Origin of the sequence: Labrys neptuniae (assembly GCF_040797145.1) — a bacterium.
Classification (GTDB): Bacteria; Pseudomonadota; Alphaproteobacteria; order Rhizobiales; family Labraceae; genus Labrys; species Labrys neptuniae.
In genome coordinates this window covers 286462-327508 of record NZ_JBFNQD010000004.1, presented here as the reverse complement: position 1 = coordinate 327508, position 41047 = coordinate 286462, and the positions used below count along the sequence as shown (strand labels likewise).

Sequence of the window (41047 nt, the reverse complement as noted above, 5' to 3'; positions counted from 1 at the left end):
CAGCCAGGCCACCATCATGGCCGGCAATCCGGTCGGCGATGCTTTCAACGGCATCGACGGTCGCGGCAATGCCGGAAAGGCTGGTGCGCCTGCCAACGCGATCGGCAATCCAGGCCGCAAGGCACCTTCCGGCGTAACCGCTGACAACGGTACCGGTTCGAACAGCCAGGCCACCATCATGGCCGGCAATCCGGTCGGCGATGCTTTCAACGGCATCGACGGTCGCGGCAATGCCGGAATGACTGGCGCGCCTGCCAATGGGGTCGGCGATCCTGCCAACTATGGCCTCAACGCAACTGGCGCCAGCAATGGCGCCGAGCTTGGCAGCCAGCGCGTTGGTATCGCCGACAATCCGGCCGGCGGCGCTCTCAGCGGAGTCGCCGGCGGCACCGGAACCGGCTTGAACGGCCTGTCCTCCAACACGGTGGGCAATGCAATCGGCCGTGCCTTCAACGGGACCGACGGTAACGCCGGTTCAACCGGCAGGCTTGCCTATCTGACCGGCAGTTCGGTCGGCGTTGCTGCTGGCCAGGCGGCGAGCGGCGATAGCACCGGATCGAACGGTGTGGTTGCAGGCCTGGTCTGCAATGTTGCTAACACCAACAACAAGGATGTCACTGGCATGTTCGCTTCCACAGCCAATACCGCGACGGGCGGTGCCACGAACCGCAGTGCCGGCACCAATGGCGCCAATGTTCGCGGACCGAACGCCGAGGCGGTGCCCGCAATCGAAATCAAGGACCTCGCCAGTATCAAGGTAATACGGCCGGTCTATGATGTCTCGGAGTCCGATGTTGATGAACGGCTCAAGCGGGTCGCCGAAGCGGCGCGCTCCTACAAGCCGAAGAACGGCAAGGCCGCCGAGGGCGATCGCATCACCATTGATTACGCTGGCAATGTCAGCGAGGTCATTCCCAACGACACCGGCACCAACCGTCTACTGGTGCTCGGCGCCAAGAATTCCATCCCGGGCTTCGACGACCAGTTGATTGGTACGAAGGCAGGGGATGAGAAGCAGGTCAATGTGACGTTCCCGAAGAACTACCAGGTCCCGTATCTGGCAGGCAAGCAAGCGACCTTCAACGTCACGGTCAAGGAAGTGGCCAGACCCGGCGAGGCGCTGCTCAATGACGAGACTGCGAAGCGCTTCGGGGTGGATTCACTGGCGCGCCTGCGGACTGTCGTACGTGGCCAGATCGAGAACCAGTTCGGCTCGCTGACGCGACAGAAGGAGAAGCGGCAACTGGTTGAGCAACTCGAGGCTTCCTATCAATTCCAGGTGCCCTCGAAGTTGGTGGAGGCCGAGTTCAACAACAACTGGGCACAGGTCAACCGTAATCTCCAGGCCTCGGGCCGCACCTTCGCCGATTTCGGCCTAACGGAGGACAAAGCGCGTGCCGAATATATGCAACTGGCAGAGCGGCGCACGCGCCTCGGCCTGATCCTCGTCGAGATCGGAAGGAAGGCGAACATCTCCGTTTCGAACGAGGAACTGCAGCGCGGACTGCTCCTGCAGATCGGCCGGTACCCGGCCAATCAGCAACAGCATCTGCTGGCTCTCTATCGCTCCAAGCCACAGGTGTTGAATGCATTGCGTGCGCAAATGTTCGAGGACAAAGTCGTAGACTATCTGCTCGGCCAGGTTTCTCTCACCGAGAAGAAAGTGAGCAAGAAAGAGCTGATGGCAATCGATGCGACGGCCAACGCCAACGTTGCGCCGAAGCCAGCCACAAAGGCGACCGTGAAAACGAAGGCCAGGTAATGCGGCTATGCGACTGTTGCGAAGGCCGCCCCCCGGCGGCCTTCCTTGTCTGCAAGAGTGTGCCGGTCGGGCGTCGAATTCGAACGTCGAAAGGCCCCGTTGTTTGCGTGTCGGCATCGACGCCAGCGTCCATCGTGGTCAATGGCGTGGCGCCGCGCTCCTGGGTGAGATCTTCATTCTGGAATTCGCGGCGTGGCCGGACCGTTACCGAATACGAACTCTGGCTGGGGAAGGCCGCAGCTTGTCCTGCCTTAGGGCTATCGATGGACGGGAACAGGAAGATGTAAATCGACGGCCTCTCGGTCGTCGATAGTTATCCTGAATGATGCGGAGAAGGCGGTCGATCGAGGAGAAATCCAAAAAGGTTCTGAATAGTGTTGCCGAAAATCATTATTATCTTTGAATATGAGCTTTACACTAGCGTGCAATTGTCTGAAAATCTGAGACGGTGCGGCGATAGGGTCCACAATGCTGCGCAAATTAAGAAAAACGTCAATCATTTCGACATCAACACAAAAAGAAAGACTGAACATGCTCGAGGATGACACGAGTTTACTCGACCTGACCGCCGACATCGTCTCAGCCTATGTCGCCAATAACCAGGTCGCCACCGCTTCCCTGGCAGATCTGATCAGTTCGGTGCATGGAAGCCTTACCGGCTTGAACGATCCCAAGCCGGTTGAGGCGGATAAACCACCAACGCCGGCGGTTCCGATCCGGAGATCCGTCACGCCCGATTACGTGATCTGCCTGGAAGATGGCCTCAAATTCAAGTCGCTCACCCGGCATTTGCGAACGGCGTATGATATGACGCCGGACCAATATCGCGAGAAGTGGGGGCTGTCGGCAGATTACCCGATGGTTGCGCCGAACTATTCGGCCCAACGCTCTCGCCTGGCCAGGGAGTTTGGTCTCGGCCAACGGCGCCAGGAGGCAGAGGTCATATCAGTAACCCCTCGCGCTCCGAGCAAGGGCAAAAGGACAAAGGTGTCGTAGGCGAGTATCGCTCGCATTGGGTAAAATAATGCCCATCGAGATCCATAATCAAACAGCTGGAGAAAAGGGTGATTGCCCCAAACCGCACCTTTACTCCAAATTTTTGCTTCGATGCGTCTTTGCAATTCCCGATGATATCGAATCGCAAACGCTTCAGGTGGTCGCCACCAGTCGCGACCACCGCCGCACCAGGTAATTGTGCTCGTCCATCGTGGTGTTCCAGACGGCGATCGAGTTGGCGCGCTGCCGGTAGGATCCGCCATCGCGCACGGATCCGGCCTGGATCGTGATGGTGCCGTCCGGGCCGGGCAGGTCGGCCTGCGTCGGCAGGCCTTCATACCAATAGGACCATTCGTCCGGCGTCAAATGGTCCCGAACCCGGGCGGGGATCGACATGTAATAGCCCTGGCGGGCCATCATTGCGCCCGGCCAGCCCGACAGCCACCAGTTCAGATAGTCATAGGCGATGTCGAGCATGCGTCCCGACAGGTTGCTCGAAAGGCACAGGCCGCCATGCCAGGCTCGATAGCCTTCGCGGGGCACGGCCTCCATCACGGGTACGTTGCAATGGCGCAGGGCGGTGATGCCGGGCGACCACATGCTCTGGATGACGACGCCGCCATTGCGCATCAGGCTGGCCGCCTCCGCCGCGGTCTTCCAGAAGCCGGCGAAAAATCCGCTTCGGCGCCGTTCGATCAGGATGCCCAGCAGGGTGTCGATCTCCTCGGTCGACATGTTGCCGATGTCCTCGAAGCTCATCAATCCCAGCGACTGGGCGGCGAGAGCCGCGTCGAACACCCCGATCGCCGGTTCGTCGACCAGGGCCGCCTTGCCATGCCAATGCTCGTCGAGCAGGGCGCCCCAGGAGACGATCTGCTCGGCATCGCCATTGGCGAGATCCGGCCGGAAAGCGAAGGAATCGAAATTATGCGTGGTCGGCAGCATCGAGAGCCAGCGCGAGGGCGTCGGGCCCAAGGCGCGGTTGGGCTGGACGAAGAGCTTGGTCACGGGCGCATCGCCGAAGCCGATGCGAGCGCCCGGATCGAGTCGCCCCGTCTTGGTCAGGTCGGTGATTTCGTTCCAGAGCCGGATGCGCGTGAGATCGATGGGCTGGATGGCGCGCCAGTACCAGACGATGTCGAGGTTGTGGAAACACTGGTCGTAGACGTCATAGCTGCCGGGTTCCGCCGCCGCCTTGTGCTGGGCGGTGATGAAGTCCTGGGTATCGAAGACGACATTGATGCCCAGATCCGCTTCGGCCCTGAGGCGCAGTCCCTCCAGATGCGAAATCTCGGTTCCCAGCACGCGCAGGGTCGGTCGCTCCGCAAGGTGCAAGGCGGGGGTCGAGGGGCGTACTTCCAACGCGTCTCCGGTCATGGAGAGCTCGAACGGCGGGGTGGAGGCAATGACATTCGAAATCGCTTGATCATGATTGCTGCGACACGGGAGCCGCCAATCTGTTGAAGGCTGCCAGGGAGCGTCGGATCAAGCTGGAATCGAGGTCATCCACGATGAAAACGATGCGCGAGCGCCGGTCGTCATCGGGCCACGCCTGCATGTGTACGGGTGTGTGCACCAGATGCTGCACGCCGTGGAACGCTACCGGGGCACACTCGCCAGCCAGGTTGAGCATGCCCTTTACCCGCAGGATGCGATCGCCATGCCGGTTGAGCAGCATGGTCAGCCAGATGCCGAAGGCCGTCCAGTCGAGCGGTTCGTCGACCGTGACCACGAAGGAGTGGATGCGCTCGCCATGGCGCGTGCGATCGCCCGGCCCGTGCTCATGCCTGGGCTGGCCGGCCGTCTGGGGGGCGAGGGGGTCGTCGCTTTGGAAGGTCTGGCGGAACCAGGCGCGGGTCGAGCGCTCCGGCCGGCCGGCGGCAGCCGAACCGTCCTGGCCGAAGAGCGAGGCGGCATCGAAATCGCCATCGGCGGCTCGCAGGATCGGTGCATCCGGATTGAAGCGCGCCAGCCGGTCGAGGAGCCGGGCGACCGTCACCTCGTCGGCGATATCGGTCTTGGTCAGCACGAGCCGATCGGCGATCGCGGTCTGGCGCGTCGACTCGACGTGGTTCTCGAGCTGGAACCGGCCGTTCACCGCATCCACCGTCGCAATCACCGTGCCCGGCCGGAAATGATGCCGCAAAACGGGGTCGGCCTTGATGGTCGAGAGGATCGGGAAAGGGTCGGCCAGGCCGGTGCTCTCGATCACCAGCCGATCGAAGGGCGGAATGTCGCCGCGCTCTCGCCTGGCATGGATGTCGCGGATCGCCTGGGCCAACTCGCCGCGGATCGTGCAGCACAGGCATCCCGAGGGCAGCAGCACCATGGTCTCGTCGATGGCTTCGAGCAGATGGTGGTCGAGCCCGATCTCGCCGAATTCGTTGATCAGCACGGCCGTGCGGGCCATGGCCGGGTCCGACAGCAGCCGCCGGAGCAAGGTCGTCTTGCCCGAACCGAGGAAGCCGGTGAGCAGGTGGACCGGGGTGAAGGCCGGGGTGTCATCGGCCATGGTGCTTCTCCATCGCCTCGATCACCGGCAGGGAGAGCGGATCGCAGGCGCGCCGGGCCAGCCTTTCGGCCGCTGGCCACAGATGGCCGAGATCGTCGATGATCTCGGTCTTGCCGGTCTTGGTCGACAAGAGGAAGGAAGCGCCCTGCCAGTCGGAGAGGGTCATGCCGAAGGGTTTCAGGACCTGGCAGGCGATGCGCACGCGGTTCGCGCGCTCGCGGCGGCGATCGATCCTGTCGCCATTGCGCGTGAAGACGCCCGGCCGGGCCACCGCATCGGCCCAGTGCTCATTGCCACCCAGAATGCCGCAGAGCGAACACATGCAGATCTTCCTCGTTGCGGCGCCTTGTCCGGCAATGGTGATGGCCGGGCCCAGGATAGGAGGCCCGGCCTCCTTCGTCACTTCTTGCGCGGAAAGCGCTTGGCGAAATCATCGGCCATTTCGTTCATGGTGACGAACTTCACGCCGGGGTGCTTGGCCATGTGCGCATAGAGGCGTTCCAGCATCATCAAGACCTGCGGGCGGCCCGACACGTCGGGATGGATGGTGATTGGGAAGACGGCATAATCCATCTCGCGATAGACCCAGTCGAACTGGTCGCGCCAGAGCTGCTCGATATCGTGCGGATTGACGAAGCCGTGGCTGTTGGGCGCCTTCTTGATGAACATCATCGGCGGCAGGTCGTCGAGATACCAGGAAGCGGGGATCTCGATGAGGTCGGTCTCATGCCCCCGCTTCAGCGGCACCATCCAGTCCTTCGGCTTGCCGGAATAGTCGATCTTCGTCCAGGAATCACCGACACGCACATAATAGGGCGTGAAGTCGTTATGCATCAGCGAATGGTCGTATTTGATGCCGCGCTCGAGCAGCAGCTCATTGGTGACGTTGGAGAATTCCCACCAGGGCGCGACATAGCCGGTGGGGCGCTTGCCGGAGAGCTTGGTGACGAGATCGATGCACTTGTCGAGGATCTCGATCTCCTGCTCGCGCGTCATCGCGATCGGGTTTTCATGGGTATAGCCGTGGATGCCGATCTCGTGGCCGGCGTCGGCGACGGCCTGCATCTGCTCGGGAAAGGTTTCGATCGAATGGCCCGGGATGAACCAGGTCGTCTTGATGCCGAAGCGTTCGAACAGCTTGACCAGGCGGGGGGAACCGACCTCGCCGGCGAACAGGCCGCGCGAGATGTCGTCCGGCGAATCCTCGCCGCCATAGGAACCGAGCCAGCCGGCGACCGCATCGACGTCGACGCCGAAGCCGCAGAGTATTTCCTTTGCCATGGGTGAGGTCTCCTCATTTCATGTTGAAATCGATGCTTTTTGAAAGAACGATCTGTCAGGCGGCTGGAATGACCGTGGCCTCGGCGGCATTCCAGGCCAGCACGACCTCACCCCCCGGGGTGAAGAGGCCCGGCGGGTATTTCTCGACATGTGCCTCCAGCGAGACCGCCCGGCCTCCCGGAAGCTCGACGGACAGATGCGAGATATGCCCGACGACATCGAGGCGCCGGACTGTTGCCGCAACGGCATTGCCCATCTCGGTCCCGCGCCCGTCCGAGGCCGAGCGGACTTCGATGGCTTCGGCCGGGACCACGATCTTGGCAGCACTGCCATTGGCCAGGGCGCCGTTCGCCGTGCCGCGCAGGATGCCGAGCGGGGTATCGACCACCACGCGCCCGTCCTCGACACCGCCGACGGCGCCGTCGAGAATGGTGTTGCGGCCGATGAACTGCGCCACGAAAGGCGTGTTCGGCCGGGTGTAGAGCTGGTGCGGCGGGCTGATCTGCTCGACGCACCCCTGGTTCATCACCACGATACGATCGGACAGGGCGAGGGCCTCGGACTGGGCGTGCGTCACGAACACGAAGGTAACGCCGAGCCTTTTCTGCAGCAGCTTCAATTCGTTCTGGATCGCCTTGCGCAGATTGGCGTCGAGCGCCCCCAGCGGTTCGTCCAGCAGGAGGATGTCAGGCTCGACGACGAGGCCGCGCGCCAAGGCGATACGCTGGCGCTGGCCGCCGGAGAGCTTGTCGGGGCGCTTGTCGGCGACATCCTCGAGGCCGAGCGTGGCCAGGATGCGATCGACCTTCGCGTCGCGCTCGGCTTTCGCCAGTCCCTTGACCTCGAGGCCGTAGCCGACATTGCGACGCACGGTCATATGGGGGAAGAGCGCATAGTTCTGGAAGATCATCGAGGTCGGGCGCCGTTCGGGCGGCACGTCGTTGATGCGCGTTCCCTTGATCAGCATGTCGCCGGAGGAGATGGATTCGAAGCCGGCGATCATGCGCAGGGTCGTCGTCTTGCCGCAGCCGGAAGGCCCCAGGAAGGCGATGAATTCTCCCTTGGCCACGGCGAGGTCGAAACCGGCAACGGCAGGTGTGCCGTTGTCATAGACCTTGCCGACCTTGATGAGTTCGAGATCATGGACCATCGCGTCAAACTCCGCGGTAGGGGCTAGGGACACGGGCGAAAAGCGGTGCCTTTCGCCCGGATCGTGATCAGGCGTTCAGGAACTCGTCCCATTTCTGAATGAGATGGTCGTAGGCATCCGGCCACTGGTGCCAATAGGCGACGTTGGCGGCCCGTTCCGCCAAGCTGCCGCCATCGCGCAGGTCGCCTTCCTTGATGCCACGCTCGGCAGCGCCGACCCAGGGCTTGCCCTCGTACCAGAAGGCGTATTTCTCCGGTGCCATCTCGCTTTTGATGTTGGTCGTCGGCGAGTAATAGCCCTGTTCCGAAACGGTGATGCCGGGCTTGCCCGAAAGCCAGTAGTCGGCGTAGGCGGCCACGGCTTCCTTGTTGGCGGAGCCGGCGATGAGCGAGGGGCCGATCGCCCAGGCGCGGTAGCCTTCCTTCGGGCGGGCATATCTGCAGGCCTTGCCCTGGGCCTTGACCGCCATTACGGCCGGCTGCCAGGCGTCGCACACCACCATTTCGCCGGAAGCGAGGAGATTGACGAGCTCGCCGAAATCGCCCCAGAGCGCGCGGAACTGGCCTTCCTTCTTTTTGGAAACCAGGAATTTCGCAGCCTCGTCGATCTCGGCTTCCGAGGGATTGCCGGGGTTCTTGACCGCCGACAGGCCGAGCGAGTTCATGGCCATCACGGCCTGTCCGAAGGCGATCAGCGGATCGGTGTTGAGGCCGGACTTGCCCTTCCATTTGGGATCGAAGATGGCCACCCAGGTGTTGGCCTCTTCATCCGACAGGACGTCCGGATTGTAGCCGATGGAGTCGTAATTATAGACGGCCGGCACCATCCACAGCTGGCTGTGGGCATCGTCCTGCCAGATCTGGCCGGTGATCTGGGCCTTGGGATCCCATTTGTCGCTCGGCTTGGTGAAGGTATCGCGGATATTGGCCCAGTTCTTCAGCGACGAAGCTGCAATCGGCGCGACATTGTTGGTCATCACCACCGACGGCAGGCGTTCGGCGATCACCTCCCAGCAATCATAATCCTTCGAGCCCGACAGGATCTTGGTCTGGGCATCGGGAAAGGTTGCGGCCGTGCCCGAGGTCGTGCCGACGCCGGAGGCGGCCTTGAATTCGGCCAGGATGCGTTCCTGCACCGTGACGGACAGGCCGATCGTGCGCAAGCTCTCGCTCGCCAGGCCGGTCCCTTGTGCCCAGGCCGCCCGGGAGGAGAGGAACGGCGTGCCGCCGCCCAGTGCCAGGGCCATCATTCCCGCGGATCGCTTCAGTATAGAGCGGCGCGTCATCTCGCTTCGGTCAGACATCGTTCCTTCTCCGGTTCTGGTTCATTTGCTTTTGTTTCAGTAGCGGCCCACCAGCAGGCCGCCATCGACCACCAGCGTCTGGCCCGTGAGGTAGCGGGCGCTGGAAGAGGCGAGGAAAACGATCACGTCGGCGATCTCTTCGGGTTCGCCGATGCGGCCCATGGGGATGAAGGCGCCGGCGGCCTCCGCACCCTCGGGACCAAGGGAATGCTCTTTGGAGAGAAGCTGGGCGGTGCGGATGTAGCCCGGCGCCACGCCGTTGACCCGGACACCGTCGCGGGCGACCTCGACGGCGAGAGCCCGCACCAGGCCGACGACGCCAGCCTTGGCCGAGGAATAATGCACATGCTCGTCCCAGCCATAGGCCACGCCCATGATCGAGGAGAGAGCGACCACGGCGCCGGACCCGCGAGTACGCATGCCGGGCAAGGCGGCCCGCACCACGCGGAAGATGCCTTTGAGGTCGATGTCGAAGGTGAGGTCCCACTTGTCGTCGTCGAGCCTTGCGAGCGGCACGCGGTGGGCGATGCCGGCATTGGCGACGATGACATCGATGGCGCCATGGCGGGCCTCGATATCGGCGACGAGCGCGTCGGCATCGGCGGTGGAGCGAACGTCGAGCGGTGCGAACTCGGCCGAGCCGCCCTCCGCCTTGATCTCGTCGACGACGGCCTTGCCTTCCGTTTCCAGGATGTCCGTGACTACGACGTGGTCGCCGAGCGCGGCGAAGGCCTTGGCGCTGGCGCGGCCGATGCCGATGCCGCCGCCGGTGATCAGGACGATACGTGCCTTGGTCATGATGCCGTCTTCTCCCTCTGCTCGTTCACAACATCACGTCGCCGGAATTGGGCCCAAGCGTCTGGCCGACGAAGAGGCTGGCGGCCGGGGAGGCGAGGAAGGCGACGGTCGCCGCCACCTCTTCCGGCTCGCCGAAACGGCCGAGCGGCAGTTCCCCGGCCTTGCGCTCTTTCCAGTCGTCCGAAAGCGCCTTCACCAGCGGCGTGTTGATCGGCCCCGGCGCGACGGCATTCGCTCGCACGCCGCGGCTCGACACCTCGCGGGCAAGCGATTTGGTCATGCCGATCACGGCAGCCTTGGCGCCTGAATAATGCGCGAGCTCGATCCCGCCGATCTGGCCGAGCTGGGATGCGACATTGACGATGACGCCGGACCCCGCCTCCAGCATTGCCGGCAGCACGGCCCGTATCATCAGGAAGGTGCCGCGCACATGCACGGCGAACATGCGGTCGAAATCACCGGGTTCGAGATGTTCGAACAGGCATTGGTGGACATGGCCGGCATTGTTGACGAGCAGGTCCACCGGCCCGAGCTGCGTCCTGGCCGCGGCGACGATCGCCGCGACGTCCGCTTCGCTGGAGACATCGCCGGCTGCGGCGACCGCCTTGCCGCCCGCTGCCCGGATGGCATCGGCGATGGCCTGCGCCCGCTCCGGCGCGAGGTCGTTGACGAGCACGCCATAGCCGTCGGCCGCGAGACGTTCGGCGATGGCTTTGCCGATGCCCGAGCCGGCTCCGGTGACGATGGCTGTTTTCAGGCTGGGCATCATGCCTCCTCCTGGATGGCGAGGCGCCTGCCGCGACGGACCGACAGCCCCATCAGGATCGCGTAGACGGCGAGCAGGGCGAACGAAAACAAGGTGGTGAGCACGCCGAAGGCGAAGACGTTGGGATGGATCTCGACCGAGAACGTGCCGTAGATCGCCAGCGGCAGGGTGAGGTCGCGCCCCGAGGCGAAGAGCGTGCGCGAGAACTCGTCATAGGAAAGGGTGAAGGCGAACAGCATCGCCGACAGGACACCCGGGAAGATCAGCGGGAACGTCACTTTCCGGAAGGTGCGGATCGGCGAGACGCCGAGCGACCAGGAAGCCTCCTCGACGCTCTGGTCGAAGCGGTTGAAGATCGCCAGCATGACGAGGAAGGCGAAGGGATAGGTGTAGACGACGTGGAGGACGAAGGCCGTGCCCCACCAGTGGCGGTCGACGCCGAGGACATTGGCCACCAGCGCCATGCCGAGGCCGACCAGCACGCCGGGCACCATCATGCCGAGGACGATCAGATAGAAGGCGATGCCCGAGCCCCGGAACTTCTTGCGGAAGGCCTGTGCGGAGGTCACGCCCAGGACGGTCGAGACCACCATCGTCATGATGGCGAGGACGATCGAACGTCCCAGGCTCTCCTCGATCGGCAGTGGGGCGATGCGCGAGGGCGGCGTCAGGCCGAAGAGGTGCTGGTACCAGTAGGTCGACCATTCGATGATCGGAAATTGCGGACCGCCCTCCGGCCCGGTCTGGAAGGACAGGATCGCCAGCACGACGAAGGGGCCGTAGAGGAACAGGAGGAACAGGGCCGTATAGGTGGCCAGGACCGGTTTGACGCCGCGTGCCTGCATGGCTCAGAGCTCCTTCCTGAGATCGACGACGCGCAGCAGGGCAGCGACCACGGCCCCCATGACGATCGTCAGGACGACGCCGACCACGGCGGCGAAGGCCCATTTGAGCGAACCGACCTGGGTGACGATGATGTTGCCGAGGAGATTGACTTTGCGTCCGGACAGGGCTGCGGACGTGGCGAATTCGCCCAGCACCATCACCGAGACGAAGATCGAGCCGACGACCACGCCGGGCATGGACAGCGGCAGGATGATGGTGCGGAAGATGCGCCAGAAGCCGGCGCCGAGATCGCGCGCCGCCTCGATCACGTTCGGGTCGATCCGCCCGAGCATGAAAGCGATGGGGCCGACCATGAAGACGCAGTAGATCTGCGTCATGCCGATCACCACCGACAGGTCGGAGAAGAGCAGCGCCTCGATCGGCTGGGTGATGATGCCGGCCTTGAGCAGGATCAGGTTGATGGCCCCTTCCTTGCCCAGCATCGGCCGCCAGGCGAGGACGCGGATCAGGAAGGACGTCCAGAACGGGATGACGCACAGCACCAGGAGCGTGGTCTGCAGCGCCTTGTTGCGCACGAACAGGCCCACGAACAGGGCCGTGGGGTAACCGATCACCAGGGTGGCGACCAGCACCGTCAGCCAGATGCGGATCGTGGTCCAGAGGGCCTGGAGATAGGTGTCGCTCGTGAAGAAGGCAACCCAACTCTTGGTGGTGAGGATGGGCTCGATCTTGAAGGTGGTCTGCGTCCAGAACGAGACATAGACCATCATCAGGATAGGGACGAGCAGGAAGAGCACCATCCACGCGACGCCCGGGGCCAGCAGCCATAGTGTCTTGTTGCCGGACCTGCGCGGCGATGCAGCCTGCGGCGCCGCCGCTTCGCTGCCGGGAGGCGTCGTCATCCAGTCGATCTCCGTTCCGGGTCGTGGGTCAGCAAGAGCCATGGGCGTCGCTCAGGCAAAGAGGAGCGCGAGGTCGCGCTTCCAGACGAGGCCGTAGCGCTCCTGCGGCGCGTAGTCGGCGGGAGGGCGATGGCTGAGATGGGTCTCCACCTCCACCACCTGGCCGCTGTCGAGGGCAAAGAAGGAGTTCACGGCGGCGCCGCTATATTCGCTGGCGACGAAGGCGGCCTCGACGCCCGCTTCGTCGCTCGCCAGGGCCGACGATGCCGGGCGCACCTGGATGCGGTCATAGCGGACGGCATAGGCGGTTTTTCCGCCGGCAAGGCGCGTGCTGCCCTCGATCGGGAAACTGCCTGCCGGCCCGACGAAGGCCTCGCCCGAGAGTGTTCCCTCGAACAGGTTGTAGCAGTTGAGGAACCGCGCGACGGAAGGGGCGGCGGGGCGGTTATAGATCGTGTCGGCATTCGCCGACTGGGCGATCCGGCCCCGATCGAGCACCAAGACGATATCGCCCATGGCCAGGGCTTCGGATTCGCTGCCGGTGACATGCAGGAAGGTGACGCCGAGACGCTCGCGGATGCTCCGGAGCTCCGCCCGCATGCGGGACCGCAGATTGGCATCGAGGGCACCCAGCGGCTCGTCGAGCAGCACGAGGCGCGGTTCGGTCACCAGCGTTCGCGCCAAGGCCACGCGCTGGCGCTGGCCGCCGGAGATCTGGGCGACACCGCGATCCTCCAGGCCGGCCAGGCCGACCAGCTCGATCATCTCAGCGACCTTGCGGCGAATGGCAGCACGATCGGTCAGTGCGGCGATCTCCCGGTTTTCAAGGCCGTAGGCGATATTCCTGGCCACGGAGAGATGCGGGAACAGGGCAAAATTCTGGAAGACGAAGCCGATGCCGCGCCGATGTGCCGGGACATTGTCGAGGGGGCTGCCGCCGAGGGTGACGCTGCCCTGGTCAGGGCTTTCAAAACCCGCGATCACGCGCAGAAGCGTGGTCTTGCCCGAACCGCTGGGGCCTAGGAGCGACACATAGGCATTGTCGGGGATGGCGAGGTCTATACCATCCAGCGCTTGCAGGTCGCCATAGGACTTCCTGATGCCGGAAAGACGAAGTACATCTGCCAAACGAGCCTCCCAGATCGTATCATGCCACACGGACGCCCTGTTATTCCTAGGAATAACACGATCCATCTTTGCCATGATTTCAGGTGATAAATATCATGCGGGCGCAATACGTTTGCGTCCGATCCAATATTTATCAACTTGCTTAATTCAGTTCGCCTCTGCATTGCTTCTTCGGCAATGAGTGCTTGGATCTTAGTTCAATCGATTTTTGTATGCAACAATCTTTTTTGTGCATCGGCTGCCCAAATTCCGGGCGGGCATCGAATTTGGACTCTCGGTGAAGGATTGGTGGAGTCTGGGCAATTTTTGTAGAGAATTGGCCGTTTAGGCTGCGTTTTCTCGTGTTTGTTACGACATGCGACGTGCTCGTCGGGGTCGTGACGGGCGGTCGGGGGCTGGTGTGGGTGTTGAAGGGAGTGGGTGGTGACGACGAGGTCTATCGAAAATTTTGCCGAAAATCGGTGAAAATGCATTCTCCACAGCCAAAATTGCACTATAGTATGCAAAGATCATTTATCCGAATGTGGGACAGGATGTGCCAAACGCGGTAGACACGGGCAGTTCGAGCGGCGGTCTGCGATGACACCCGCAAGGAGGTCCGTTTACGGCATGCCATCGTCCAAGCCTCGCCAGACCGCCCAGCGGCGCTACGAAATCGTCGAAGACGTCTTGCGCACCAATATTGCCGACGGGCTTCTGCCGAAGGGGCTGGTCCTGCTCGAAGGGCCGATCGCCGAGATCTTCCAGACGTCGCGTGCCCCGGTCCAGAGGGCGCTGCTGCACCTGGAGGCGGAGCAGCTCATCCATCGTTTCGATGGGCGCGGCTATCTCGTTGGGGCGCCGGGACGGCGCATCGCCCCGGTGCGCACCGATATCAAGACCCTGGGCCTGGTGGTGCCCGAGGCCATCGACGAGGCGCTGCAAAGCCGGTCGACCTGGGAGCGCATCTATGATTCCATCGAGGCGGACGTCGCGGCCTGTGTCGTGTTCGGGCAATATCGTATCATCGAGATCGAGCTGGCGGATCATTTCCATGTCAGCCGCACCGTGGTGCGCGACGTGCTCGGACGCCTGCAGGAAAGGGGGCTGGTGCATAAGAACCAGAGTTCCCACTGGATCGCCGGCCCGCTCACGGCAAAATCGATCAAGGACCGCTTTGCCCTGCGGCGCATCCTCGAGCCTCCCGCCCTGGTGTCGGCGGCGCCGCGCATCGATCGCTCACGTTTGACCGCCTTGCTCGAAAGCCTGTCCGAGGCTGAAAGGACCGAATCGGATGCCGATCTGGTCGAATGGGAGGATCTGGAGACGAAACTGGTCGAGACCTGCGTGATGGCCACCCCGAACGAAAGGCTGCGCGACCTGATACGGGACAACCTGTTGCCGGTGGTTGCCTCGGAGCGCCTGCTGCGCCAATTCGGCCTGCCGCGCGATCGTATCGCCATTGCCGAATATCGCCTGATCGTCGAACTGCTGGCGCGCGGGGCCATCGATGCTGCGGCTGCGATGTTCGATGCACATTTGGAAGAGGCGAAGAACCGCAACATCGCCCAGATGAAGATCGTCGCGGTGATCCCAGCCCCGCAATCGATTGCGCCTTATCTGACCAGGATCGCGGAGTAAATGTCTCCTCGGCTGCCCGCTGGCCTTCCCGAGCGCGGATTGCTGGCATCCGCAGCCAAAATTGCCATGGAAAACCGCCCAGTCGAGATCGAACCTGGGCGGTTTTCGTGTCTGGAAACCTGCACCTCATGGGGGTACTGGCTCTCAGTGCCCAGCCAGGAGCAGAGAGACCCTCGAAAGATCTCCGCCGGGCGGCGGAAGATAAAAGAGGTTTGCCGGGAAGGCTGGTCAGTTTTGTAGATCGGCGGGCACCTTGCCCCCATTCGCTGCCAGTTTTGCAATGACGGCCTTGTGCAGCCAGATATTCATCGCAGCGGAGTCCGACGTATCGCCCGTATAGCCCAACTCTCCGGCCAGCTCCTTGCGAGCTGCAAGGCTGCTGTCGAGCTTCAGGGCTTTGAGGAGATCTACAATTGAGCGCTTCCAGTCGAGGTTCTGTCCGCTGGCCTTGACCGCTTGATCGAGGACGGCAGCAACGTCGACGGTGCTCGGCGGAACGGCCGAACCGGATGGTGCAGGAGCCGGACTGGAAGAGGGTGTTGGAGCAGAGGGTGTACCGGCGGGGGCCTGGGGGGCCTCTGCAGCCTTTGCACGACCGAAGATGGCGTTGCTGATTGAATCGAAGATGCCCATGCTTCTATCTCCGTTGAATGAAACTTCGACTGCTGCGCTTGAACTTGACTGATCAATGCTTGGACGCGCCGAAATGTTCCCCTAGGGCCACTGTGCGCCGGGTTTTGCCGGGCTGCAACAGTGCGGTCCGATCAGCTCCAGGCATGCAGAGGCGGATTGACGTCATTCAGCGCGTAATTTCCAAGAATGGCATACTTCCAGCGAACGGGATCATGGAGCGTATGCGTACGGGCATTGCGCCAGTGCCGGTCGAGGTTGTGAACGCCCAGCGTCGAGCGTGTGCCGGCCAGTTCGAACAATTTGTTGGTGGCCTGTAGCGCCGCTTCCGTCGACAGGATCTTGGCTTCGGCAACCGCGATCTGGGCCTTGGCCACACTTTCGGCCGTGGCGTCGGCAACGGCCCTGTCCACGGCAAGGCCCGCTTTCTCGAGAAGCGCCTCGGCGGCATGAAGGCGCAAGGTGAGGTCGCCGATCGCCTGGATCGTGTAGGGGTCCTGCCAGGCGTGATCGAGGCCGCTGTCGATCCAGGCCCTGGAGCCGCCCCTGACGAAGGCGATGGTATCCTTGATGGCTGCCTGTGCGATGCCTGTATCGACCGCCGCCTGGATGATCTGGAAAATCGCGCCGTCTGCCGTTGGGCGATCATAGCCCCGATAGCCCGGGACCAGATGGGTCTTCGGTACTTTCACGTGGTCGAGGATCACCGTGCCGCTCAACGTGGTCTTCTGGCCGAAACTCGACCAGTCGTCGATCACCGTGAGGCCGGGGGCGTCGCGCTCGGCAATCGCATACCAGGCCCGGCCTTCGCCATCGAGCGCGACGATCGGCACCAGATGGGCGAGAAGCGCGCCGGAGGAATAGAATTTCTTGCCAGTGACGACGACATGGTCACCTTCATCCTTGAACGTCGTCTCGAAATCGGCCGCCCGCTTGGAGGAGAATTCGGAGAAGGCGTTGCCGAACCTGGTTCCGCCCAGCACTTCGGCGAACAGCAGCTTCTGCTGGGCCTCGTCGGAGACCGTTCGGATGGCGGCGACGACCCCGATATGGTTCTGCGTGATCTGCCCGATCGAAGGATCCGCCGCCGAAATGATCTGAATCACGCGATCGATGGTGACATAGGAAAGCTCGGGTCCGCCGAAAGCCTTGGGGACATTGAGCGACCACAGGCCGCTCTGGGAATAGGCGTCGAGTTCGGCGACCGGCCAGATGCGTTCGCGGTCGCGCTCCGATGCGCCTTTGGCGAATTGCGCCGCAAGATCTTCGGCAACCGCAATCGCTTCGGCGTCGCTGCGGATGATGTGCGCCGGTTCGGAGGGACGGGGGAGGGCAGATACGCCTTCTGCGACGATGTCCGGAAATGCTTTGGCTTGAGCTGCTGTCGTCATGGGCCGATTCCTAAGATGAGGGTGAAGATCAGTCCGCGGTCGAGACCGCGGATGGGCCGGCGAAGGAAGTCCGCCCGAGATAGATGTCCTTGAGATCGGCACGGCCCCTCAGTTCGGCAGCCCGTCCTTCCAGGACCGAGCCCCCCGAAGCGAGCAGCACCGCGCGATGGGCATGGCGCAGAGCCACGGCGGTGTTCTGTTCGGCAAGAAGAATGGACAGGCCCTCCGACATATTGAGGGCGGTGAGCCGTTCGAAGATGTCCTGCACTACGAGCGGTGCCAGCCCCATCGAAGGCTCGTCCAGCACCAGCAGGCGTGGCCTCGACATCAGGGCGCGACCGATTGCGGTCATCTGCTGCTCGCCGCCCGAGGTCAGGCCGGCGATCGTCTTTCGCTTCTCGCGCAGGCGCGGGAAGATCGCATAGACGCGCTCCAGGTCACGCGCCAGTTCCGGGCGGCTGGAGCCGCGTGCCAGCCCGCCAGTAACGAGATTGTCCTCCGTGCTCAGCGAGCGAAAGCAGTGCCGGCCCTCGAGCACCTGGACGAGCCCCCGCCGCACCAGGGCGGAGGCGCTGTGCCGGTTCACCTCCGCGTTGTCGAACCGGATCGTCCCGGCGATCAGCCGGCCGCGCTGGGCCGGCAGCAGGTTGGAGACCGCCTTGAGGGTCGTGGATTTGCCGGCCCCGTTGGGGCCGAGCAAGGCGACGATCTCTCCCGCCGCAACTGTCAGGCTCACGCCATTCAGGGCGACGATGGCGCCACCGTAGACAGCTTCGATCGCATTGACCGCAAGCAAGGGGACTGGTTCGGACATCGAGGACCTTGGCATCGAATACCTTTCCTGGGGTGCACCGCTGCGAAAGGGCGAGGGGACGCGCCTCAGTTCGAGGCGGCCTTGTCGGCATCCGCCTCGGTTCGAGGCTTGACCTGATGCTCGGCGGCATAGGCCGCGGCGGATTTTTCGATGATCGGCCGCAGCAACGCCCAGTCGGGCGCGATCCAGTCGGATACCACCTTCCACTTGGCGCCATCCCATTGCTGGAAGGTGACGAGGCCGTCGCCTTCATGGTTCTTCCAGGTCACGTTGATGGAGTGGAAAAGCCCCTTGGCGCCGAGAGCCTCCACGCGGGCCGGGTCGAGCTTGAGATGTTCCAGCCCCCAGCGGACCTCGTCACCGGTGAGGGTGCGATGGCCGAATTTTTCCTGGGCGATGCGAATGGCCTCGACATTCAGGATGCCGTTCACGATGCCCAGATTGTGATAGACGCTGCCGATCCGCTTCTTGTCGTCGAGATTGCCCTTGCCTGCGCCATAGACGGTTTTGACGATTTCCTGGACCACGGGATATTCGGTGCCGGACGCCTGGGTCGTGATCGCGACATATCCCTTGGCGGCGGCACCCGCGGGCAGGACGTCCTCTTCCGAATTGGACCAGACATTGCCGACGATGTGATCGGCAGGAAAACCGACCTTCTGGGCCGTCTTGAGCGCCACGGGGTTCATGACTCCCCAGCCGCGCAGCACCACGTAGTCGGGCCGCCAGCGCCGGATGGTCAGCCATTGCGATTGCTGCTCGTTGCCAGGGTGAGGCACCTCGATCTGCTGCAATTCGAAGCCGTATTTCTTGGCCAGCAGCTCATAGATCGGGATCGTCTCCTTGCCATAGGGCGAGCCGTGATAGAGCACGGCGATCTTCTTGCCCTTGAGACTGTCAACCCCGCCGAACTTGCCGGCGATGTAGTTCACGATCCCGGAGGTTTCGCTGTAGGGATTGAGCAGCAGGGGAAAGACATATTTGAACACGCTGCCATCGGTCGAATCCGTGCGGCCGTGATTGATCGTCAGCAGGGGAACCTTGTCATTGGTGATGCGGTCGATCATCGCATAGGCGATGCCGACGGAAAGCGGGTTCCAGGTCGCGATGTCCTTGTGGCTTTTCTGACGTTCGTAGCATTCGACACCCCGTTCGACTTCATACTGGGTCTCGCATTCGTCCCAGGTCAGCTTGACGCCGTTCACGCCGCCGTCGCGAGTGTTGATGAGATTGAGGTAGTCGATGAAGCCGCCGAAGAAGCCCGTGCCGCCGGCTGCATAGGGGCCGACCCGATAGCTTTGCAGCGGGAAATACTGCTCGTCCGCACGAGCCTGCGAATGGGCGAAAGGCAGAGTCGTGAGGGCGAGGGCTGCAGCCATTGTAGTTGCGCGCAGGGCGCCGGCGAGGCGAAATGAAAGGGACGGCATGGTGGCTCCGGGGTTGGCAGGCGAGGATTGGGAGAAATCGCGGTCAGCGGTGCGGGCGGATCTTGTCGAGGGTGCGTCGACACAGCGCCGACAGGCCGTCCGGCTCGGCGATGAGAAAGACGATGATCAGCGCGCCGAGCACGATGCGCTGGCTCATGTCGAGCGCGCCTGAATCGAAGGTACTGCCCAGCAAGGCGCTGCCCAGGCGAGACAGGATCAGGGGGAACACCACGATGAAGGCCGCTCCGAGGAATGCCCCGCGGATCGTGGCGAGCCCGCCAATGATGATGATGAACAGGATCTGGAACGAACGATCGAGATCGAAGCCGGCCGGTTCGACGGTCCTCAGATAGGCGAACGCCCACAGCGATCCGGCAATGCCGATGATGAAGGAGGACAGCACGAAGGCGAGCAGCTTGGTGCGCAGCACGGATACGCCGATGACCCGGGCCGCCAGCTCGTTGTCGCGGACAGCGATGAAGTCGCGGCCGGTCTGCGTCTTGACGATCCGGGCGGCAAGGCCGGTGACGACAACCACGATGGTGAGCGTGAACAGGTAGCGGCCGGCCGGGCCTTCGAGCGGGAAGCCTGCCACGCCGAGGGGCGGGGCGTCGATGACACCGGACGGATTGTCGTTGGAAAACCAGCTGAACTTGGTCAGCGCCCATTGCACGAAGAACTGCGCCGCCAAGGTGGAAACTGCCAGGTAGAAACCACGCAGCCGCAGGCTCGGCAGGCCGAAGACGAGCCCGATCAGCGCCGCAACACCGCCGCCCAGGACGATGCTCGCGACCAGGGGCAGGCCGGGGATCCGAAGGTTGAAATTATAGGCGGCGAAGGCACCCACCGCCATGAACGCAGCGCTGCCCAACGAAAGCTGCCCGGCATAGCCGGTGAGCAGATTCAGCCCCAGGGCAGCCAGCGACAGGGCCAGGAAGGGGGTCAGGATGGCATCGAACACATAGCTGCTGCTGACCAGCGGGATCACGCCATAGGCGAGGATCAGGAGTACCGCGGGAAGGATCCAGGAACGGCTGGGAGCTTCGGCGTTCTCGTGGTTGGAAGCGGTCAAAGCGGTCACGGTTCACGCCCTTTCCACGAGCTTCTGGCCGAACAGGCCAGCGGGCCGCACCAGCAGAAAGACGAGCGCCGCCACATAGGCGAACCATCCTTCGATGCCGCCGCCGACGAAGGGGCCGAGATAGACTTCCGAGAGCTTCTCGAACGCGCCGATGAGCAGACCGCCGACGATGGCACCCAGGATCGAGTCGAACCCGCCCAGGACCAGGACAGGCAGGGCCTTGAGCACGACGAGCGAAAGGGAAAACTGGACGCCGAGCCTCGAGCCCCAGATCAGCCCTGCAACCAGGGCGACGATACCGGCGGCGGTCCAGACGGCAGCCCAGATCCGTGGCAGCCGCAAGCCGACCGCATAGGCCGCGAACTGGTCGTCGGCAACGGCGCGAAAGCTCAAGCCGATGCGCGTGAAATTGAAGAATGCCGCCAGGATCGCCACCAGCGTGGCGGCAACCCCCGCCGCGAAAAGGTCGAACTGGGAAATCAGCACGCCGGCCATTTCAAACGGGGTATCGTCGATCCCCAGATCGAGCGCATGGACTTGGGTGCCCCATAGAAGCTGCGCGGCGCCCTCGATGACATAGGATAAGCCCAGCGTTGCCATGAACAGCGTGATCGGCGGCTTGTTGACCAGCGGGCGCAACACGGCCCTCTCGATCGCCAAGCCGAGCGCGGCCATGATGGCGAGTGATATCGCCATCGCCGCGATGAAGGGGACGTCCCGCTCGATCAGGCTGACGAAGGTGAGGGCTGCAAAGAGCAGCATCGCCCCCTGCGCGAAGTTGAGAACGCCCGAGGTCTTGTAGACAAGTACGAACCCGATCGCGACCAGCGAGTACATCACGCCGGAAAGAAGGCCTCCGACCAGCACCTCGACCAGGAAGGCCCAATCAAAATCGGCCATCACGCACCATCCCGGTCGTCGTGCGCCACGCCGAGATAGGCATCGATCACGGCCTGATCAGCCTGAACCGCCTGCGGGGTGCCGTCTGCGATGAGGCGGCCGTGATCGAGCACGACCACCCTGTCGGACAGATCCATGACCATGCCGATGTCGTGCTCGATCATCACGATCGTCAGGTCGAACTGCCTTTGCGCCTTGCGTATGACCTCGGCGATCTCGGTCTTCTCGGCAGCCGTCATGCCTGCCATGGGCTCGTCGAGCAGCAGGATGCGAGGCTCGGCCACCAGGGCCCGGGCCAATTCGACGCGTTTTTGAAGGCCATAGGGCAGGGTTGCGACCGGGCGGTTGCGAACCGGCTGCAAGTCCAGGAAATCGACCATGCGCTCGGCGCGCTCACGGGCGTCCTTGTCTTCGCGACGTGCCTGTCCCAGACCCAGGATCTGGCCGATGAAACCGGCGTGCCGCAGGGCAGCCCGCCCCATCAGGACATTTCCAAGCACGTCCAGCCCGCTGAACAGAGCCAGGTTCTGGAACGTGCGCGCAACACCGAGCGTTGCGAGTTTGGACGCCGGCACCTGCCGGAAGTCACGGCCGGCGAGGCCGATATGCCCGTGGTCAGGGCGATAGATGCCGCTGATGACGTTGAGAAGCGAACTCTTGCCGGCACCATTCGGTCCGATGATGGCCCGGATTTCGCCGAGCTCCACCGCAAAGCTGACATCCCCCAGCGCCGCAATGCCTCCGAAGGACAGGCTGATATGTTCGAGCGTCAGCGCAGCCTGTCGCCGAGCCGGTTCGGTCTTTGGCGTCGAGGGTGTTGCAACGGCCTCGATCGGTGGCACATCCCGATATGACGGGGCAGGCTGCAGCACTGCGCTGGTTGCCGTGGTCATGAGCGTGTCTCTGCCCGTCATCCCTGCCGATGGCAGGGATGCAGGATGGAACGGTTGCGGGGCGGGAAGGAACGGAGCGCGATCACTCGGCCGCGACAGCCACGGGCTGCGCCGCTTCGAGCTTGCGGACCAGGGGGATGACCTCGCGGCCGAAGAATTCGACCTCCTCCTGGAAATGCAGGAAGCCCAGCAGGATCAGATCGGCGCCCGCCTCCTTCAACGCCAGGATGCGTTCGGCGATCTGTTGCGGCGTGCCGATGAGGTTGGAACGGAAGCCATCATTATACTGCACCAGGTCCTGGAAGGACGATTTGGCCCAGTTGCCTTCGCCCTCCGGAGAGGCCTTCCCGGCATTCTTCACCTCATGGGCAAAGCCGTGGACCGCCTCGGGGATGGCCTTTGCAATGATTTCGTCCAGCACGGCCTTGGCTTCGGCCTCGGTATCGCGGGCGATGGCAAAGGCATTCACGCCGACCTTGACCGAATGCCCGTTCTCGCGCGCCTTGGCCTGGATGTCGTCGACCTGCTTCTTGATTTCCTCGGGGGTGTTGCCATTGGTGAAATACCAGTCCGATACGCGAGAGGCCATGTCCCGCGCTGCGCGCGAGGAGCCGCCCTGGAAGATCTCGGGCTGCGGATCGATGGGTTTCGGCTTCAGGCTGTAGTTGCGGAAACGATAGAAATCGCCATTGAAGGTGAAGCTCTCCTCGGTCCAGATGCCGCGCAGCGAGCGGATGAATTCTTCCGACCGGCGGTAGCGCTCGTCGTGGTCGAGCCAGGGCTCGCCGATCGCGGTGAACTCGCCGCGAAACCAGCCGCTGACGATGTTCACGGCCACCCGGGCGCCGTAGATGTTGTTGATGGTTGCGATCTGCTTGGCGGCGACGGCCGGATGCCAGGGGCCCGGCAGCAGGGCCACGATCAGCTTGAGGCGCTCGGTCGAAGCGAGCAGGGCTTGGCTGAAGGTGAGGGGCTCGTGCTGATTGTCCGCACCATAGCCCGCCGTGAAGCGGATCTGGCTGAGCGCATAGTCGAAGCCGGACCGTTCGGCGATCTGGGCAAGCTTGCGATTATAGTCGATTTCCCAGCTCGTACGTTGCTCGATCGAGCTGATCACCAGACCACCCGAGACATTGGGCACCCAATAGGCAAACTTGATCGGTTCTCGTTGACGCTCGACTGGCATGGTGGATCCTTGGTTTTATGGCGGGGTCAGGCGGTGGCAGGGAACGGAACGACCGTTCCAGACCCCTGCGGGTGGGAAAGGCGCAGCTGGAGGCGGGCTTCGCTGACGGCGCGATCGATGCGCCCCGAAACTTCGGCACTGGCCAGGGCATGATCGGCAAAATCGCCCTCGAGCGCATAGACGGTGGTCGGGAGCGTGATGGCCTTGAAGAAGGCAAACAGCGGCCGGAACTGGTGGTCCATGGCTAGGGCATGCAGCGGGGTTCCGCCGGTTGCCGCCACCAAAACCGGCCTGCCTTCGAGGGCACGATAGTCGACGAGGTCGAACAGGTGCTTCAAGGCACCCGTATAGGAGGCGCGGTAGATGGGGGACGCGACGACCAGCAGATCAGCGCTTTCGACCGCGTCGATGACCTCTCGCGCACGCCCGGTTCGCGGACCCTTTGGATGCGTCGCAAACAGGGCCGCGGCATCGCTCGCCAGTTCCACCAGCTCGACCTGCGCGAAATGTTCGAAGCGGGCGAGGATGGTGCGCACCAGTCCGGTCGTTCGGCTGGGCAGGCTCAAGCTGCCGGATATACCGAGAATTTTCGGACGATGATCGGGCACGGTGCGTTCTCAGATTAAAAAATATTCTGTTTATATACTCTATATAATTTATATACTGTCAAGGGGCGGAGTCCTGGCTGCGAGAGCCGAGTTGCGCCCCTCTCGACCCGGGCCGGGCTGACACTACATCAGTATGTTTCTGCGTGGCTTGATCGCAGCCGGGAGGTCATCGCTGCCAAGGAGAGCAAGCATTTCCCGTTCGATCGTCCGTTTCAAGGCGTCCAGCGGCAATGCGTTCGGTTCCAGGCCGAACGGTTCCTCGAGCTGGTGGCCGAGAGCGTCAAGCCCGAAGAACGTGTAGGCGACGAGCAGAACCGGAAGCAATGCCCACCAATCCAGGGAGCCGGCGAGGGCGAATGGCAGTGTCACGCAAAAGATGAGGGCCGTTCGGTGGAGCAACAAGGAATACGCAAACGGCACAGGCGTGTAGGCGATGCGTTCGCATCCGCCCTGCACCTCGGTCAGGGCGCCGATCTGCTGTTCGATGACCGAATAGTGGATGGGATCTATCCGCCCTCTATGCATCAGCGTCAGGCAATATTTGCCAATCTGTTCAAGGACGGCATTTGTGAGATTGGGATTGTTCGATGCGGTGCCGAGATCGAACCAAGGCGTGATGGCCTTCAATTCGTCCTGGCCCCGCAGATGGGCCGCCAGGCCCGCGGAGAAAGCGCATAATCCCTGGAGGAGGAAGCGCCGGTCATCGGTTTCCAGGGTGGAGGTTTGGCGCGCGAGCGATCGACAGGCGATGATCAATTCGCCCCAGAGCCTGCGTCCCTCCCACCAGCGGGCGTAGCAGGCATTGTTGCGAAAGCTCATGAACACCGACAAGGCGATGCCGATCAAGGTGAAGGGAATGGCACTGATCCGCGCGAAGATGCCTGGATGTTCCTGTGCCGCATAAATCGCCAGCACGCTGATAAATGCGATTGCGAGGAGACGGGGCGCTATGCGTGGCAAGATGGAGCCGTTGACGGCGAATAGGATGTCCCTGAAGCTGGGCTTTGAGCGCAGGATCATGCAGCCGTCCCTGTCATCGCGATCTCCTCTTTGTGCGGGCGCCTGCCTGCGGGACTGGATGCCGTCGATCGTCGAGAAACTCGGTGCCGTCCAGACAATGGCCATGGTCGAGGGGGCTATGGCAGCGAGCGAGGGTGGGGACTCTCCGATCTTGGGCGGTTGTTCTGAAGGCATCATTCGTGCCACCTCCGGGCCGGACGAAACGTCAATGACTTGGTACCGGAAATCCACGATTTCTTGGACATTTTGTCCATGCAAAATGGACAAAATGTCTATAGATTTCAAATAGATAGAGTGTTTTACTATGTGCTCGACAGTTTCCGCGGAGCGGTTTCGAGCATGGCCGACAACAAGCCTGAATATAAGACGTACCATCATCCGGCAGGGGGCTGGGGCGCTGCTGCAGCGACTGCCAAGGTGCTGTTGGAGCAGAGCGTCGTCACCAAGGGGTCGCGCGCGCTGCTCGCCATGAACCAGCCCGGCGGCTTCAAATGCCCGAGCTGCGCCTTTCCCGATCCCGACCACAAGAAGACCCTCGAATTCTGCGAGAACGGCGCCAAGGCGCTGGCCTTCGAGGCGACCAAGAGAAGGATCACCCGGGAGTTCTTCGAAAAGCACACCGTCTCGGAACTCATGGAGCAGTCGGACTACTGGCTCGAAATGCAGGGCCGGCTGACCGAACCCATGCGTTACGATGCGGCGTCCGACCGCTATGTCCCCTGTGATTGGGAGGTCGCCTTTGCGCTGATCGGCGATCACCTCAAGGCGCTCGAAAGCCCCCATCAGGCGGAGTTCTACACCTCGGGGCGCACGCCCAACGAGGCTGCCTTCCTGTATTCCATCTTTGTCCGGGAATTCGGGACCAACAATTTTCCCGACTGTTCGAACATGTGCCACGAGCCGACGAGCCGCGGCCTGCCTGCTTCCATCGGGGTCGGCAAGGGCACGGTTGTGATGGAGGACTTCGAGCACGCCGAGGCCATCTTCGTCATCGGCCAGAACACCGGCACCAACTCGCCGCGGATGATGACCAATCTGGTCGAGGCGCGAAAACGCGGAGTGCCGATCGTGGCCGTCAACCCGATGCCGGAAAGGGCGCTGATACGCTTCACCGAGCCGCAGGATGTCGTGCAGATGGCGACCTTCGGCTCGACGGCGATCGCGAGCGAATTCGTCCATATCCGCATCGGGGGGGACCTCGCCCTGTTCAAGGGCATGATGAAGGTGATCTTCGAGCGCGAGGCGCAAGGCGAGAAGATCATCGATGCGGATTTCGTCAGCCGGCATACCGTCGGCCTGGAGGTGATCCGCGCCGATGTCATGGCGCAGGAGTGGGCGGATATCGTGGCGATCTCCGGACTGGCGGAAGACCAGATACGCCGCTGCGCCGAGATCTACATCCGTTCGCGCGCAACCATGATCTGCTACGGCATGGGCCTCACCCAGCACCAGGAAGGCTCGCGCCTGCTCCAGCAGGTCGTCAACCTGCTCCTCCTCCGGGGCAATTTCGGCAAGCCGGGTGCGGGCATCTCACCCATTCGCGGCCATTCGAACGTGCAGGGGGATCGCACCGTCGGCATCGATGAAAAACCCTCCCAGGACTATCTGGACCGCGTGCGCGACGTGTTCGGCTTCGAGCCGCCCCGCCATCACGGCCATCACACCGTCGAATCCGTGGAGGCGATGGAAAAGGGCACGGCCAAGGTCTTCATCGGCATGGGCGGCAATTTCGTTCGCGCCATTCCCGACACCGACAGATCCTATGCGGCGATGCGCAAGCTGGCCCTGACGGTCGGCATCGCCACCAAGCTCAATCGCGGCCATCTCGTTCACGGACGCGATGCGCTGATCTTGCCCGTCATTTCCCGGTCGGAGGTGATCCATACGGCAGCCGGCGAACAATTCGTGACGATCGAGGACTCCATGTCGAACGTCACCGCCTCGCGCGGCGTGCTGACGCCTGCCAGCGCCCATCTGCTGCCGGAAGTGGAAATCGTCTGCCGCATGGCCATCGCCAGCCTGCCCAACAGCAAGGTCGCCTGGGCGAGCTACATCCACGACTACAATCTCATCCGTGACAAGATCGCCGAGGTCTATCCGGACATCTATGCCGGCTTTGCGGAAAAGGTAAAGGATCCCAAGGGCTTTCATCTCGATGTGCCACCACGGCGGCGGGTCTGGCCGACGCCGAACGGCAAGGCGAATTTCCTGCTTCTGCCCGGTCTCGACGTGAATGTCCCGGTCGCCGACCCGTCGATGCTGCGGCTGGCCACGGTCCGTTCGCATGACCAGTTCAACACCACCATCTACAGCAACAATGATCGCTATCGCGGCGTCTACAACGACCGCATGATCCTGTTCATGAATGCCGAGGATCGCGCGGCGCGAGGTCTGGACGCAGGCTCACGCATCGCGCTGGAGACCATCAGCGACGACGGGGTCATGCGTCGCGTCGAGGGCCTGACGGTGCTGGATTATCCGATGCCCCGCGGGGCCGTGGCGGGATATTACCCCGAGCTCAATCCGCTGCTGCCTCTCGAATATTACGACAAGATCAGCGGGACTCCGGCCGCCAAATCGATACCGGTACGCGTCGTCGGGGCGTAGGGCGAAATGCGGTCTCCCGGAGCCGCGACCTGTCTCCGGCTCTTTGTTTCGGCGCGTCTTTGCGATCCTTGGTGATTCAACCAAATCGCAAAACGCTTTGGCAAAAGGGTCCCCGGCGCCAGCCAATCCCGGGGACGGTATCTTTCGGCTTCTTTGAGGGGAGGGGGCGTTGCTTGGGCAACTGGATGCGGTGATCTTGGCGCGTGCGCAGTTCGCCTTCACGGTGTCGTTCCACTTCATCTTTCCGGCGTTTTCCATCGGGCTTGCAAGCTATCTGATGGTGCTGGAAGGGCTGTGGCTCAAGACGGGCAAGGGCGTCTATGCCAATCTCTATCGCTACTGGCTGAAGATCTTCGCCGTCGTGTTCGGCATGGGCGTCGTGTCAGGCCTGGTGATGTCCTACCAGTTCGGTACGAACTGGTCGGTCTTCTCGACCAAGGCGGGCCCGATCATCGGCCCGCTGATGGCCTATGAGGTGCTGACCGCCTTCTTCCTGGAAGCCGGCTTCCTCGGCGTGATGCTGTTCGGCATGAGCAAGGTCGGCCGGGGCCTGCACTTCTTCGCCACCTGCATGGTTGCTCTCGGCACACTGATCTCGGCGACGTGGATCATTGCCGTCAACAGCTGGATGCAGACGCCGGCGGGGTTTGCCGTCAATGCCAGCGGGCAGTTCGTACCGGCGGGGTCCTGGCTGCCGATCATCTTCACGGCCAGCTTTCCCTTCCGCCTGGTCCATACCGTGATCGCCGCCTATCTCACCACCGCCTTCGTGGTGGGAGGCGTCGGCGCCTGGCACCTGCTCAAGGACCGCGGCAATGCCGGTGCGCGCAAGATGTTTTCGATGGCGATGTGGATGGCGGCGATCGTGGCGCCTATCCAGATCCTGGCGGGCGATGCCCATGGCCTGAACACGCTGGAGCATCAACCTGCCAAGGTGCTGGCCATGGAGGGCGACTACCAGCCCAGCCCCAATGGCGCGCCCCTCGTGCTGTTCGGCCTGCCGGACAACGAGGAAGGGCGCGTGCGCTACGAAGTGTCGATACCGCATATCGGCTCGCTGATCCTCAGGCACGATCCCTATGCACCGCTTCCGGGCCTCACCGATTTTCCACGGGACCAATGGCCTCCCACCCCCATCATCTTCTGGTCGTTCCGGATCATGGTGGCGCTCGGCTTCGCCATGCTCGGCATCGGCCTGTGGAGCCTGCTCGCACGCTTGCGGGGCAGGCTCTATGACTGGCGCTGGCTGCATCGCGGCGCCGTGGCCATGGGACCGGCAGGCTTCGTCGCGGTGATTGCCGGCTGGGTGACGACGGAAGTCGGGCGGCAACCCTTCACGGTCTATGGCCTGCTGCGAACGGCCGAATCCCATTCGCCGCTCGCTGCGCCGGCCGTTGCCGCCTCGCTGATTGCCTTCGTGCTGGTCTATTTCAGCGCTTTCGGGGCCGGCGCCTATTATCTGTTGCGCCTGATGGCGAAGGCGCCTGGACGTGGCGAGAGCGAGCCACCGAACCTGCCGCAACGCGCGGCCGGTATCACGCCCGCAGCAAGCGTCGGCGTTCCCATGGCGGCGAAGGATTGATCGGGATGGGCAGCATCGATCTCACCATCTTCTGGGCGGCGGTCATCGGCTTTGCGGTGATGGCCTATGTCGTCATGGACGGCTTCGACCTCGGTATCGGCATCCTGTTCCCCACCTTCGCCGTGGGCGAGGAGCGCGACCAGGCGATGAACTCGATCGCACCGGTGTGGGACGGCAACGAGACCTGGCTGGTGATGGGCGGTGGCGGCCTGCTTGCTGCCTTCCCGCTGGCCTATGCCATCATCCTTCCGGCCACATATCCGCTGATCATCGCCATGCTGCTCGGGCTCGTCTTTCGTGGCGTCGCCTTCGAATTTCGCTGGCGCGATCCGCGCCACCGTCCATTCTGGGACACGGCTTTCTGTCTTGGGTCGGTCGTCGCGGCGTCGGCACAAGGCGTGACGCTCGGTGCGATCCTGCAAGGCGTCCATGTCGAGAACGGGGCCTATGCCGGCGGCTGGCTCGATTGGCTGAGCCCCTTCAGTGTGTTGACGGGGCTGGCCGTGGTGACCGGCTATGCCTTGCTGGGGGCGAGCTGGCTGATCTGGAAGACGGAAGGGACGAGCCAGCGCCATGCCCGCCACCTGGCGTTCTGGCTGGGCGTCGCCACGCTCCTAGCGCTCGGCGCCGTCAGCGCGGCCACGCCATTCCTGCATTATGATTATTGGCGACGCTGGTTCGCCATGCCCGGCGTGCTGCTTACGGCCCAGGTGCCGCTGCTTGTGGCGATCTGTACGGCGACCTTCTTCTGGAGCCTGCGGCGAGAGCGGGAGCGGCTGCCCTTCCTGATGGCCCTGGCGCTGTTCCTGCTCGGCTTCATCGGGCTGGGGATCAGCATCTATCCCTATGTGGTGCCGCGCGCCGTGACGATCTGGCAGGCGGCGGCGCCGCCGGAAAGCCAAGCCTTCATGCTTGTCGGGGCCCTTGTCATCATCCCGCTCATCCTCGTCTATACCGGCTGGGCCTATTGGGTATTTCGCGGCAAGGCCGGCGTCCATGGTTATCACTGATGGCTCCGCAGGCGCCCTTCTGGAAACGGTTCGCCTGGATGGTTGCGATCTGGGCCGCCAGCATCGCCACGCTTGGGACGGTGGCGGCGGTGATCCGGCTATGCCTTCTGCGCTAAACCTGAATGGATCTTCTTGAGCCGGATCGGCGTTGGACAGTCGGGAACAGGGCTCATGCAGCCCGCAAGTCTCTGCCTTCGGGGAATACAGCATAGCGGCATTCATATGGAAGCATCCGACAGGGAGGCGAAATGACCAGAAGAGCCAAGCCCGAGAACGACATTCATGGGTCACCGGAGCCGGCAAACGCCTCTGAGCCAACAGCGAAGGCGACGGACCGGGGCGATCCATTCGCGGCCGGACCGGCTGAGGATGCCGCAGCGGTCATCGCCAGGCTCGAGACTGACAATGCCGCGCTGAAGGATCGATTGCTGCGGGCCCTCGCTGAAACCGAGAATGTCCGCCGCCGGGCCGAGCGTGACCTGAACGATGCACGCCAATATGCCATCGCGAAATTTGCCGGCGACATGCTGGCGGTGGCCGACAATATCGAGCGCGCGATCGCCAATGTGCCGGCGCAAGCCCGTGAAGGCGACGAGGCGGTCAGGACGCTGATCGAAGGGGTGGAGCTCACGGAAAAAGAGCTGCTGCGTGCCCTGGAAAGACATGGTGTCAGGAAGCTCGATCCCCTGGGAGAGCGCTTCGATCCCAATTTCCACGAAGCCATGTTCGAGGTGCCCGATCCCTCGGTGCCGAGCGGCACCGTCAGCAAGGTCGTCGACGCCGGGTATTCGATCGGAGCGCGCTCCTTGCGCCCGGCCAGGGTCGGCGTTTCCAGCGGCGGACCGAGGCAGCCGGCGGAACCCGGAGCCGGAAGGCAGCCCTGACGGCCTGGCCGGCTCTGCCTGAGGACAGTTTGTCCGGCGTCGAACGGACAGGTTGTCCCAATGGGCTGAAACCTTTCCGATAAGTCTTTGATATTGCTGCGCATCCAGTCTGGCACGTCTGTTGCTGTCGCATCAGGACCAGCGTCTGCGAAGGGCGCCCACTGACGGGACATCATGGCATCGCATTCGACGATATCCGGCCGTTCGCCACCAGGCGGCCAATCCGCTGCCTGAGACGCCCAGGCAGCGTCAACGACGAGAAACGCAGAACACACAGTCCAAAATTCAATAACAGGGAGCACCTTCATGGCAACGATCATCGGAATCGACCTGGGAACGACCAATTCATGCGTTGCAGTCATGGATGGCAAGAACACGCGTATCATCGAGAATGCCGAGGGCGCGAGGACCACGCCGTCGATCGTCGCATTTACCGGCGATGGCGAGCGTCTCGTCGGGCAGCCGGCCAGGCGGCAGGCGGTGACCAACCCGACCAACACGATCTTTGCGGTCAAGCGCCTGATCGGCCGACGCTATGACGATCCGACCGTGGAGAAGGACAAGGCGCTGGTCCCCTACAAGATCGTCAAGGCGGCCAATGGCGATGCCTGGGTGGAGGCCCAGGGCAAGGCCTATTCGCCCTCGCAGATCTCGGCCTTCATCCTGCAGAAGATGAAGGAGACCGCCGAGGCCAATCTCGGCGAGAAGGTCACGCAGGCCGTCATCACGGTTCCCGCCTATTTCAACGATGCGCAGCGGCAGGCAACCAAGGATGCCGGTAAGATTGCGGGGCTTGAGGTGCTGCGCATCATCAACGAGCCGACGGCCGCGGCGCTTGCCTACGGGCTCGACAAGAAGAAGCAGGCCAAGATTGCCGTCTACGATCTGGGTGGCGGCACGTTCGACATCTCCATCCTCGACATCGGCGACGGGGTCTTCGAGGTGAAGTCGACCAATGGCGACACCTTCCTCGGCGGCGAGGACTTCGACATGCGCCTGGTGAACTACCTGGCCGACGAGTTCCAGCGCGAGCAGGGCATCGACCTGAGAAAGGACAAGCTGGCCCTGCAGCGGTTGAAGGAGGCGGCGGAGAAGGCCAAGATCGAGCTCTCCACCATCACCCAGACGGAAATCAACCTGCCCTACATCACGGCCGATGCCAGCGGCCCCAAGCATTTCCAGATCAAGCTGACGCGGGCGAAATTCGAGTCCCTGGTCGAGGACCTGGTGCAGCGAACCATCGAGCCGTGCCTCAATGCGCTGAAGGATGCGGGGCTGGCGGCCAAGGACATCGACGAGGTCGTGCTGGTCGGCGGCATGACCCGGATGCCGAAGATCCAGGAGATCGTGCGCAAGATCTTCGACAAGGAGCCGCATAAGGGCGTCAATCCCGACGAGGTCGTCGCGGTCGGTGCCGCAATCCAGGCCGGCGTGCTGCAGGGTGACGTCAAGGACGTCCTGCTTCTCGACGTCACGCCCCTCTCGCTCGGGCTGGAAACGCTGGGCGGCGTCTTTACGCGCCTCATCGAACGCAACACCACCGTTCCGGCCAAGAAGAGCCAGGTATTCTCGACCGCAGAGGACAATCAGAACGCCGTCACCATCCGTGTCTTCCAGGGCGAACGCGAGATGGCGGCCGACAACAAATTGCTTGGCCAGTTCGACCTGATGGGCATCGCGCCGGCTCCGCGCGGCGTGCCCCAGATCGACGTGACCTTCGATATCGACGCCAACGGCATCGTCAATGTTTCCGCCAAGGACAAGGGGACCGGCAAGGAGCAGCGCATCCAGATCCAGGCGTCCGGCGGCCTCTCCGAAGCCGACATCGAGCGGATGGTCAAGGATGCCGAAGCCCATGCCGCCGAGGACAAGAAGCGCAGGGAGACCGTGGAAGCGAGGAATAGCGCGGAGGCCCTTCTGCATGCGACCGAGAAGGCGGTTGCCGAGCATGGCGGCAAGGTAGCCGAGGCGGATCGCCGGGCGATCGAGAATGCCATGGCCGATCTGCACGAGGCGGCGAAAGGCGAGGATGCAGCCGCGATCACCGCCAAGGCGGCCGCCTTGCAGCAACTCTCGCAGAAACTGGCGGAGGCGGCCTATGCGCAGCCGCAGCCGGGCGCATCGCCCGATACGACTTCTCATGCCGGCGGAGACGATGTGGTCGATGCCGAATTCAGCGAAGTAGACGACAATGATGCAAAGAAATCGGGTTGATCCGACGGCAGGTATGCAGGCCGATCCTGCCGTGAAAGGCATTTTGCTCGCCAGGCGAAGCCTGCCTGACTGGCCGGTGAAAATGCTCTAGCATCGAGGGCCTGCGCCGGGCCGAGTCCCGGCGTTTCCAGCATCGAACGGAGGCGCGATGGGGCGCCTCCTGAAACCCGTGAGCCGTCAAACCGCAAAACGCCGTGGACATGCTATCGGAGTAAGTTGTGAGAAATCCTTACGAGGTTCTGGGTGTTGCCCCAGCGGCATCGTCGGCCGAAATCCAGAGCGCCTATCGCAAGCTTGCGAAGAAACTGCATCCGGATCTCAATCCCGGCGACAAGAGCGCCGAGGAGAAGTTCAAGGAAGTCGCGGGCGCCTACGACCTGCTCAGCGACGCCGACAAGCGCAAGCGCTTCGACAATGGCGAGATCGACGCGAGCGGTGCGGAACGCCCGCCCCAGCATTTCTACCGCGAATATGCGGGCGCCGATCACGACCATCCCTATGCCGATGCCTCCGGTTTTGCCGACTTCATGGACGGGGAGGACGCGTTTGCCGAGCTGCTGAGGCGCGGCCAGCGGGCGCGTGCCAACCGGCGCGGCCAGGATCTGCACTATCGGCTGCCGATCGAGTTCGTCGAGTCGGTCATGGGAGCGAACAAGCGCCTCACCCTGCCGGACGGTGGTACGCTCGATGTGAAGATTCCGCCCGGCCTGGTCGATGGACAGACCCTGCGCCTGAAGGGCAAGGGCGCGCCGGGCGCCGGTACGGGCGGTCCCGGCGATGCCTTGATCGAGGTGGAAGTCCTGCCGGATAAGCGCTTCACGCGCGAGGGCGACGACATCACGCTGGAATTGCCGATTTCGCTGTCGGAGGCCGTGCTCGGGGGGCGGGTGCGTGTTCCCACCCCGAGCGGCGATGTAACGATGTCCGTGCCGAAAGGGGCGAACACCGGCACGACCCTGCGTCTCAAGGGCAAGGGGGCGCCGCGTCGGGGGGGAGGACAGGGCGACCAGTTCGTCAGGCTCAAGATCGTCCTTCCCAAAGGGCCCGATCCGGAACTCGAAGCCTTTGTTTCGAACTGGAAGGGCAAGGACTTCAATCCCCGCGAGGATAGAGCATCATGAGCATGAACAAGCAGCAATTTCTGGCGAGTTCCGGCATCCAGGTGCAGACGCTCGAACTCTGGCTCGAGCAGCGCTGGCTCATTCCCCGGCAGACGCAGGCGGGGGTGCAATTCACCGAGATCGACATTGCACGCGCGCGCCTGATCCAGGATTTGAAGAACGATATCGGGGCCAATGACGAGGGTATCGACGTTATCCTGCATCTGATGGATCAGCTCCATGGGCTGCGCCAGGCCCTGGCGCAGCTGCGTGGAGATCTGCAGGAGCGTTCCTAGCTAGAGGCAGGGGGAGAGTGGCATGAACGAAAGCCCAATGGCGTCCGAACCGGGGATCGATGTCCTCATCCTGCAGGCCCTGGTGCGCAAGCTCCTGGCCAAGGGCCTTCTTTCCGCCGACGATGTACGCGCCTTGCTGTTCGAGGCAGCGACCCGCCTCGACATTGACGGCAGCCAGCAGACGCCCCAGGCCGCCCGGGAGATGGTGGAAGAGAGTTTGGCGCCCGCATTTCTGGGGGGCTGACGGTTCCTCATGTCTGGCCAGGGTGCGGTTGGGAAGGAGTATTGATGTCCGAGGATCCCGCTCACGATACTGCCGGCCCTGCCGCGGATCCACAATTCGGGCCGTGGCTGGCCCAGGCTTCGATCCTGGTCGTCGACGACGAACCGGGCATGCGCAATTTCCTGGTCAAGATCCTGGGGCCGCGCTGCAGGCTGATCGCCGAAGCCGCGGACACCAAACAGGCGTCCCAGAAACTCGACCAGCAGCATTTCGACGTGGTCATTCTCGACAATATCATGCCGGGACAGAACGGCCTGGATTGGCTTGCCGAACAGCGAGCCGTCGGCTTCTTTGCCGATGTCATCCTGATGACGGCTTATGCCGATCTGGACACCGCGATCGGTGCCTTGCGGGCCGGCGCCGTCGATTTCGTGCTCAAGCCATTCCGCTCCAACCAGCTTCTCAACGCGGTTGCTCGCTGCCTCGACCGGATCAGGTTGCAGCGCGAGAACGACGTCCTGCACCATGAGCTGAAATCGCCAGGCCATCAGATCTTCCTGCGCAACAAGCTGCTCGGTGACTCCAGGGCGATCCAGAATGTGCGGCAGACCATCGCACGCGTTGCGCCCTTGCCGACATCGGTCCTGTTGACCGGCAAGTCGGGAACCGGAAAGGAAGTCGCGGCGCGCTCGCTTCACTCGCTTTCCGGTCGTTCAGACAAGCTTTTCGTGCCCATCAATTGCGGTGCCATCCCGGCGGACATGATCGAAAGCGAATTGTTCGGCCATCTGAAAGGGGCCTTCACCGGTGCGGGCAGGGCGCGGGAGGGGCTTTTCATGCATGCCCAGGGCGGCACGGTGTTCCTCGATGAAATCGGCGACCTGCCCTTTTCGCTGCAGACCAAGCTGCTGCGCGTCCTGGAAGATCGACGTGTCAGGCCGGTCGGTTCGGAACGCGAGGTTCCCTTCGACGCCCGCTTCATCTTTGCCACCAATGCCGATCTTCCCAAGCGCGTCGAGGCCGGCAGTTTTCGCGCCGATCTCTTCTTCCGTATCAATGTCGTGCAGATCCATCTGCCGCCGCTGAAGGATCGCGGCGATGACGTGCAGGAACTCGCGGCCTTGTTCATGCGCGAATTCGCCCAGCAGCTCGGCATGCCTCCCGTCGCCATCGACGACAGGGTACGCGCTGCGCTGGCACGCTATGACTGGCCGGGAAACATCCGGGAACTTCGCAACCTGATCGAACGAACGGTGATCCTCGGCGGTTTTCCTGAGGATATCGAACGCATTGCCAGTGACGGCGATGACGACAGGGGCGGCCAGAGCCTGGCCGAGGTGGAACGGCGCCACATCCTGTCGGTCCTGCGTGAAGTCAAGGGCGATCGCGAGGAGGCTGCCCGCCGCCTCGGCATCTCGCGCAAGACCATCGATCGCAAATGCGTCAGCTGGAATGTCTAGGGACCAAGCCCCGAGAGCCCGAAGAAGAAGATCGGTACGCTATCGCCTGCTTGCGATCGCGCTCGTGCCCATGCTCGTGATCCTGCCATTGCTGCTGGGCATCAGCCTCTATCGCTGGAATGCCCGGTTCGATGCCATGGCAATCTCCAAGGTCAATGACGACTTGACGATTGCCCATCAGTATATGGCCCGTATTCTCGAAAATACGGATTCCCGGCTGGCGTCGGTGAGTGAATCGGCGCGTTTCCAGAACCTGCTTCAGCAAAACGGTTATCCGAACGCGGCGTTTACTTCGCTTCTCAAGGAGATCGCACAGGCGCGCCAGTTTGATTTCCTCTATATCGTCGACGACAATGGCCGGATACTCGCGAGCGCTTATGCCACGGCATCGTCCTCCGTGCGTTCGAGCTGGCCGATCATCCGTTCGGCCCTCGAAGGGCACTCGAAGACGGCCGTCGATGTTTTCGAGGCCGAAGAGCTTGGTGCCTTCTCCCCCGATCTCGCCGCACGAGCGCGTATCGAGATCGTGCCCACCCTCGGCAGTACCGCCGCCACGCCCTCCCAGGAAAGCCGCGGCCTGGTGCTCCACTCGGCCACGGCCTTGACATTGCCGGATAGTCGGCGGGCAGCCCTGGTCGGCGGCACGCTGCTCAACCAGAATCTTGCCTTCGTCGATACGATCAACGACCTGATCTACCATGAGGCCGGCCTGCCCGAGGGGAGCCAGGGCACGGCCACGCTGTTCCTGGGGGATATTCGCATCAGCACCAATGTGCGTTTGTTCGAAGGACAGCGTGCAATCGGAACCCGTGTTTCGGAAGTCGTGCGCAATGCCGTGCTCGACCAGGGGCGGACATGGCGCGACAGCGCCTTCGTCGTCAGCGACTGGTTCATCTCTGCCTATGAGCCCATCATCGACAGCTACGGCCGGCGGGTCGGCATGCTCTATGTGGGTTTTCTGCAAAAACCGTTCACACAGGCCAAATATGAGACCTTGCTGACGCTTGCCGGGGCGTTCCTGCTGGCGGTGGCGGCAACGGTTCCCCTGTTCCTGATCTGGGCAACCAATATTTTCAGGCCTTTGGAGCGGATGACGGGCGCGATCTCCCGTGTTGAAGCCGGCGACCTGTCCGCGCGAACCGGTCATGTGAAGACGAAGGACGAGATCGGCGAGGTGGCTTTTCACCTCGATCATCTCCTCGATTTGCTCCAGCAACGCGATGCACAGCTGCGTCACTGGAACGACGAGCTCAATCGCCGTGTCGAGGAACGTGCCCACCAACTGCACCAGGCCACCATGCAGCTGGAAAACACCACCAAGCAGCTCGTGATGTCGGAGAAGCTTGCGGCGATCGGGGAGATCAGCGCGGGCATTGCCCATGAAATCAACAATCCGATCGCCGTGATGCAGGGCAATCTCGAGGTGATCCGCGAGCTGATGGGCGCCGAAGCTGAAAAGGCCAAGGTGGAGTTCCGCCTCATCGACCAGCAGATGGCGCGCATCAGCGAAATCATCACCAAGCTGCTGCAATTTGCCAAGCCCCAGGAATATGCCGGCTATACCGAGCATTATGCCGTCGCCGCCATCGTTTCCGACACACTGCCGCTCGTTCAGCATCTCATCAGGAAGACGACGATCACCCTGGAGCGGGAGGATCGCGCGTCCCGCCTGATCGCGATGAACCGCACCGAATTGCAGCAGGTCCTGGTCAACCTGCTCGTGAACGCTATTCATGCCATGCCGCATGGCGGGCGCCTTCTCCTACGCAACCATGACAGCGACATGGATGGCTGGGCGGGGGTGGCCATCGAGGTTGCGGACACCGGCGCCGGTATTTCGGCGGAGGTGATCGAAAGGGTGTTCGACCCGTTCTTTACCACCAAGACGCGCGAGGGCACCGGACTTGGCCTCTCGATCAGCCAGATGCTGGTGACGCGGCAGGGTGGCAGGATTTCCGTATCGAGCGAGCCGGGCAGGGGCACGACATTCCTCGTCTGGCTGCCGGAAGCCGGTTGATGCCGCCTCGATGATGCGGACATTTTGTCCGTTGCCTCTTCGACATAGTGTCCGTCGCCGGTGGACGCGAAGTTCTATCTGATTGATTTCGCTTTCTTTTCAAATTGGCACGCCTGTTGCTCCTATGGCTGGGCAGCCGTGCCGGCGCGCCGAGGGGCATGCGAACGGATCGTGGAGGATCGAGGTCATGGGGAGGATGCCGCGCTACGATATCGGGGGGCCTGCGGCCTTCATGCTCGCGCCCCGTCGAACAACAGGTGTGTCGGTTTCCACCGCTCTCGTTTCGACCAGTTGTCTCTGCCTTGAAGGATGGCTCGATGAACGTTGATAAATATACCGATCGCGCCAGTGGCTTCATCCAGTCGGCGCAATTCCTCGCTTCGCGTGAGGGCAATCCGCAACTGACCCCTCTTCACGTGCTGAAAGTCCTGCTCGACGACAAGGAAGGCCTCGTTTCGGGACTGATCGACCGAGCTGGCGGCAATTCGCGCGCGATCCTGCAGGCGACCGAAGACGCTCTGGCAAAATTGCCGAAGGTCTCCGGTACGGGGTCAGGACAGGTCCATCTGGCCCCTGAGACGGCGCGCCTCCTTGCTGCCGCGCAGAGCACGGCGGAAAAGGCCGGCGACAGTTTCGTGACGGTTGAACGCTTGTTGCAGGCGCTTGTCGCGGACAAGAGCGGCGAGGCGGGCAAACTGCTCGTCGAGGGCGGTGTCGACCCCCGCAACCTCGGCGCGGCCGTGGACGCACTGCGCAAGGGCCGTACCGCCGACAGCGCGTCGGCCGAGAATGCCTATGACGCCCTGAAGAAATATGCCCGCGACCTGACCAGAGCAGCACGGGACGGCAAGCTCGACCCGGTGATCGGCCGCGACGAGGAAATCCGCCGCACCATCCAGGTGCTGTCGCGACGCACCAAGAACAACCCGGTCCTGATCGGCGAGCCCGGGGTCGGCAAGACGGCGATCGTCGAATGCCTGGCGCTGCGCATCGTCAACGGCGACGTGCCCGAGAGCCTGCAGGACAAGAAGCTGCTTGCGCTCGACCTCGGTGCCCTGATTGCCGGCGCGAAATATCGCGGGGAGTTCGAGGAGCGGCTCAAGGCGGTGCTGCAGGAGGTGACGAGCGCCGAGGGCGGCATCATCCTGTTCATCGACGAGATGCATACCTTGATCGGGGCCGGCAAGACCGACGGTGCCATGGATGCCTCCAACCTGCTCAAGCCGGCTCTGGCGCGCGGCGAGCTGCATTGCGTGGGTGCGACCACGCTCGACGAATATCGCAAGCATGTGGAGAAGGACGCCGCGCTGGCGCGGCGCTTCCAGCCCGTTTTCGTTTCCGAGCCGACGGTCGAGGACACGATTTCGATTCTGCGTGGCCTGAAGGAAAAATACGAGCTTCATCATGGCGTAAGGATCGCCGACTCGGCTTTGGTCGCGGCAGCCACGCTGTCGAACCGCTACATCACCGATCGCTTCCTGCCGGACAAGGCCATCGATCTCATCGACGAGGCTTCGGCCCGCTTGAAGATGCAGGTGGATTCCAAGCCGGAAGAGCTGGACTCGCTCGATCGCGAGATCGTTCGTCTGAAGATCGAGCAGGAAGCGCTCAAGAAGGAGACGGATGCCGGCTCCAGGAGCCGGCTGCAGACGCTCGACAAGGACCTTGTCGAGCTCGAAAAGAAGTCGGCCGACCTGACCTCGCAATGGCAGGCCGAAAAGAGCAAGCTCTCCGACGCGCAGAAGATGAAGAGCGAGCTGGAACAATTGCGCACGGAACTTGCCAATGCCCAGCGCAAGGGCGAGTTCCAGCGGGCGGGCGAACTCACCTATGGCCGGATTCCGGAGTTGGAGAAGAAGCTGGCCACCGTCGAGGCCAGCGAGAATTCGTCGATCAGCGAAACCGTGACCGCCGACGACATCGCGCAGGTGGTCTCGCGCTGGACGGGCGTGCCCGTCGACAAGATGCTGGAGGGCGAGAAGGACAAGCTGCTCCATATGGAAGAGATGCTGGGCAAGCGTGTCGTCGGGCAGGCGCAGGCCGTGCGGGCCGTCTCGACGGCCGTCCGGCGCGCGAGGGCCGGGCTGCAGGATCCCAACCGCCCCATCGGGAGCTTCATGTTCCTGGGGCCGACCGGTGTCGGCAAGACCGAACTCGCCAAGGCGCTCGCGGAGTTTCTGTTCGACGACGAAACCGCGATGATCCGCATCGACATGTCCGAATATATGGAGAAGCATTCGGTGAGCCGCCTCATTGGGGCGCCTCCGGGCTATGTCGGCTATGACGAGGGCGGCGCGCTGACCGAAGCCGTGCGGCGCCGGCCCTACCAGGTCGTGCTGTTCGACGAGATCGAGAAAGCCCATCCCGACGTCTTCAACGTCCTCCTGCAGGTGCTGGACGACGGCCGGCTGACGGACGGGCAGGGCCGCACCGTCGATTTCCGCAACACCCTGATCATCATGACCTCGAACATCGGCGCGGAGTTTCTGGTGAACCAGGCCGAAGGCGAGAAGACGAGCGCCGTGCGTGAACAGGTGATGGCGATGGTGCGGGCGCATTTCCGTCCCGAGTTTCTCAACCGGGTCGATGCCATCATCCTGTTCCACCGCCTGCAGAAGAGCGAAATGGGACGGATCGTCG

At 62.9% G+C, this 41047-nt stretch carries 35 protein-coding genes and 1 pseudogene (1 of these 36 cut by a window edge); 15 read left to right on the top strand and 21 right to left on the bottom strand.

Going from position 1 to position 41047, the window contains the following annotated elements:
- Positions 1-16: 16 nt before the first annotated feature.
- Positions 17-1747: pseudogene (gene tig, locus ABXS05_RS15445) on the top strand (trigger factor); the annotation flags it as partial.
- Positions 1748-2230: 483 nt separating this feature from the next.
- Complete coding sequence (locus tag ABXS05_RS15440) at positions 2231-2758, top strand: Ros/MucR family transcriptional regulator (RefSeq protein ID WP_376717780.1); 528 nt, start codon at positions 2231-2233, stop codon at positions 2756-2758.
- A gap of 153 nt (positions 2759-2911) precedes the next feature.
- Here ABXS05_RS15440 and ABXS05_RS15435 read toward each other — a convergent pair whose 3' ends face one another.
- The 11 genes from ABXS05_RS15435 to ABXS05_RS15385 all read right to left on the bottom strand — a co-directional run bounded on the left by ABXS05_RS15435 (position 2912) and on the right by ABXS05_RS15385 (position 13444).
- Complete coding sequence (locus tag ABXS05_RS15435) at positions 2912-4135, bottom strand: ABC transporter substrate-binding protein (protein WP_367624519.1); 1224 nt, start codon at positions 4133-4135, stop codon at positions 2912-2914.
- Between the two features lie 49 nt (positions 4136-4184).
- The gene (locus tag ABXS05_RS15430; RefSeq protein ID WP_367624518.1) at positions 4185-5270 is read right to left on the bottom strand and encodes a CobW family GTP-binding protein; all 1086 of its coding nucleotides are present in this window, start codon (positions 5268-5270) and stop codon (positions 4185-4187) included.
- Complete coding sequence (locus tag ABXS05_RS15425; RefSeq protein WP_367624517.1) at positions 5260-5592, bottom strand: hypothetical protein; 333 nt, start codon at positions 5590-5592, stop codon at positions 5260-5262. Before ABXS05_RS15425 ends, ABXS05_RS15430 begins: the two co-directional genes overlap by 11 nt.
- Positions 5593-5669: 77 nt before the next feature.
- On the bottom strand, positions 5670-6551 hold the full coding sequence (locus tag ABXS05_RS15420) for a polysaccharide deacetylase family protein (RefSeq protein ID WP_311944303.1): 882 nt from the start codon (positions 6549-6551) through the stop codon (positions 5670-5672).
- A 55-nt stretch (positions 6552-6606) separates the two neighbouring features.
- Positions 6607-7701 (bottom strand): ABC transporter ATP-binding protein, encoded by a 1095-nt coding sequence (locus tag ABXS05_RS15415; protein WP_367624516.1) that lies wholly within the window; start codon positions 7699-7701, stop codon positions 6607-6609.
- Positions 7702-7768: 67 nt separating this feature from the next.
- Positions 7769-9004 carry an ABC transporter substrate-binding protein gene (locus tag ABXS05_RS15410; RefSeq protein WP_367624515.1) on the bottom strand — a complete coding sequence of 412 codons (1236 nt, stop codon included), beginning with the start codon at positions 9002-9004 and terminating at the stop codon, positions 7769-7771.
- Positions 9005-9040: 36 nt separating this feature from the next.
- Complete coding sequence (locus ABXS05_RS15405; RefSeq protein ID WP_367624514.1) at positions 9041-9802, bottom strand: SDR family NAD(P)-dependent oxidoreductase; 762 nt, start codon at positions 9800-9802, stop codon at positions 9041-9043.
- A 25-nt stretch (positions 9803-9827) separates the two neighbouring features.
- A complete protein-coding gene (locus tag ABXS05_RS15400; RefSeq protein WP_437178670.1) occupies positions 9828-10571 on the bottom strand; it encodes an SDR family NAD(P)-dependent oxidoreductase in 744 nt (247 codons plus the stop codon).
- Complete coding sequence (locus tag ABXS05_RS15395; protein WP_367624513.1) at positions 10568-11413, bottom strand: ABC transporter permease; 846 nt, start codon at positions 11411-11413, stop codon at positions 10568-10570. Before ABXS05_RS15395 ends, ABXS05_RS15400 begins: the two co-directional genes overlap by 4 nt.
- Positions 11414-11416: 3 nt before the next feature.
- Positions 11417-12316, bottom strand: a complete 900-nt coding sequence (locus ABXS05_RS15390) for an ABC transporter permease (protein WP_367624512.1) — start codon at positions 12314-12316, stop codon at positions 11417-11419.
- Positions 12317-12367: 51 nt separating this feature from the next.
- Positions 12368-13444: an ABC transporter ATP-binding protein gene (locus ABXS05_RS15385; RefSeq protein ID WP_367624511.1), complete on the bottom strand. Its 1077-nt coding sequence runs from the start codon at positions 13442-13444 to the stop codon at positions 12368-12370.
- A 609-nt stretch (positions 13445-14053) separates the two neighbouring features.
- On the opposite strand from ABXS05_RS15385, the gene ABXS05_RS15380 reads away from it, so the two are divergent.
- Complete coding sequence (locus ABXS05_RS15380; RefSeq protein WP_311944311.1) at positions 14054-15064, top strand: GntR family transcriptional regulator; 1011 nt, start codon at positions 14054-14056, stop codon at positions 15062-15064.
- A 228-nt stretch (positions 15065-15292) separates the two neighbouring features.
- Here ABXS05_RS15380 and ABXS05_RS15375 read toward each other — a convergent pair whose 3' ends face one another.
- The 10 genes from ABXS05_RS15375 to ABXS05_RS15330 all read right to left on the bottom strand — a co-directional run bounded on the left by ABXS05_RS15375 (position 15293) and on the right by ABXS05_RS15330 (position 25281).
- Complete coding sequence (locus ABXS05_RS15375) at positions 15293-15697, bottom strand: DUF3597 domain-containing protein (RefSeq protein ID WP_367624510.1); 405 nt, start codon at positions 15695-15697, stop codon at positions 15293-15295.
- A 131-nt stretch (positions 15698-15828) separates the two neighbouring features.
- The gene (locus tag ABXS05_RS15370) at positions 15829-17085 is read right to left on the bottom strand and encodes an SfnB family sulfur acquisition oxidoreductase (protein WP_367624509.1); all 1257 of its coding nucleotides are present in this window, start codon (positions 17083-17085) and stop codon (positions 15829-15831) included.
- Between the two features lie 28 nt (positions 17086-17113).
- Positions 17114-17899 (bottom strand): ABC transporter ATP-binding protein, encoded by a 786-nt coding sequence (locus tag ABXS05_RS15365; protein ID WP_367624508.1) that lies wholly within the window; start codon positions 17897-17899, stop codon positions 17114-17116.
- A gap of 65 nt (positions 17900-17964) precedes the next feature.
- Positions 17965-19278 carry an ABC transporter substrate-binding protein gene (locus ABXS05_RS15360; protein WP_367624602.1) on the bottom strand — a complete coding sequence of 438 codons (1314 nt, stop codon included), beginning with the start codon at positions 19276-19278 and terminating at the stop codon, positions 17965-17967.
- A gap of 91 nt (positions 19279-19369) precedes the next feature.
- On the bottom strand, positions 19370-20407 hold the full coding sequence (locus tag ABXS05_RS15355) for a branched-chain amino acid ABC transporter permease (protein WP_367624507.1): 1038 nt from the start codon (positions 20405-20407) through the stop codon (positions 19370-19372).
- 3 nt (positions 20408-20410) lie between these two features.
- Positions 20411-21307, bottom strand: coding sequence for a branched-chain amino acid ABC transporter permease (locus tag ABXS05_RS15350; protein ID WP_367624506.1), 897 nt, complete (start codon positions 21305-21307; stop codon positions 20411-20413).
- Complete coding sequence (locus ABXS05_RS15345; protein ID WP_311944319.1) at positions 21307-22200, bottom strand: ABC transporter ATP-binding protein; 894 nt, start codon at positions 22198-22200, stop codon at positions 21307-21309. Before ABXS05_RS15345 ends, ABXS05_RS15350 begins: the two co-directional genes overlap by 1 nt.
- 82 nt (positions 22201-22282) lie before the next feature.
- Positions 22283-23386, bottom strand: coding sequence for a dimethylsulfone monooxygenase SfnG (gene sfnG / locus ABXS05_RS15340; RefSeq protein WP_311944320.1), 1104 nt, complete (start codon positions 23384-23386; stop codon positions 22283-22285).
- Positions 23387-23412: 26 nt separating this feature from the next.
- Positions 23413-23994: an NAD(P)H-dependent oxidoreductase gene (locus ABXS05_RS15335; protein WP_311944321.1), complete on the bottom strand. Its 582-nt coding sequence runs from the start codon at positions 23992-23994 to the stop codon at positions 23413-23415.
- Between the two features lie 123 nt (positions 23995-24117).
- Entirely contained in the window at positions 24118-25281 is a 1164-nt protein-coding gene (locus tag ABXS05_RS15330; protein ID WP_367624505.1) for a bestrophin family protein, read from the bottom strand.
- A 72-nt stretch (positions 25282-25353) separates the two neighbouring features.
- Here ABXS05_RS15330 and ABXS05_RS15325 point away from each other — a divergent pair, with 72 nt between their 5' ends.
- From ABXS05_RS15325 to clpB, 12 genes are all read left to right on the top strand, one after another.
- On the top strand, positions 25354-27621 hold the full coding sequence (locus ABXS05_RS15325; RefSeq protein WP_367624504.1) for an FdhF/YdeP family oxidoreductase: 2268 nt from the start codon (positions 25354-25356) through the stop codon (positions 27619-27621).
- A 169-nt stretch (positions 27622-27790) separates the two neighbouring features.
- Positions 27791-29203: a cytochrome ubiquinol oxidase subunit I gene (locus ABXS05_RS15320; RefSeq protein WP_367624503.1), complete on the top strand. Its 1413-nt coding sequence runs from the start codon at positions 27791-27793 to the stop codon at positions 29201-29203.
- A gap of 5 nt (positions 29204-29208) precedes the next feature.
- A complete protein-coding gene (gene cydB / locus ABXS05_RS15315) occupies positions 29209-30213 on the top strand; it encodes a cytochrome d ubiquinol oxidase subunit II (RefSeq protein ID WP_367624502.1) in 1005 nt (334 codons plus the stop codon).
- Positions 30213-30329, top strand: coding sequence for a DUF2474 domain-containing protein (locus tag ABXS05_RS15310; RefSeq protein WP_311944326.1), 117 nt, complete (start codon positions 30213-30215; stop codon positions 30327-30329). Before cydB ends, ABXS05_RS15310 begins: the two co-directional genes overlap by 1 nt.
- 132 nt (positions 30330-30461) lie before the next feature.
- A complete protein-coding gene (grpE, locus tag ABXS05_RS15305; protein ID WP_367624501.1) occupies positions 30462-31097 on the top strand; it encodes a nucleotide exchange factor GrpE in 636 nt (211 codons plus the stop codon).
- A gap of 306 nt (positions 31098-31403) precedes the next feature.
- Complete coding sequence (dnaK, locus tag ABXS05_RS15300) at positions 31404-33311, top strand: molecular chaperone DnaK (RefSeq protein WP_367624500.1); 1908 nt, start codon at positions 31404-31406, stop codon at positions 33309-33311.
- A 218-nt stretch (positions 33312-33529) separates the two neighbouring features.
- On the top strand, positions 33530-34432 hold the full coding sequence (locus ABXS05_RS15295; protein WP_367624499.1) for a DnaJ C-terminal domain-containing protein: 903 nt from the start codon (positions 33530-33532) through the stop codon (positions 34430-34432).
- 2 nt (positions 34433-34434) lie between these two features.
- Entirely contained in the window at positions 34435-34707 is a 273-nt protein-coding gene (locus ABXS05_RS15290) for a chaperone modulator CbpM (protein ID WP_376717785.1), read from the top strand.
- A 22-nt stretch (positions 34708-34729) separates the two neighbouring features.
- A complete protein-coding gene (locus ABXS05_RS15285; RefSeq protein ID WP_311944331.1) occupies positions 34730-34951 on the top strand; it encodes a hypothetical protein in 222 nt (73 codons plus the stop codon).
- 44 nt (positions 34952-34995) lie between these two features.
- Complete coding sequence (locus tag ABXS05_RS15280) at positions 34996-36390, top strand: sigma-54-dependent transcriptional regulator (RefSeq protein WP_367624498.1); 1395 nt, start codon at positions 34996-34998, stop codon at positions 36388-36390.
- Entirely contained in the window at positions 36383-38407 is a 2025-nt protein-coding gene (locus ABXS05_RS15275; protein ID WP_437178669.1) for a sensor histidine kinase, read from the top strand. The genes ABXS05_RS15280 and ABXS05_RS15275 overlap by 8 nt, the downstream gene beginning before the upstream one ends.
- A 317-nt stretch (positions 38408-38724) precedes the next feature.
- On the top strand, positions 38725-41047 hold the 5' portion of the coding sequence (gene clpB / locus ABXS05_RS15270) for an ATP-dependent chaperone ClpB (RefSeq protein ID WP_367624497.1). 290 nt of this gene lie beyond the right edge of the window; 2323 of the gene's 2613 nt are visible here — the first part of the coding sequence; its start codon is at positions 38725-38727; its stop codon lies beyond the right edge, outside the window.

Excerpts from the sequence above, each read along its gene's own strand:
- ABXS05_RS15440 (WP_376717780.1), top strand. The coding sequence starts at position 2,231 with ATGCTGCGCAAATTAAGAAAAACGTCAATCATTTCGACATCAACACAA.
- ABXS05_RS15435 (WP_367624519.1), bottom strand. The coding sequence starts at position 4,135 with ATGACCGGAGACGCGTTGGAAGTACGCCCCTCGACCCCCGCCTTGCAC.
- ABXS05_RS15430 (WP_367624518.1), bottom strand. The coding sequence starts at position 5,270 with ATGGCCGATGACACCCCGGCCTTCACCCCGGTCCACCTGCTCACCGGC.
- ABXS05_RS15425 (WP_367624517.1), bottom strand. The coding sequence starts at position 5,592 with ATGTGTTCGCTCTGCGGCATTCTGGGTGGCAATGAGCACTGGGCCGAT.
- ABXS05_RS15420 (WP_311944303.1), bottom strand. The coding sequence starts at position 6,551 with ATGGCAAAGGAAATACTCTGCGGCTTCGGCGTCGACGTCGATGCGGTC.
- ABXS05_RS15415 (WP_367624516.1), bottom strand. The coding sequence starts at position 7,701 with ATGGTCCATGATCTCGAACTCATCAAGGTCGGCAAGGTCTATGACAAC.
- ABXS05_RS15410 (WP_367624515.1), bottom strand. The coding sequence starts at position 9,004 with ATGTCTGACCGAAGCGAGATGACGCGCCGCTCTATACTGAAGCGATCC.
- ABXS05_RS15405 (WP_367624514.1), bottom strand. The coding sequence starts at position 9,802 with ATGACCAAGGCACGTATCGTCCTGATCACCGGCGGCGGCATCGGCATC.
- ABXS05_RS15400 (WP_437178670.1), bottom strand. The coding sequence starts at position 10,571 with ATGATGCCCAGCCTGAAAACAGCCATCGTCACCGGAGCCGGCTCGGGC.
- ABXS05_RS15395 (WP_367624513.1), bottom strand. The coding sequence starts at position 11,413 with ATGCAGGCACGCGGCGTCAAACCGGTCCTGGCCACCTATACGGCCCTG.
- ABXS05_RS15390 (WP_367624512.1), bottom strand. The coding sequence starts at position 12,316 with ATGACGACGCCTCCCGGCAGCGAAGCGGCGGCGCCGCAGGCTGCATCG.
- ABXS05_RS15380 (WP_311944311.1), top strand. The coding sequence starts at position 14,054 with ATGCCATCGTCCAAGCCTCGCCAGACCGCCCAGCGGCGCTACGAAATC.
- ABXS05_RS15375 (WP_367624510.1), bottom strand. The coding sequence starts at position 15,697 with ATGGGCATCTTCGATTCAATCAGCAACGCCATCTTCGGTCGTGCAAAG.
- ABXS05_RS15370 (WP_367624509.1), bottom strand. The coding sequence starts at position 17,085 with ATGACGACAGCAGCTCAAGCCAAAGCATTTCCGGACATCGTCGCAGAA.
- ABXS05_RS15365 (WP_367624508.1), bottom strand. The coding sequence starts at position 17,899 with ATGTCCGAACCAGTCCCCTTGCTTGCGGTCAATGCGATCGAAGCTGTC.
- ABXS05_RS15360 (WP_367624602.1), bottom strand. The coding sequence starts at position 19,278 with ATGGCTGCAGCCCTCGCCCTCACGACTCTGCCTTTCGCCCATTCGCAG.
- ABXS05_RS15350 (WP_367624506.1), bottom strand. The coding sequence starts at position 21,307 with ATGGCCGATTTTGATTGGGCCTTCCTGGTCGAGGTGCTGGTCGGAGGC.
- ABXS05_RS15345 (WP_311944319.1), bottom strand. The coding sequence starts at position 22,200 with ATGACCACGGCAACCAGCGCAGTGCTGCAGCCTGCCCCGTCATATCGG.
- sfnG (WP_311944320.1), bottom strand. The coding sequence starts at position 23,386 with ATGCCAGTCGAGCGTCAACGAGAACCGATCAAGTTTGCCTATTGGGTG.
- ABXS05_RS15325 (WP_367624504.1), top strand. The coding sequence starts at position 25,354 with ATGGCCGACAACAAGCCTGAATATAAGACGTACCATCATCCGGCAGGG.
- cydB (WP_367624502.1), top strand. The coding sequence starts at position 29,209 with ATGGGCAGCATCGATCTCACCATCTTCTGGGCGGCGGTCATCGGCTTT.
- ABXS05_RS15310 (WP_311944326.1), top strand. The coding sequence starts at position 30,213 with ATGGCTCCGCAGGCGCCCTTCTGGAAACGGTTCGCCTGGATGGTTGCG.
- grpE (WP_367624501.1), top strand. The coding sequence starts at position 30,462 with ATGACCAGAAGAGCCAAGCCCGAGAACGACATTCATGGGTCACCGGAG.
- dnaK (WP_367624500.1), top strand. The coding sequence starts at position 31,404 with ATGGCAACGATCATCGGAATCGACCTGGGAACGACCAATTCATGCGTT.
- ABXS05_RS15290 (WP_376717785.1), top strand. The coding sequence starts at position 34,435 with ATGAACAAGCAGCAATTTCTGGCGAGTTCCGGCATCCAGGTGCAGACG.
- ABXS05_RS15285 (WP_311944331.1), top strand. The coding sequence starts at position 34,730 with ATGAACGAAAGCCCAATGGCGTCCGAACCGGGGATCGATGTCCTCATC.
- ABXS05_RS15280 (WP_367624498.1), top strand. The coding sequence starts at position 34,996 with ATGTCCGAGGATCCCGCTCACGATACTGCCGGCCCTGCCGCGGATCCA.
- ABXS05_RS15275 (WP_437178669.1), top strand. The coding sequence starts at position 36,383 with ATGTCTAGGGACCAAGCCCCGAGAGCCCGAAGAAGAAGATCGGTACGC.